General features: G+C 66.4%; 51 protein-coding genes and 1 other RNA gene (2 of these 52 cut by a window edge). 37 read left to right on the plus strand and 15 right to left on the minus strand.

Going from position 1 to position 56,726, the window contains the following annotated elements:
• From HWW87_RS06865 to trxA, 7 genes are all read right to left on the minus strand, one after another.
• Positions 1–993 carry the 5' portion of a glycosyltransferase family 39 protein gene (locus HWW87_RS06865; RefSeq protein ID WP_175819701.1) on the minus strand. 840 nt of this gene lie to the left of the window's left edge, so the window shows 993 of its 1,833 coding nt (coding positions 1–993); it begins with the start codon at positions 991–993; its stop codon lies off the left edge, out of view.
• Between the two features lie 143 nt (positions 994–1,136).
• Positions 1,137–1,403: a type B 50S ribosomal protein L31 gene (locus tag HWW87_RS06870; protein WP_174390782.1), complete on the minus strand. Its 267-nt coding sequence runs from the start codon at positions 1,401–1,403 to the stop codon at positions 1,137–1,139.
• 159 nt (positions 1,404–1,562) lie between these two features.
• Positions 1,563–2,396: a M90 family metallopeptidase gene (locus tag HWW87_RS06875; RefSeq protein WP_059790754.1), complete on the minus strand. Its 834-nt coding sequence runs from the start codon at positions 2,394–2,396 to the stop codon at positions 1,563–1,565.
• Positions 2,397–2,434: 38 nt separating this feature from the next.
• Complete coding sequence (locus tag HWW87_RS06880) at positions 2,435–3,991, minus strand: MFS transporter (RefSeq protein ID WP_175819702.1); 1,557 nt, start codon at positions 3,989–3,991, stop codon at positions 2,435–2,437.
• A complete protein-coding gene (locus HWW87_RS06885; protein ID WP_175819703.1) occupies positions 3,988–4,488 on the minus strand; it encodes a MerR family transcriptional regulator in 501 nt (166 codons plus the stop codon). The genes HWW87_RS06880 and HWW87_RS06885 overlap by 4 nt, the downstream gene beginning before the upstream one ends.
• Before the next feature lie 128 nt (positions 4,489–4,616).
• On the minus strand, positions 4,617–5,879 hold the full coding sequence (gene rho, locus HWW87_RS06890) for a transcription termination factor Rho (protein ID WP_006478662.1): 1,263 nt from the start codon (positions 5,877–5,879) through the stop codon (positions 4,617–4,619).
• A gap of 194 nt (positions 5,880–6,073) precedes the next feature.
• On the minus strand, positions 6,074–6,400 hold the full coding sequence (gene trxA, locus HWW87_RS06895) for a thioredoxin TrxA (RefSeq protein ID WP_006402348.1): 327 nt from the start codon (positions 6,398–6,400) through the stop codon (positions 6,074–6,076).
• 391 nt (positions 6,401–6,791) lie between these two features.
• Between trxA and ffs the strand changes: the two genes are divergently transcribed.
• The 10 genes from ffs to HWW87_RS06945 all read left to right on the plus strand — a co-directional run bounded on the left by ffs (position 6,792) and on the right by HWW87_RS06945 (position 16,380).
• Positions 6,792–6,890, plus strand: an RNA gene (ffs, locus tag HWW87_RS06900) — signal recognition particle sRNA small type.
• Between the two features lie 127 nt (positions 6,891–7,017).
• Positions 7,018–9,390 (plus strand): DNA polymerase III subunit gamma/tau, encoded by a 2,373-nt coding sequence (locus HWW87_RS06905; RefSeq protein WP_175819704.1) that lies wholly within the window; start codon positions 7,018–7,020, stop codon positions 9,388–9,390.
• A gap of 95 nt (positions 9,391–9,485) precedes the next feature.
• Positions 9,486–9,812, plus strand: coding sequence for a YbaB/EbfC family nucleoid-associated protein (locus HWW87_RS06910; protein ID WP_006482124.1), 327 nt, complete (start codon positions 9,486–9,488; stop codon positions 9,810–9,812).
• Between the two features lie 31 nt (positions 9,813–9,843).
• On the plus strand, positions 9,844–10,440 hold the full coding sequence (gene recR, locus HWW87_RS06915) for a recombination mediator RecR (protein ID WP_006478665.1): 597 nt from the start codon (positions 9,844–9,846) through the stop codon (positions 10,438–10,440).
• Between the two features lie 51 nt (positions 10,441–10,491).
• On the plus strand, positions 10,492–11,697 hold the full coding sequence (locus tag HWW87_RS06920) for a CaiB/BaiF CoA-transferase family protein (protein ID WP_175819705.1): 1,206 nt from the start codon (positions 10,492–10,494) through the stop codon (positions 11,695–11,697).
• A 216-nt stretch (positions 11,698–11,913) separates the two neighbouring features.
• The gene (surE, locus tag HWW87_RS06925; RefSeq protein ID WP_174433738.1) at positions 11,914–12,675 is read left to right on the plus strand and encodes a 5'/3'-nucleotidase SurE; all 762 of its coding nucleotides are present in this window, start codon (positions 11,914–11,916) and stop codon (positions 12,673–12,675) included.
• Entirely contained in the window at positions 12,672–13,604 is a 933-nt protein-coding gene (locus HWW87_RS06930) for a protein-L-isoaspartate(D-aspartate) O-methyltransferase (RefSeq protein WP_175819706.1), read from the plus strand. Before surE ends, HWW87_RS06930 begins: the two co-directional genes overlap by 4 nt.
• Before the next feature lie 5 nt (positions 13,605–13,609).
• Positions 13,610–14,500, plus strand: coding sequence for a peptidoglycan DD-metalloendopeptidase family protein (locus HWW87_RS06935; protein ID WP_175819707.1), 891 nt, complete (start codon positions 13,610–13,612; stop codon positions 14,498–14,500).
• A gap of 11 nt (positions 14,501–14,511) precedes the next feature.
• Positions 14,512–15,600: an RNA polymerase sigma factor RpoS gene (gene rpoS, locus HWW87_RS06940; protein WP_175819708.1), complete on the plus strand. Its 1,089-nt coding sequence runs from the start codon at positions 14,512–14,514 to the stop codon at positions 15,598–15,600.
• Between the two features lie 3 nt (positions 15,601–15,603).
• A complete protein-coding gene (locus HWW87_RS06945) occupies positions 15,604–16,380 on the plus strand; it encodes a 3'-5' exonuclease (RefSeq protein ID WP_175819709.1) in 777 nt (258 codons plus the stop codon).
• Positions 16,381–16,410: 30 nt separating this feature from the next.
• Here the strand turns inward: HWW87_RS06945 and HWW87_RS06950 are convergent, their stop codons facing one another.
• Positions 16,411–17,265, minus strand: a complete 855-nt coding sequence (locus HWW87_RS06950) for an endonuclease/exonuclease/phosphatase family protein (RefSeq protein WP_175819710.1) — start codon at positions 17,263–17,265, stop codon at positions 16,411–16,413.
• A 327-nt stretch (positions 17,266–17,592) separates the two neighbouring features.
• Here HWW87_RS06950 and rlmD point away from each other — a divergent pair, with 327 nt between their 5' ends.
• Positions 17,593–18,897, plus strand: a complete 1,305-nt coding sequence (rlmD, locus tag HWW87_RS06955; RefSeq protein ID WP_254616752.1) for a 23S rRNA (uracil(1939)-C(5))-methyltransferase RlmD — start codon at positions 17,593–17,595, stop codon at positions 18,895–18,897.
• 63 nt (positions 18,898–18,960) lie between these two features.
• Here the strand turns inward: rlmD and HWW87_RS06960 are convergent, their stop codons facing one another.
• Positions 18,961–19,659: a Bax inhibitor-1/YccA family protein gene (locus HWW87_RS06960; protein ID WP_175819711.1), complete on the minus strand. Its 699-nt coding sequence runs from the start codon at positions 19,657–19,659 to the stop codon at positions 18,961–18,963.
• A gap of 249 nt (positions 19,660–19,908) precedes the next feature.
• Between HWW87_RS06960 and ndk the strand changes: the two genes are divergently transcribed.
• The 17 genes from ndk to HWW87_RS07045 all read left to right on the plus strand — a co-directional run bounded on the left by ndk (position 19,909) and on the right by HWW87_RS07045 (position 38,643).
• Positions 19,909–20,334, plus strand: coding sequence for a nucleoside-diphosphate kinase (gene ndk / locus HWW87_RS06965; RefSeq protein WP_174383085.1), 426 nt, complete (start codon positions 19,909–19,911; stop codon positions 20,332–20,334).
• A 55-nt stretch (positions 20,335–20,389) separates the two neighbouring features.
• Complete coding sequence (rlmN, locus tag HWW87_RS06970) at positions 20,390–21,529, plus strand: 23S rRNA (adenine(2503)-C(2))-methyltransferase RlmN (RefSeq protein ID WP_011549686.1); 1,140 nt, start codon at positions 20,390–20,392, stop codon at positions 21,527–21,529.
• Positions 21,530–21,692: 163 nt separating this feature from the next.
• Entirely contained in the window at positions 21,693–22,715 is a 1,023-nt protein-coding gene (locus tag HWW87_RS06975; RefSeq protein ID WP_175819712.1) for a helix-turn-helix domain-containing protein, read from the plus strand.
• A gap of 112 nt (positions 22,716–22,827) precedes the next feature.
• A complete protein-coding gene (gene ispG, locus HWW87_RS06980) occupies positions 22,828–24,132 on the plus strand; it encodes a flavodoxin-dependent (E)-4-hydroxy-3-methylbut-2-enyl-diphosphate synthase (protein ID WP_175819713.1) in 1,305 nt (434 codons plus the stop codon).
• Between the two features lie 20 nt (positions 24,133–24,152).
• Entirely contained in the window at positions 24,153–25,493 is a 1,341-nt protein-coding gene (gene hisS, locus HWW87_RS06985; protein ID WP_175819714.1) for a histidine--tRNA ligase, read from the plus strand.
• Between the two features lie 58 nt (positions 25,494–25,551).
• Positions 25,552–26,181, plus strand: coding sequence for a tetratricopeptide repeat protein (locus tag HWW87_RS06990; RefSeq protein WP_175819715.1), 630 nt, complete (start codon positions 25,552–25,554; stop codon positions 26,179–26,181).
• A gap of 41 nt (positions 26,182–26,222) precedes the next feature.
• Entirely contained in the window at positions 26,223–27,368 is a 1,146-nt protein-coding gene (gene bamB, locus HWW87_RS06995) for an outer membrane protein assembly factor BamB (RefSeq protein WP_175819716.1), read from the plus strand.
• A gap of 247 nt (positions 27,369–27,615) precedes the next feature.
• Positions 27,616–28,953, plus strand: coding sequence for a ribosome biogenesis GTPase Der (gene der, locus HWW87_RS07000; RefSeq protein ID WP_014896912.1), 1,338 nt, complete (start codon positions 27,616–27,618; stop codon positions 28,951–28,953).
• A 154-nt stretch (positions 28,954–29,107) separates the two neighbouring features.
• Positions 29,108–29,347: an RNA chaperone Hfq gene (gene hfq, locus HWW87_RS07005; protein ID WP_006399927.1), complete on the plus strand. Its 240-nt coding sequence runs from the start codon at positions 29,108–29,110 to the stop codon at positions 29,345–29,347.
• A gap of 72 nt (positions 29,348–29,419) precedes the next feature.
• Positions 29,420–30,592 carry a GTPase HflX gene (gene hflX, locus HWW87_RS07010; protein WP_174390439.1) on the plus strand — a complete coding sequence of 391 codons (1,173 nt, stop codon included), beginning with the start codon at positions 29,420–29,422 and terminating at the stop codon, positions 30,590–30,592.
• 47 nt (positions 30,593–30,639) lie between these two features.
• Positions 30,640–31,986 carry an FtsH protease activity modulator HflK gene (gene hflK / locus HWW87_RS07015; protein ID WP_175819717.1) on the plus strand — a complete coding sequence of 449 codons (1,347 nt, stop codon included), beginning with the start codon at positions 30,640–30,642 and terminating at the stop codon, positions 31,984–31,986.
• Between the two features lie 15 nt (positions 31,987–32,001).
• A complete protein-coding gene (hflC, locus tag HWW87_RS07020; protein WP_175819718.1) occupies positions 32,002–32,901 on the plus strand; it encodes a protease modulator HflC in 900 nt (299 codons plus the stop codon).
• Positions 32,902–32,937: 36 nt separating this feature from the next.
• Positions 32,938–33,129, plus strand: coding sequence for a DUF2065 domain-containing protein (locus HWW87_RS07025; RefSeq protein ID WP_006478685.1), 192 nt, complete (start codon positions 32,938–32,940; stop codon positions 33,127–33,129).
• Between the two features lie 113 nt (positions 33,130–33,242).
• Positions 33,243–34,391, plus strand: coding sequence for an ATP phosphoribosyltransferase regulatory subunit (locus HWW87_RS07030; protein WP_175819719.1), 1,149 nt, complete (start codon positions 33,243–33,245; stop codon positions 34,389–34,391).
• Positions 34,392–34,504: 113 nt separating this feature from the next.
• On the plus strand, positions 34,505–35,851 hold the full coding sequence (locus HWW87_RS07035; protein ID WP_027784575.1) for an adenylosuccinate synthase: 1,347 nt from the start codon (positions 34,505–34,507) through the stop codon (positions 35,849–35,851).
• 7 nt (positions 35,852–35,858) lie between these two features.
• The gene (locus tag HWW87_RS07040) at positions 35,859–36,455 is read left to right on the plus strand and encodes a phosphoribosyltransferase (protein ID WP_006478688.1); all 597 of its coding nucleotides are present in this window, start codon (positions 35,859–35,861) and stop codon (positions 36,453–36,455) included.
• A 274-nt stretch (positions 36,456–36,729) separates the two neighbouring features.
• The gene (locus tag HWW87_RS07045) at positions 36,730–38,643 is read left to right on the plus strand and encodes a potassium transporter Kup (RefSeq protein ID WP_175819720.1); all 1,914 of its coding nucleotides are present in this window, start codon (positions 36,730–36,732) and stop codon (positions 38,641–38,643) included.
• A 114-nt stretch (positions 38,644–38,757) separates the two neighbouring features.
• Here the strand turns inward: HWW87_RS07045 and HWW87_RS07050 are convergent, their stop codons facing one another.
• Positions 38,758–41,082, minus strand: a complete 2,325-nt coding sequence (locus HWW87_RS07050; protein ID WP_175819721.1) for a Tex family protein — start codon at positions 41,080–41,082, stop codon at positions 38,758–38,760.
• Between the two features lie 155 nt (positions 41,083–41,237).
• Between HWW87_RS07050 and HWW87_RS07055 the strand changes: the two genes are divergently transcribed.
• The 3 genes from HWW87_RS07055 to HWW87_RS07065 all read left to right on the plus strand — a co-directional run bounded on the left by HWW87_RS07055 (position 41,238) and on the right by HWW87_RS07065 (position 44,587).
• Positions 41,238–41,990 carry a hypothetical protein gene (locus HWW87_RS07055; protein WP_175819722.1) on the plus strand — a complete coding sequence of 251 codons (753 nt, stop codon included), beginning with the start codon at positions 41,238–41,240 and terminating at the stop codon, positions 41,988–41,990.
• Between the two features lie 76 nt (positions 41,991–42,066).
• Positions 42,067–42,282 (plus strand): YdcH family protein, encoded by a 216-nt coding sequence (locus tag HWW87_RS07060; protein ID WP_006478692.1) that lies wholly within the window; start codon positions 42,067–42,069, stop codon positions 42,280–42,282.
• A 55-nt stretch (positions 42,283–42,337) separates the two neighbouring features.
• A complete protein-coding gene (locus tag HWW87_RS07065) occupies positions 42,338–44,587 on the plus strand; it encodes an ATP-dependent DNA helicase (RefSeq protein WP_175819723.1) in 2,250 nt (749 codons plus the stop codon).
• Positions 44,588–44,708: 121 nt separating this feature from the next.
• Here HWW87_RS07065 and HWW87_RS07070 read toward each other — a convergent pair whose 3' ends face one another.
• Positions 44,709–45,533: an outer membrane protein assembly factor BamD gene (locus HWW87_RS07070; RefSeq protein WP_039360216.1), complete on the minus strand. Its 825-nt coding sequence runs from the start codon at positions 45,531–45,533 to the stop codon at positions 44,709–44,711.
• Between the two features lie 41 nt (positions 45,534–45,574).
• On the opposite strand from HWW87_RS07070, the gene HWW87_RS07075 reads away from it, so the two are divergent.
• From HWW87_RS07075 to phaR, 6 genes are all read left to right on the plus strand, one after another.
• Positions 45,575–46,783, plus strand: coding sequence for an RluA family pseudouridine synthase (locus HWW87_RS07075; protein ID WP_175819724.1), 1,209 nt, complete (start codon positions 45,575–45,577; stop codon positions 46,781–46,783).
• Positions 46,784–46,789: 6 nt separating this feature from the next.
• Positions 46,790–47,629, plus strand: a complete 840-nt coding sequence (gene pgeF / locus HWW87_RS07080; RefSeq protein WP_175819725.1) for a peptidoglycan editing factor PgeF — start codon at positions 46,790–46,792, stop codon at positions 47,627–47,629.
• A gap of 359 nt (positions 47,630–47,988) precedes the next feature.
• Positions 47,989–49,851, plus strand: coding sequence for a class I poly(R)-hydroxyalkanoic acid synthase (gene phaC / locus HWW87_RS07085; RefSeq protein WP_175819726.1), 1,863 nt, complete (start codon positions 47,989–47,991; stop codon positions 49,849–49,851).
• Positions 49,852–49,951: 100 nt separating this feature from the next.
• Entirely contained in the window at positions 49,952–51,133 is a 1,182-nt protein-coding gene (locus HWW87_RS07090) for an acetyl-CoA C-acetyltransferase (protein WP_175819727.1), read from the plus strand.
• Between the two features lie 163 nt (positions 51,134–51,296).
• Positions 51,297–52,037 carry a 3-ketoacyl-ACP reductase gene (locus HWW87_RS07095; RefSeq protein ID WP_027784565.1) on the plus strand — a complete coding sequence of 247 codons (741 nt, stop codon included), beginning with the start codon at positions 51,297–51,299 and terminating at the stop codon, positions 52,035–52,037.
• 119 nt (positions 52,038–52,156) lie between these two features.
• A complete protein-coding gene (phaR, locus tag HWW87_RS07100; protein WP_174390890.1) occupies positions 52,157–52,723 on the plus strand; it encodes a polyhydroxyalkanoate synthesis repressor PhaR in 567 nt (188 codons plus the stop codon).
• 238 nt (positions 52,724–52,961) lie between these two features.
• Here the strand turns inward: phaR and HWW87_RS07105 are convergent, their stop codons facing one another.
• The 4 genes from HWW87_RS07105 to HWW87_RS07120 all read right to left on the minus strand — a co-directional run.
• Complete coding sequence (locus HWW87_RS07105) at positions 52,962–53,237, minus strand: hypothetical protein (RefSeq protein WP_175819728.1); 276 nt, start codon at positions 53,235–53,237, stop codon at positions 52,962–52,964.
• Between the two features lie 1,036 nt (positions 53,238–54,273).
• Positions 54,274–54,528 (minus strand): hypothetical protein, encoded by a 255-nt coding sequence (locus HWW87_RS07110; protein WP_175820685.1) that lies wholly within the window; start codon positions 54,526–54,528, stop codon positions 54,274–54,276.
• A gap of 185 nt (positions 54,529–54,713) precedes the next feature.
• Positions 54,714–56,060: a pitrilysin family protein gene (locus HWW87_RS07115; RefSeq protein WP_175819729.1), complete on the minus strand. Its 1,347-nt coding sequence runs from the start codon at positions 56,058–56,060 to the stop codon at positions 54,714–54,716.
• Positions 56,057–56,726, minus strand: the 3' portion of a protein-coding gene (locus tag HWW87_RS07120; RefSeq protein WP_244107146.1) for a pitrilysin family protein. It continues 632 nt past the right edge of the window; the window shows 670 of its 1,302 coding nt (coding positions 633–1,302); the start codon falls outside the window, past its right edge; it ends in the stop codon at positions 56,057–56,059. Before HWW87_RS07120 ends, HWW87_RS07115 begins: the two co-directional genes overlap by 4 nt.

Genomic DNA, 56,726 nt, shown 5'->3' on the forward strand with positions numbered 1-56,726 from the left:
CCAGATCGCGAGCGGCCACGCGGGCCACGTGAACAGCGGCAGGTTCTTCGCCGCATAGCCGAGCACGGCCGTCGGCGGGCCCGAAAAGCGCATCAGGCTGCCGTGGATCCACTGGTTGAAGAACCACGCGGCGTCGTCCGGCGCCGCGACGAAGGCGGCGAGCGGCCACAGCGCGAAGATCGCGGCCGCGAGCGGCACGCCGACCAGCGGCAGGCGCAGGTTGCGCATCTCGGGCGTGACGAGCCACAGCGCGGCTGTGCCCGCGAGCAGCGCGACGACCAGCACCGGGTTGCCGGACAGCGCGACGAGGCCGATCGCGAGGCCCCACCACAATGCGCCTTGCAGCGGCTTGTCGATGCCGCGCACGATCCCGTATACGAGCATCGCGATCCACGCGAACTGCGCGAGCTGCGGCGTCGTTTCGTGCCCGCGTTCGGCGAGGCCGAAGCAGGCGACGAGCACCAGCAGCGCGCCGTCCGCGAGCGTGCGGCCATAGTCGCGCGGCTCGGGCTCGCCGCCGAATGCGTATTTGAACGGTTGAACCTCGGCGCGCCGGCCGAGCAGGTAGGCCGCGTACCAGACGAACGCGCACGCGAGACAGAACAGCACGCCGGTATCGACGCGCGACGCGTTGCTCGCGTCGACCCACGGGCCGAGGCCGCGGATCGACAGCGCGCCGAGCCAGTAGCCGAGCGGCGCGTCGGTCGTGATGAACTTGCCGACCAGGTTCGGCAGCAGCCAGTCGTGCCAGCCGCCCTTGGCCATCGTCCACATCACGCCGAAGCCCGCCGCGTCCTCGTTTTTCCACGGGTCGCGGCCGAACAGGCCGAACGCCGCGTAGACGAAGCAGAGCGTGAGCAGCAGCCAGCGCGGCAGCGCACGCGTGGCGGAGGCGGTGAGACGGACGACAGGCTTCATGCAGATGAGCGATTTGTTATGGGCGGGCGGCCGGCGCGATTGCGCGCGGTCGAGCCGGTTTCGAGCATCCGGCATTGTAGTCGCGCCCGCTGTTGTGCGTCAGGTCGTTTCCCGGGCGCCGGACGGCGCCTTTTGGGCGAGCAGAGACAAAAAAGGGCAGCCTGGGCTGCCCTTTCGTGCGGTACCGGTGCGTTGCCACCACCGGATCGGTGCAAAGCTTACTTTGCTACCGCCTTGCCGTTGGCGCGTGCGCCGAACTTGTTCTTGAACTTCTCGACACGGCCTGCCGTGTCCATGATCTTTTGCTGACCCGTGTAGAACGAGTGCGATTCCGACGACACTTCGATCTTGGCGAGCGGGTAGGTCTTGCCGTCGAGTTCGATGTTTTCGCGCGTCTGGATCGTCGAGCGCGTGATGAACTTGAAGCCGTTCGACATGTCTTGGAAGACGACTTCGCGGTAATTCGGGTGGATGCCTTCTTTCATGGTCTTTCCTTGGTGAGAGCGGTAGCCAACCCGCCGCTTGCCGTGCCGGCGTGCGCAAATTTGCGTATCACCAGACGACGCCAAGCCCGGCGCGAGCCACTTGCCTAAGGTCGAAAAACGGCGATTATGCCAGAAAATCAGACGGTTGACGAATAATTTTCATGGTGCGTCGAGCGCGCCGGTGCCGGCCGGATCCTGCCGGTAGTAGCGCGCGAGCAGCCGGTACAGCTCCGGAAATTCGGACTCGAACGCCTTCGGCCGCACGAACAGCGCCTCGCTGCACACCGCGAAGAATTCCGACGGGTGGTCGGCCGCATAGGGATCGATCAGCGAGTCCCGCTCGAAGCGCGCCCATGCGCGGTCCGGCACGGCGTCGACGCGCGCGCAGAACTGGTCGTATGCGTGTTCGAACACGTCGGCCCACGCCTGCGCGTCGAGGTGCGGCGCATGCCAGCGGCGAAACAGGGGCGGATAGCCGTCGGCCGCGCCGTTGACCATGTCGATCTTGTGCGCGAACTCGTGGATCACGACGTTGTACGCGTCCCGGCCGTCCGTCATCTGCGCGTCTTCCCACGACAGGATCACGGGGCCGCCTTCCCATGCCTCGCCGCTCGCATCCTGCTCGACTTCGTGGACGACGCCGTCCTCGTCCTGCACGGTCTTGCGGATCACGAATTCGCCCGGATACACGACGACGCCGACCCAGCCATCGTACAGCGACAGGTCGAGATTCAGCACGGGCAGGCAGGCCTGCGCGGCGATCGCGACGATCATCGCGTCGGTCAGCTCGAGCCCGTGCGCGGTCGAAAACGATTTTTTCGCGACGAACAGGCTCGTCAGCTCGCGCAGCCGGCCGAGCGCGTCGGGCGGCAGGGTAGCGAGGAACGGCAGGCGCTCGACGGTTTCGTGCCACAGCGCGTCGGGAATCGGGTGGCTGCGCAGCGCGCGGTCGCGGCGGCGGTCGTCGAACCAGCGGGTCAGTTTCGAAAGCATGGAGGCGGCGGACGAAAATCCAAAGCCTGTCTTTTAACTCAATCGATCTGTTTTTGCCATGCCGCGAAGAGGCCGCCGACGAGCGCGATGCCCGCGAGGAAGTAAAAGCCGTCGAGCGACGCGAGGAACGACGCCTGTTGCGCGACCATCCGCGCGATCGACGCGATCGCGAGGCCGTGCGCGTCATTCAGCGCGTAACCGGCTGCCGCATAGCTGCGCGTCAGCGCATCGACGGTCTGCTGGAACAGCGGATCGAACACGTTCGCGCGCTCGACGAGCCGCGTCTGGTGGACGGCCACCCGGTGCTGCTCGACGATGATCACCGACGAGGTCGCGAACGAGATCGTCAGTTGCCGCACGATGTTCTTCAGCCGGTAGCCATGCGTGTATTCGTCGATCGCGAAGATGCGGAACGTCAGGTTCGCGACCGGCAGCACGATGAACAGCAGCAGCAGCCCGCGCAGCAGCAGCGGGATGATCAGCGCGGCGTCGCCGACCTGCGGCGTCATCCGCGTCATCCACAGCGCAGCCGTGATCGCGATCGCGAACCCCGGCACGACGAACCATTTCTTGTGCGTGATGAACTTCGCATAGCGCAGGTACGCGAACAGCGCGGTGGCCGAGATCAGCGACATCGTGCCGACCAGGCGCCCGGCGTTCTCGACCGGATAGCCGAGCCCGCCCTCGAGAAACCGCGACGTCAGGTAACTGAAGCCCGTCGTCTCGTAGTAATAAAACATATAGAGCAGCAGCCCGATCTGGAACGTGCGCTCGCGAAACGCGTGCAGCCGCACGAGCGGCGTCGGGTGATGCCACTGGTGATACGCGAACCACGCGAGCGCGCCGAGCCCCGCGATCGTCAGCAGGATCAGCATCGGCGAGCCGCTGTAGAGCTGGTAATGCACCTGCTGCAGCACGATCTGCAGCGCCCCTTGCGCGAGCGCGAACACGACGTACGGCCAGAAGTGTCCGGAACCGCGTTCGTCGTCCGGCGTGCGGCCCGAATCGGGCAGCGTGAGCAGCGCAAGGATCGCGAACGCGATGCCGGCCGGCGCCGTGCACGCGAACAGTGCGCGCCACGTCGAATGCGCGACCAGCAGCCCGCCGACGATCGGCGCGAGCGCGCTGCCGAGCAGGATCATGATCAGGAACGCGCGCGTCGCGGGCGGCCGTTCCTGCGGCTTGAAGCTGATCTGGATCAGGATCCGGCACGCGCCCATCATCGGGCCGACGAAATAGCCTTGAAAGCCGCGCGCGAACGCGAGCTCCAGCGACGTGTCGGCCAGCGCCGCCGCGATCGCGCCGAATGAGAACATCAGCATGCAGCCCGCGACGTAGCGGCGATGGCCGAGCCGGTCGACCCACCATTGCTGCTGCAGGATGCCGAGCACGGCCGTGACCGCGTAGGCGCTCGACGACCATACGAGTTCGTCGGGCGACGCGTTGATGCCGCCCGCGATGTAGCTCGCGAAAAATGAGAAGACGGCGTTGTCGAAGTAGTCGAGGCCGGTGACGAGCGCGAGCGCCCATGGAAACAGGTCCGCGCGCAGGTTCGCGCGGCTCCACAGCGGCGGCGGCCCCGGCGCCGCGTTCATTCGCGATCCTTGCGTGCGCGCCGTGTGCCGGCTTCGGCCCGCCGCTGCGCGATCAGCGCATCGGCGTTTTCGCCGGCGAGGCGCCGCTCGACGTAGTCGATGTCGTGCTGCAACTCCTTGCGCAGCGCGACGGCTTCCTTCAGCTCGCGCTGGACGGCCGCGATCCGCCGGTCGAGCGTACCGATCTGCTCGGCGAGGCCGGCGCGGATGTCGCGCAGCGATGCCTCCGAATAGCGGCGCCGGCCGTCGCCCGTTTCTTCCAGCGGGCGCTTCAGCATTTCGGTGATGCCGTGCAGCGAGAAGCCGAGCGCGCGCAGCCGCAGGATGCGCGCGAAGCGCTCGAGGTCGGCTTCGTCGTAGAGGCGGTAGCGGCCTTCGCTGCGCGACGGCGTGACGAGCCCGCGCTCTTCGTAATACTTGAGCGTGCGCGGCGTGACGCCGAGCCGCGACGCGGCGTCGCTGACGGTCAATAGCGGGGTGGAGGCATCGTTCGGCATCGGGTGCGGGGGATTCGGCGGGACAATGGCGCGATTATAGATCAACCTGTACGTTCACGTTCAGGTTGGAATCGAAAAACGGCCGCCGGGCAGGATGCGCAGGCGGCCGTGTTGCGGAGCGAGGGCGATCAGCCGCCGCGGCGCATCAGGTCGAAGAACTCGGAGTTGCTCTTCGTCTGGCGGATCTTGTCGAGCAGGAATTCCATCGCCTCGACTTCGTCCATGTCGTGGATGAACTTGCGCAGCACCCAGATCTTTTGCAGGATCTCGGGCTTGATCAGCATTTCCTCGCGGCGCGTGCCCGACTTGTTCAGGTTGATCGACGGGTACACGCGCTTTTCCGCGAGACGGCGCTCGAGGTGCACTTCCATGTTGCCGGTGCCCTTGAACTCTTCGTAGATCACGTCGTCCATGCGGCTGCCGGTTTCGATCAGCGCGGTGCCGATGATCGTCAGCGAGCCGCCTTCCTCGATGTTGCGCGCCGCGCCGAAGAAGCGCTTCGGGCGCTGCAGCGCGTTCGCGTCGACACCGCCCGTCAGCACCTTGCCCGACGCCGGGATCACGGTGTTGTACGCACGCGCGAGACGCGTGATCGAGTCGAGCAGGATCACGACGTCGTGCTTCATTTCGACGAGGCGCTTGGCCTTCTCGATCACCATTTCGGCGACCTGCACGTGGCGCGTGGCCGGTTCGTCGAACGTCGAGGCGATCACTTCGCCGGCGACCGAGCGCTGCATTTCGGTCACTTCTTCCGGACGCTCGTCGATCAGCAGCACGAACAGGATCACGTCCGGGTGGTTCTGCTTGATCGCGTGCGCGATGTGCTGGAGCATCACGGTCTTGCCGGACTTCGGCGACGCGACGAGCAGGCCGCGCTGGCCCTTGCCGATCGGCGCGATCATGTCGATGATGCGGCCCGTGACGTTTTCCTCGCCGCGCATTTCGCGTTCGAGCGACAGCGGCTTGTTCGGGTGCAGCGGCGTGAGGTTCTCGAACATGATCTTGTGTTTCGAGGCCTCGGGCGGCTGCCCGTTGACTTTGTCGACCTTCACCAGCGCGAAGTAGCGCTCGCCGTCCTTCGGCGTGCGGACTTCACCTTCGATGGTGTCGCCGGTGTGCAGGTTGAAGCGGCGGATCTGCGACGGGCTGATGTAGATGTCGTCGGTGCTCGCGAGGTACGACATTTCCGGCGAGCGCAGGAAGCCGAAGCCGTCCGGCAGCACTTCGAGCGTGCCGTCACCGAAGATCGTCTCTCCCGTCTTGGCGCGCTTTTTGAGAATGGCAAACATCAACTCCTGCTTGCGCAGGCGGTTCGCGTTTTCGATCTCCAGGCCATTGGCCATTTCGATCAGTTCGGACACGTGCAGAGACTTGAGCTCGGATAAATGCATACGGAGAACCCGCCAGGGAGGAGAAGCGACGAAAGAAAATAAGGGAGGAGGGCGAGCGGAAGCGCTCAGAGACTTAATGCGTCTTGTCGACGTTTTTTAATTCTAGCATAGGCCGATTCGCGCTTGAGCGAGCGATCGGCGGCTTGACGACGGACGTGTTGCCGACTGACAACACGTCCGCGGAACTGCCGGTATTACAGGTGGCTGTCCAGGAATGCGGTGAGCTGCGACTTCGACAGCGCGCCGACCTTCTGCGCGGCGGCCGCGCCGTTCTTGAACAGGATCAGCGTCGGGATGCCGCGCACGCCGAATTTCGCGGGCGTGGCCTGGTTGTCGTCGACGTTGATCTTCGCGATCTGCAGCTTGTCGCCGTAGTCCTTCGCGACTTCGTCGAGGATCGGGGCGATCATCTTGCACGGGCCGCACCATTCGGCCCAGAAATCGACGAGCACGGGCTTGTCGGACTTGACGACGTCCTGTTCGAACGATGCGTCGCTGATGTGTTTGATCTGTTCGCTCATTGGGTCAATACCTCTTACGGTTCGGGGACTGCCTGCTTGCGCGTTGCGGCGTACCGGCCGCCGTAGGCTGCCGGCCGCTGCGGCAGGTCACTCCGCCTTTCCGGAAGGGAGGGGCGTAAGCGCTGCATGCCGCGGCTCGCGGGTCGTTCGGGCGTCATATTAGCCTAAATTGCTATCTGCTGCGGGCGGCGATAGTAGCCGCTACGCGAGTAGGGGTACGACGCGACGTTCGACCGTCGTGCCATGCAGGTGGAGGCCGGTCCGCCAATTACAAGGGGGCGGGCCGCATACAGCGCGTGCGAAGGGGCGACGCGCCGGTTTGCCCGGCGATATTCGCATTGATGCGAACAAACGGTCGCATTCGTCCGGAAGCGGTGATAGAATATGCCGTGACGGGCCTCCTCGCATGGTGGGGCGGTGAACCTGGTCAGGTCGGGAACGAAGCAGCCACAATCGTTTTCTGCCAGTGCCGAGGGTTGGGCTCGTCACCTTCCTTCTCGCCCCGTTCGCAGGGCGTTTTTTATTTCTGCGTCACACTCCGTTCGACCTGCGCCTTGTCCGTCTTCCGCACCGTTTCGCGTGTCGGCGCGACGCAGCGTTACTGATACAATTTCCCGATGACCTATCAAGTTCTCGCACGCAAGTGGCGTCCGAAGGATTTCGCTTCGCTCGTCGGCCAGGAGCACGTCGTCCGGGCGCTCACGCACGCGCTCGACGGCGGGCGTCTCCATCACGCCTATCTGTTTACCGGAACCCGCGGTGTCGGCAAGACGACGCTGTCGCGGATCTTCGCGAAGGCCCTCAACTGTGAAACCGGCGTCACGTCGCAGCCGTGCGGCGTGTGTCGCGCCTGTCGCGAGATCGACGAGGGCCGTTTCGTCGACTACGTCGAGATGGACGCGGCGAGCAACCGCGGTGTCGACGAGATGGCCGCGCTGCTCGAGCGCGCGGTGTACGCGCCCGTCGATGCGCGCTTCAAGGTCTACATGATCGACGAAGTGCACATGTTGACGAACCACGCGTTCAACGCGATGCTGAAGACGCTCGAGGAGCCGCCGCCGCACGTCAAGTTCATCCTCGCGACCACCGATCCGCAGAAAATCCCCGTCACCGTGCTGTCGCGCTGCCTGCAGTTCAACCTGAAGCAGATGCCGGCCGGCCACATCGTGTCGCATCTCGAGCGGATCCTCGGCGAAGAGCAGATCACGTTCGAGCCGCAGGCGCTGCGCCTGCTCGCGCGCGCCGCGCAGGGCAGCATGCGCGACGCGCTGTCGCTGACCGACCAGGCGATCGCCTATTCGGCGAACGAGGTGACCGAGTCGGCGGTGTCGGGCATGCTCGGCGCGCTCGACCAGACTTACATGGTGCGCCTGCTCGACGCGCTCGCGGCCGGCAACGGCCCGGAAATCCTCGCGATCGCCGACGAGATGTCGCTGCGCAGCCTGTCGTTCTCGACCGCGCTGCAGGATCTCGCGAGCCTGCTGCACCGGATCGCGTGGGCGCAGTTCGCGCCGGGCTCGGTGCTCGACGAATGGCCGGAAGCGGCCGACCTGCGCCGTTTTGCGGAGACGCTGAGCGCCGAACAGGTGCAATTGTTCTATCAGATCGCGACCGTCGGGCGCGCCGAGCTCGGCCTGGCGCCGGACGAATACGCCGGTTTCACGATGACGCTGCTGCGGATGCTCGCGTTCGAGCCGGCCGTTGGCGCCGGCAGTGCGCCGGGCGGCCAGCCGTCCGTGCCGCCGCGTGCGGTGCCGGCCCCGCGCGCGGCCGCAGCGCCGGCCGCCGCTGCGGCGAAGCCGGTATCGGCGGCGCCCGCTGTCGCAGCGCGTCCGCAAGCCGCGGCGGCGCCTGTTGTACCGGTTGTACGTTCGGCGCCGGCGCAGTCCAGCGATGAAGCCGAGCGGCCGACCGCCAGGCCGGCTGCCGTCCAGTCACCGGCAGAGGCAGCAGCACCGGCCCCGGCAGTGGCCGACGCACAAGCTATCGAGCCGCCGCAGCCGGAAACGAAGGCGGCACCCGCAGGCGACATGCCGCCTCCCGCGCGCAAGGAACCTGTGCCGCCTGCCGTTGCCGCCGCGCAGCGAAACGACGAACCGGCTCCGCAGGCCGAACCGGCACCGCGCGCTGCATCGCCCGAGCCGGCCGCCGCGCGTCCGGCGGCGCGCGCAGGCGGCGGTGCCGCCGCCGCGCTCGACGTGCTGCGCAATGCAGGGATGCGCGTGTCGTCGGAGCGCGGGCGCGCAGGCGCTGCAGCGAAGCCGGCGGCGTCCCAGCCGGCCGCCGAGAAGCCGGCCGCGCCGCGTCCGGCCGTCCAGGTGCCGACGCCGCGTGCCGCAGCCCGTGCGCCGCAAGCAGCCGATGCGCGCCAGCCGTCGCCGCCGTGGGAAGACATCCCGCCCGACGACTACGTGCCGCTCAGCGCCGACGAGATGTTCGGCGGTTCCGACGACGGCTTCGTGCCGGTGTTCGACAGCGGTCCCGACGATGTGCGCGTGACGCCGAAGCCGGCGGACGCGCGTCCGGCCGCGCCGATCGACACGCGCCCGTTGCCGCCCGCGATCGCGCTCGATCCGATCGGCTTCGATGGCGAGTGGCCGGCGCTGGCTGCGCGGCTGCCGCTGAAGGGTGTCGCGTACCAGCTTGCGTTCAACAGCGAGCTGACGGCCGTCGATGCGACCGCATTGAAATTGTCCGTGCCGGTGCCGCAGTATGCGGACGCCGCACAGGTGGCGAAGCTGAAGGCCGCATTGGCCGATGCGCTCGGCAAGCCGGTCGAGGTGAGCGTCGAGGTCGGGCCCGCCCGGCGCACCGCGGCGGCGCTCGATGCAGCCGCGCGCGCGGCGCGCCAGCGCGAAGCCGAGCAGGAGATTCACGGCGATCCGTTCGTCCAGCAGCTCGTGCGCGAGTTCGGTGCGCGCATCGTCGACGGATCGGTGCGCCCGCTCGCCGATTCGGCGCCGGACGGCGCGCCGCCGACGCTGCATTGAACTGACCGCCCCGCGACAGGCACAATCACGCCCCGCACACATTGGCCGGCACGCGCCGCGTGCCGGTTTTCACACGATCAAGAAGGAGTATTCCCATGTTGAAAGGCAACCTCGCCGGACTGATGAAGCAAGCGCAGCAAATGCAGGAAAACATGAAGAAGATGCAGGAGCAGCTTGCGCTCATCGAAGTCGAAGGGCAGTCGGGCGCCGGCCTCGTCAAGGTGACGATGACGTGCCGCAACGAAGTGCGCCGCGTGTCGATCGACCCGAGCCTGCTCGCGGACGACAAGGACATGCTCGAGGATCTCGTCGCCGCTGCGTTCAACGACGCGGTGCGCAAGGCCGAAGCAACGTCGCAGGAAAAGATGAGCGGGATGACGTCGGGCCTGCCGCTGCCCCCGGGCTTCAAGCTGCCGTTCTGAGCGCGGCGTCCTTGCCAGTGTTTGCCGCCGTATGAAACAGCCGTCCGCCCTGTCCGCTCTCGTCGAAGCGTTGCGCGTGCTGCCCGGCGTCGGGCCGAAATCCGCGCAGCGCATGGCGGTTCACCTGATGCAGCACGACCGTGAGGGTGCGGAGCGGCTCGGCCGCTCGCTGCTGTTCGCGACCGAGCACCTGCAGCACTGCGAGAAGTGCAACACGTTCACCGAAGCGCAGATCTGCGAGGTCTGCAGCGACGAGGAGCGTGATCCGACGCTGCTGTGCGTCGTCGAGACGCCTGCCGACCAGATCATGCTCGAGCAGACGATGACCTACCGCGGGCTGTATTTCGTGCTGATGGGCCGACTGAGCCCGCTCGACGGAATCGGCCCGAAGGAAATCCATTTCGACCGCCTCGTGCGGCGCGCGTCCGACGGCGTCGTCAAGGAAGTCGTGCTCGCGACCAACTTCACGAACGAAGGCGAAGCCACCGCCCACTACCTTGGCCAGACGCTGAAGGCGCGCGGGCTGGCGGTCACGCGCCTCGCGCGCGGCGTGCCGGTGGGCGGCGAGCTCGAGTACGTTGACGCCGGCACCATCGCCCGCGCGATGCTCGACCGCCGCACGATGTAAGTCGGGCGCCGCCGCCTGCCGGCGGCGCCGTTCCTCATGCCAGGGAGACACATGAGCACCAGCCAGGGCCCGCTCGCGGGCGTCAAAGTGCTCGAATTCGGAACGCTGATCGCGGGGCCGTTCGCGTCGCGGCTGTTCGCCGAATTCGGCGCGGAAGTGATCAAGATCGAGGATCCGAACGGCGGCGACCCGCTGCGCAAGTGGCGCAAGCTCCACCCGGAGCAGGGCGGCACGTCGCTGTGGTGGTCCGTGCAGGCGCGCAACAAGAAATCGGTCACGCTGAACCTGAAGGCCGATGCCGGCAAGGCGATCGCGCGGCAGCTCGCGAGCGAGGCCGACATCGTGATCGAGAACTTCCGTCCGGGCCTGCTCGAAAAGCTCGGGCTCGGCTACGACGTGCTGTCGGCCGACAATCCGGGCCTCGTGATGGTGCGCCTGTCCGGCTACGGGCAGACGGGCCCGTACCGCGACCGGCCCGGCTTCGGCGCGATCGCCGAATCGATGGGCGGGCTGCGCCACATCACCGGCTATCCGGATCTGCCGCCGCCGCGCATCGGCATCTCGATCGGCGATTCGATCGCCGCGCTGCACGGCGTGATCGGCGCGCTGATGGCGCTCCATCACCGCAAGGTCAACGGCGGCGCGGGGCAGGTGGTCGACGTTGCACTGTATGAAGCCGTCTTCAACATGATGGAAAGCGTGGTGCCCGAGTACGGCGTGTACGGGATGGTACGCGAGCGCACCGGCGCGTCGCTGCCGGGCATCGTGCCGTCGAATACGTATGCATGCCGCGACGGCAGCATCGTGATCGGCGGCAACAGCGATCCGATCTTCAAGCGGCTGATGAAGGCGATCGGGCGCGACGACCTGGCCGACGATCCCGCGCTCGCGCAAAACGACGGGCGGGTGCCGCGCACGCAGGAAATCGACGACGCGATCGCCGCGTGGCTCGCGCCGCGCACGATCGACGAGGCGCTCGTCGTGCTCAATGCGGCCGACGTGCCGGCCGGGCGCATCTACAGCGCGGCCGACATGTTCACCGATCCGCAGTTCGTCGCGCGCCAGATGATCCAGCGTTTCAAGCTGGCCGACGGCACCGACATTCCGCTGCCGAACATCACGCCGAAGCTGTCGGACACGCCGGGCGAAACGCGCTGGCTCGGGCCCGAACTGGGCGAGCACACCGACGAGGTGCTGCACGGCCTCGGCTACGACGCGCAGGCGATTGCCGCGCTGCGCGAGGCGGGCGCGATCTGAGTGCACCCGGCCTGGCGCTTCGCGCCGGGCCTTCCGACGAAGGGTTCCCCGAGGAGATTTTCTCCGGGCGGAAAACCCGGCGGCCCGGTGTTTTCCCCGGTGTGCGGAACGACGCCGCGCAATGCGGCGGCGCATCGCGTGCCCATGCGTATACCCGCCCGTCCGCAGCGCCGGACTGTCGCTCTCGCGCCATCTTTCCTCGGTTACAATCGCCGGATGCGAATCCTACTCAGCAACGACGACGGCTATCTCGCCCCCGGTCTCGCCGCGCTCAGCGAAGCGCTGCAGCCGCTGGCCGAGCTTACGGTGATCGCGCCCGAGCAGAACTGCAGCGGCGCGTCGAATTCCCTCACGTTGTCGCGGCCGCTGTCGGTGCAGCGCGCAGCGGGTACGGGTTTCTTCTACGTGAACGGCACGCCGACCGATTCGGTGCACGTCGCGCTGACGGGAATGGCCGACGCGAGGCCGGATATCGTTGTGTCCGGCATCAACAACGGCCAGAACATGGGTGAAGACACGCTCTATTCGGGGACAGTTGCGGCCGCCACCGAAGGCATCATGTTCGGTGTGCCGGCCATCGCGTTCTCGCTGGTCGACAAGGGCTGGGCCCATCTGGCCGACGCCGCGCGCGTCGCCGCGGAAATCGTCGCGCACTACCTCGCGCATCCGCTGCCCGGCCAGCCGCTGCTGAACGTCAATATTCCGAACCTGCCGTACGACCAACTGAAGGGCTGGAAGGTCACGCGCCTCGGCAAGCGTCATCCGTCGCAGCCGGTGATTCGCCAGACCGACCCGCGCGGTGAGCCGATCTACTGGATCGGCGCCGCGGGCGAGGCGCTGGACGCCAGCGAGGGTACCGATTTCCACGCCGTCGCAAACGGTTTCGTGTCGATCACGCCGCTGCAGCTCGATCTCACGCATACGCAGATGCTGCCCGCGACGCGCGAATGGGCGCGCGCCGGAGGGCGGGCTTCATGAGCGGCGAGCGCGCGAAGCGGTTCCCGCTCGCGCTCGAAGATCTCAAGCGAGCGCCACGCAAATCGGAAGGTCGGGCCGGTGAACGCCAGGCGGCGGGCGCGATCTCGAAGGCCACCGACAAACCCGCAACCGTGCTGAAACCGGTTGCGGTGAAGCCGGCCGCCGTACGGGCGCCGCTGCCGGGTATCGCCGCCGCGAAGCCGGCGACCGCACCGAAGCCGACCGCGCTGAAGCCTGCGCTGCCGAAGCCGGCAGCGCCGAGCATCGCGCCGGCCGGCGCGTTCGCGCTCACGTCGGAACGTGTGCGCGAGCGGATGGTCGAACGCCTGCGCGCGAACGGGGTAACCGATGCGCGCGTGCTGGACGCGATGGCCGCGGTGCCGCGCCACCTGTTCGTGGATCCGGGGCTCGCGACGCAGGCCTACGAGGATTCGGCGTTGCCGATCGGCCACCAGCAGACCATTTCAAAGCCGTCGGTCGTCGCGCGCATGATCGAGCTCGCGATGGCCGGCCGCACGCTCGAGCGCGTGCTCGAGATCGGCACCGGTTGCGGCTATCAGGCCGCCGTGCTGAGCCACGTGGCACGCGACGTGTATTCGATTGAACGCATCAAGCCGCTTTACGAGCGCGCGAAGCTGAACCTGCGGCCGCTGCGCGTGCCGAACATCCGTCTGCACTACGGCGACGGGCGTGTCGGCCTGCCGTCCGCGGCCCCGTTCGACGCGATCGTGATCGCGGCGGCGGGGCTCGACGTGCCGCAGGCGCTGCTCGAGCAGCTCGCGATCGGCGGGCGGCTCGTCGCGCCGGTCGGCGCGCAGAGCGGGCAGCACCAGGTGCTCACGCTCGTCGAGCGCGTCGCGCACGCGCAATGGCGAGAGTCCCGGCTTGATCGCGTTTTCTTTGTCCCTTTAAAATCCGGAGTGATTTGAAACCGATGAGTATGTTGCGCGCGATGCAAAACAACCGATCCAGGGAACCGCTCACGCTCGCCCAGCGCGCGATCTGTGTGGCTGCGTTCTCCACGCTACTGGCCGCCTGTGCGACGCGGCTCGACAACGCGCCCGTCGTCGACCGCTCCGGCACGCTCGGCACGACCGCTGCCGCACAACCGGCGGTGCCGCTCGGCCCGCCGCCGCCTGGCTTCTACCGTGTGAAACCGGGCGACACGCTGTACCGGATCGCACTCGAGAACGGGCAGAACTATCGCGACATCGCGTCGTGGAACAATCTGACCAACCCGAACCAGATCGAAGTCGACCAGCTGCTGCGCGTGGCGCCGCCGGGCGGCGCCGCGGTCGCGGGCGCGCCGGCCACCGCGCCGATCGCCGGTGGTGCGGTCGCGACCGCACCGCTGAGCAGCGGTCCGGCCACGCCGGCCGCGGGCACGTCGTCCGCGCTCGCCGCCACGCCGCCGGCTGCGGCAAGCGGATCGAGCGATACGGCGGCCGCGCCGAGCGGCCCCGTGACGTTCGCGTGGCCCGCGCGCGGCCCCGTGCTGAACGGGTTCGACGATGCGAAGAACAAGGGTGTCAATATCGGCGGGACGGCCGGCGAGGCCGTGAAGGCGGCGGCCGACGGCCGCGTCGTTTACTCCGGCAACGGTCTGCGTGGCTACGGCAACCTCATTATCATCAAACACGATGCAACTTACCTCACGGCGTATGCACACAATCGCGCTTTGATGGTAAAAGAGGGGGACGCGGTAACGAAGGGGCAGAAGATCGCCGAGATGGGTAACAGCGATGCCGACCGCGTGATGCTGCATTTCGAGGTTCGCCGGCAGGGTAAGCCTGTCGATCCGCTGAAGTATTTGCCGCCTCAATAACCGAGACGACCATGCCGAAATCGAAGCGCCACGAGCCGCAAGCCGAGTCTGAGAAGATCAGTCGTGCCACGCAAGCATCGGTGGGGCGAGTGGGTGCTTCGACGGACGACGAGGACGACGTCGCGGAAAACGATCGTGATCTCGAGGCACGCGACACCGAGGCCGAGGGTGGCGACGACGAGCGCGAAGGCCGCCAGGAAGCAGCGCCCGACGTCGACGATTTCCGCACGCTGCTGCAGGCCGAGCTCACGGCCGATACGATCCAGCATTACCTGAACCGCATCAGCGTGAAGCCGCTGCTGACCGTCGAGGAAGAGCAGCGCTATTCGCGCCTGGCGAAGGCCGGCGAATTCGAGGCGCGGCAGGTGATGATCGAGCGCAACCTGCGTCTCGTCGTCAGTATCGCGAAGGGGTACCTGAACCGCGGCGTGCCGCTGCTCGACCTGATCGAGGAAGGCAATCTCGGCCTGATGCACGCGATCGAGAAATTCGACCCGACGCGTGGTTTCCGTTTCTCGACCTACGCAACGTGGTGGATCCGGCAGAGCATCGAGCGGGCGATCATGAACCAGGCCCGCACGGTGCGCCTGCCCGTGCACGTGATCCGCGAACTGAACCAGGTGCTGCGCGCGAAGCGCCACCTCGAAAAGAATTCGATGTCGACGGGCGAGGCGGCCGAACGCCGCGAAGCCAGCATCGACGACATCGCCTATCTCACCGGCAAGACCGCCGAGGAAGTCACCGATATCCTCGCGCTCAACGAACACACGGCGTCGCTCGACGCGCCGCTCGACCTCGATCCCGCGAGCAGCCTGCTCGACCTGCTGCCCGACGACCAGAGCCAGTCGCCCGACGCCGAGGTGCAGCACCGCGAGCTCGAAACGCTGACGCGCGCGTGGCTGTCGCGGCTGTCTGACAAGCACCGGCACGTGATCGAGCGCCGCTTCGGCCTGAACCACATCGAACCGGCGACGCTCGAGGAGCTCGCCGACGAGATGGGGCTCACGCGCGAGCGCGTGCGGCAGATCCAGCAGGAAGCGCTGGTGCGCCTCAAGCGGTTCTTCGCCTCCAACGGCGTGCGCAAGGACGCCGTTCTGTAACCAATGACTCCGATTCTTGTTTTTGACATCGAGACGATTCCCGATGTCGACGGCATTCGCCGTCTGGAAGACCTGCCCGCGACGCTCGACGATGCCGCGGTGGCCGAACACGCGTTCGCCGCGCGCCGCGAGAAGACCGGCAGCGATTTCCTGCCGCACCACCTGCAGCGGATCGCGGCGATCTCGTGCGTGTTCCGCGACAACAACGGTTTTCGCGTGCGCTCGCTCGGGACACCGCAGGACGACGAAGCCACGCTGATCCAGTCGTTCTACCGCGTGATCGAGAAATACACGCCGCAGCTCGTATCGTGGAACGGCGGCGGTTTCGATCTGCCGGTGCTGCATTACCGCGCGCTCGTGCACGGCATTCCCGCCACCCGCTACTGGGATCTCGGCGAGGACGACCGCGAATTCAAGTGGAACAACTACATCGCGCGCTATCACTCGCGGCATACCGACCTGATGGATGTGCTCGCGATGTATCAGGCGCGCGCGAACGCGCCGCTCGACGCGCTGGCGAAGCTGTGCGGCTTTCCGGGCAAGCTCGGGATGGACGGCAGCCAGGTATGGCCGGCGTTCCAGGACGGGCGGATCGACGAAATCCGCAACTATTGCGAAACCGACGTCGTCAACACGTACCTGCTGTATTGCCGGTTCCAGTTGATGCGCGGCGGCCTGACGCCGAGCGAGTACGCGGACGAGATCCTGATCGTGAAGAACGCGCTTGCGCAGGAACCGGCGCCGCACTGGGTCGAATACCTGGCCGGCTTCGCCGCGTAGCGCGGGCGGCCTGCGCGGCAACCGGCGCGATCAGGCCAGTTCCAGCAGCACCGGCTGGTGATCGGACGCGCGTACGTCGCCGTCGATCTCGCAGCGGACGACGCGTGGCAACAGCGTGTCGGTCACGAACACGAAATCGCACGCGAGCGGCCCCTCCGACCATTGCACCGTATCGTAGACGCCGGCCGTCGGCGGCGGCGTACGGCCGGGATGCCGTGCGACCCATGCGTCGACGAAACTCGGCGCGTCGGCCATCGGCTCCAGGAAACGCCGGTACGCGTCGCTGCCGAATGCGCTGTTGAAATCGCCGCAGACGATCGCATCGCGCGGTTGTCCGGTCGCGCTGAACGGCCCCTCGGCGGTTTCGGCGGGAGCGGGTTGTTCCGCGTGCGCGCAGGCTTCGCGATGCCGGTCGCGCAGCGCGTCGACCTGCGCAAGCCGCTGGCGCGCCGAGTAATATTCCAGATGCGTGGTAACCACGCGCAACGCCCCGAAGGGCGCCTGCAACTCGATGTCGAGCGCGACGCGCGGCATCGACGGCGCGCCGGCGTCGGCCGGCCACGGCAGCGATTGGCGCAGCACGCGCCCGACCGGCAGCCGCGTCGCGATCGCGTTGCCGAACTGGCGGCGCGGTGCCTCCGGCCGGATCGCCGGCAGGTCGGCGCCGATGGCGTCGACGATCGTATAGCCGGGCAGCAGCGCCGCGAGTTCAGCGAACTGGTCGGTGCGTGGCCGGCCGGGCAGTGCGTCGAAGCCGCGTGTGACCTCCTGCAGGCACAGCACGTCGAAATCGCCGAGCCGGCGGATGGCCGCGACGGTACGGGAGAGATCGACGACGCCGTCCGCGTCTCGACCCCATTGGATGTTCCAGTCGATCAATCGCATGGTCGAATCTCCTGAGATTCTTTCCGGCGAGCACAACCCGTGCCGCCGGTCGGCCGTGCGCGGTGCGTTGCATCCGTGCCGGCGGCGCGGTGGCGGGGTATCTGTCTGCGGACCATTCTCGCGCCGCGCAGCGCGCCATGCACATCGGCATCGACGCTTGCGCGACGAAAGCGGGCGACGGGGGCCTTCGTCGTCTACAATCTCGCCTTCTTCAACGTTTGTCAGGAAAAGCTGGTGTCCGAAGCCGTCCCCACTTCTGCGCGCAAATCGAAAAACGCGCCCGTCGCGCCCGGGCCCGCCCCGGTTCTCGAGATCGAATCGCTCGACATGGAAGCGCGCGGTGTCGGCCGCACGATGACCGAGGACGGTCAGCCGGGCAAGGTGATCTTCGTCGAAGGCGCGCTGCCGGGCGAGCGCGTGACCTATTCGAGCTATCGCCGCAAGCCGAGCTACGAGCAGGCGACGGTCGTCGACATTCTGCGCCCGAGCGTGATGCGCACGCAGCCGAAATGCAAATTCTTCGGCACCTGCGGCGGCTGCTCGATGCAGCATCTCGACATGCGCGCGCAGGTGGCGGTCAAGCAGCGCGTGCTCGAAGACAACCTGTGGCACCTGGCGAAGCTGCGCGCGGAAACGATGTTCGCGCCGATCCACGGTCCGTCGTGGGGCTATCGCTACCGGGCGCGCCTGACCGTGCGCAACGTCGCGAAGAAGGGCGGCGTGCTGGTCGGGTTCCACGAGAAGAAGAGCAGCTATGTCGCCGACATGACGAGCTGCGAAGTGCTGCCGCCGCACGTGTCGGCAATGCTCGTGCCGCTGCGCCGGCTCGTCGAGGGGCTGTCGATTCGCGACCGGATGCCGCAGATCGAACTCGCGGTCGGCTCGGCCGTCACGGCGCTCGTGCTGCGGGTGCTGGAGCCGATCAACGCGGACGACGAAGCGCTGCTGCGCGCGTTCGCGGACGAGCACAACGTGCAGTTCTGGCTGCAGCCGAAGGGGCCGGACACGGTGACGCCGTTCTATCCGCTCGACGTATCGCTCGATTACACGCTGCCGGAATTCGGCATCCGCATGCCGTTCAAGCCGACCGACTTCACGCAGGTCAACCATCAGATCAACCGCGTGCTGGTGGGGCGTGCGCTGCGCCTGCTCGCGCCGTCGCGCGACGATCGCGTGCTCGACCTGTTCTGCGGGATCGGCAACTTCACGCTGCCGCTCGCGCGGCTGTCGCGCGAAGTGATGGGCATCGAGGGCAGCGACACGCTGACCACGCGCGCGCTGGCGAACGCACGCGAGAATGGTGTCGACGGCCACACGACGTTCGCGTGCCGGAACCTGTTCGAAGTGACGGGCGACGACCTCCGTGCGCTCGGCGCATTCGACAAGTTCCTGATCGACCCGCCGCGCGAAGGCGCGCTCGCGGTGTCGAAGGCGCTGGCCGAGATCGCGCAGAGCGGCGAAGGCCCGCTGCCGAAGCGCATCGTCTACGTGTCGTGCAACCCGTCGACGCTCGCGCGCGATGCGGGCCTGCTCGTGCACGAGGCCGGCTACCGGCTGAAGGGCGCCGGGGTCGTGAACATGTTCCCGAATACGTCGCACGTCGAATCGATCGCGCTGTTCGAGCGCGACTGAGCCGGGTGGCGGACGTAAAAAAACCGGCCCGCGGGCCGGTTTCTTCATGGTGCGCAGCGAACGTCAGTTGCGGTTGCCGCCGAAGATGCCGAGCAGCGCGAGCAGGTTCGTGAACACGTTGTACAGGTCGAGGTAGATCGCGAGCGTGGCCGAGATGTAGTTCGTCTCGCCGCCGTTCACGACGCGCTGGACGTCGAACAGCATGTAGGCCGAGAAGATCGCGATCGCGAGCACCGACACGGTGAGCATCAGTGCCGGCAGTTGCAGGAAGATGTTCGCGACCGACGCGAGCAGGATCACGATCACGCCCATGAACAGCCACTTGCCGAGCCCGGAGAAGTCGCGCTTGCTGACGGTGGCGACCGTCGCCATCGTGGCGAAGATGATGCCGGTGCCGCCGAACGCGAGCATGATCAGCGACGGCCCGTTCGAGAAGCCGAGGATGAAGCTCAGCAGCCGCGACAGCATCAGGCCCATGAAGAACGTGAAGCCGAGCAGCACGAACACGCCGGCCGCGCTGTTTTTGGTCCGCTCGATCGCGAACATGAAGCCGAACGCGATCGCGAAGAACGCGAGCAGGCTCATCATCGGGCTCGTGGCCGCGAACAGCGAGAAGCCCGTCGCGACGCCGACCCAGGCGCCCAGCACGGTCGGCACCATCGACAGCGCGAGCAGCCAGTACGTGTTCCGCAGCACGCGGTTGCGAATCTCGGCGGTGCTGACGGAACCGCCGCGGCCGAAATTGTACGGATAGTCGTTCATGGTTTCTCCTAACATTGAACGCGTGGGCGTCCGGGGCCGGTTCGGCGCGCGCGATGTGCGGCGCAGCAAACCGGGGCAGCTATGGCTAAGATACGTTCCGTGCCGCGAGGTTTCAATGGCTCGGCGGAACAAAACATATGGATTCTGAACCTTTCATTCGTGTAAGGGTTCAATCGCAATGATACACGGGATCGTGCTACAATAGCGGATTCATTTGAACCTGTAACTTCTTAATTTTTTGGAGTTTTTATGGCAATCGAGCGCACCCTGTCGATCATCAAGCCGGATGCGGTGGCAAAGAACGTGATCGGCCAGATCTACAGCCGTTTCGAAGGCGCCGGCCTGAAGATCGTCGCATCGCGCATGGCACACCTGTCGCGTGCAGACGCAGAGAAGTTCTACGCAGTTCACGCAGCGCGTCCGTTCTTCAAGGATCTCGTCGATTTCATGATCTCGGGCCCGGTGATGATCCAGGTTCTGGAAGGTGAAGGCGCGATCCTGAAGAACCGCGACCTGATGGGCGCGACGGATCCGAAGAAGGCGGAACAGGGCACGATCCGCGCCGACTTCGCCGACAGCATCGACGCGAACGCCGTGCACGGCTCGGACGCTGCGGAAACGGCAGCGGTCGAAATCGCGTTCTTCTTCCCGGAAATGAACGTTTACTCGCGTTAAGCCCTGGCTGACAGCAAGTAGGCAGGATTCAGCGCACGCGGCAAGGCAGCACATCATGACGAGCGAAACTTCCGTCAATCTTCTCGACTTCGACGCCGAGGGTCTTGTCGCGTACTGCGGCAGCCTGGGCGAGAAGCCGTTCCGCGCCAAGCAGTTGCAGCGCTGGATCCACCAGTACAACGCCGGCGATTTCGACGGCATGACCGATCTCGCGAAGTCCCTGAGGGAAAAACTCAAGGGCCGCGCATCGATCGTGATGCCGGATATCGCCAGCGATCACGTTTCCACCGACGGCACGCGCAAGTGGCTGATCGACGTCGGAAACGGCAATGCGGTCGAAACCGTGTTCATCCCGGAAGAGACGCGCGGCACGCTGTGCGTGTCGTCGCAGGCCGGGTGCGCGGTGAACTGCCGCTTCTGCTCGACGGGCAAGCAGGGCTTCTCCCGCAACCTGTCGACCGCCGAAATCATCGGCCAGCTCCGCATGGCCGAATTTGCATTGCGAGCGTCGCTGGGCCGCGCGCCCGGCCCGAACGGCAAGGCCGAACGGGTCGTCACCAACGTGGTGATGATGGGCATGGGCGAGCCGCTCCTGAATTACAGCGCGGTCGTGCCCGCGATGCGGCTGATGCTCGACGACAACGCGTACGGCCTGTCGCGCCGTCGCGTCACGCTGTCGACGTCCGGCGTGGTGCCGATGATGGACCGCCTCGGCGCCGAGTTGCCGGTCGCGCTGGCCGTTTCGCTGCATGCACCGAACGATGCGCTGCGCGACGAGCTGGTGCCGCTCAACAAGAAGTATCCGCTTCGCGAGCTGATGGCTGCGTGCCAGCGTTATCTGAAAGTCGCGCCGCGCGACTTCATTACTTTCGAATACTGCATGCTCGACGGCGTCAACGACACCGAAGCGCATGCGCGCGAACTGCTGGCCGTCACGCGCGACGTGCCGTGCAAGTTCAACCTGATCCCGTTCAATCCGTTTCCGGAATCGGGCCTCATCCGCTCGAAGCCGGAGCAGATCAAGCGCTTCGCGCAGGTCCTCATCGACGCGGGTGTCGTCACCACCGTGCGCAAGACGCGCGGCGACGACATCGACGCCGCGTGCGGGCAACTGGCCGGCGCGGTGAAGGATCGTACGCGCCTCGCGGAACGAACGGGCGCAGCAGGAAAAATCATCGAAGTTCGGGCAGTTTGACGGGGGCACCTGGCCGGGGTGCCCGAACCCTTTGGCGGTGCAACACGCGAATAGCGATCGGTCGCGGCGCCTCGGCGCCGCGCATGGTACGGACCGTTGCGGGTGCCGGCCGGCGGGAGCCGGCGGCAGCCGCCAGTGAAGAAGAATCGACGCGAGGACAAGGATGAGTGAGCCGCAGCCGTCTAACGGCGCAGAGACGAATGCCGCGAAACCGGCACCGGCGGGACTGGAATCGCTGGCGGCGGTCGGCAGCCGGCTGGCGCAGCTTCGGGAGACGAAGGGCTGGTCGGTCGACGACGTGTCGGCGCGACTCAAGGTCGCACCGCAAAAGCTCCGGGCGCTCGAGGCCGGCGACATCAGCCATTTGCCCGGCGTGACGTTCGCGCTCGGGGTCGTGCGCAGCTACGCGAAGATGCTCGGCGTCGATCCGGAACCGTTCGCGCAGGCGCTGCGCCGCGAGCGCGGGGTGCCGGAAGTCGACCTGTCGATGCCGGCGTCGTCGGGCACGGATCTGCCGCGCGGCCGCGTGTCGATTCCGCTGGGCGGCTCGTCGCGCCACCATCCGTGGCTGTGGGGAACGGGGATCGTCATCGTCGCGGTGGTCGCCGTACTGATGTGGCACACTGGCGGCGATTCGTCGAGCCTGCTCGCGCGCTTCAAGGGCGGCGACGCCGAACATGCGTCGGCCGCGAGCGCGGCGGCGGCATCGTCGTCTGCCGAAGAAGCGGCCACGAACGGCGCGTCGGCGGCGGTGGCGAATGAGGTTCCGGCCCCAGCTGCTGCCTCGGCTGTCCCGGCGCAGGCGATCGCGCCGGCTGTTCCGGCACCCGCGGCCCCGGTCGCGACGGCGGCGGCATCGCAGCCCGTGGCGGCAACGGCAACGGCAGCGGCGAGCACGGCCGCGCCGGCCCAGCCGGCGAGCGTCGTGGTCGCGGCAGGCCAGTCGACGGTCGAACTGAAGGTCAAGCAGGATTGCTGGTTCAGCGTGCGCGACAAGAACGGCAAGGAGCTGTTCTCGGCGCTGGTGCGCGCCGGCGAAACGAAGCAGGTTGCCGGTGACGGGCCGTTCAAGGTCACGATCGGCAACAAGGCCGGCCTCGACGCGGTTGCGTTCGACGGAAAACCGGTCGATCCGGCAAAATATTCGGCAGCGCGGGGTAACGTGGCGCGGTTCACGTTGCCCTGACGTCAAGCGCCGTGGCGAAGGCTTGCCGTCGATATCGGCAGGCCGTGAGGGCACGGCGCTTTTTCAATTCATGCGCCGCGTCGCGGCGCATTCCGCGTAAATGGATCTATCGATGCAATCCGAAGCTCAATCCCCACGCAGCAGTCAGATTTGTTCAACCGAGCCGGTGTTCGGCGGGCATCAGCCGCGCCGTGTATCGCATGCGGTGGATGTCCGCTGGGGCGGGCAACTCGTGACGATCGGCGGCGCTGCGCCGGTGCGCGTGCAGTCGATGACGAATACCGACACGGCCGACGCGATCGGCACGGCGATCCAGATCAAGGAACTCGCGAACGCGGGCTCCGAACTGGTGCGCATCACGGTCAACACGCCCGAAGCCGCGGCCGCCGTGCCGGCGATTCGCGAGCAGCTCGACCGGATGGGCGTGACCGTGCCGCTCGTCGGCGATTTCCACTACAACGGCCACCTGCTGCTGCGCGACTACCCGGGCTGCGCGGAGTCGCTGTCGAAGTACCGGATCAACCCCGGTAACGTCGGTCAGGGCGCGAAGCGCGACACGCAGTTCGCGCAGATGATCGAGGCCGCGGCGAAGTACGACAAGCCGGTGCGGATCGGCGTGAACTGGGGCAGCCTCGACCAGGACCTGCTCGCGCGCATGATGGACGAGAACGGCGCGCGGGCGCAGCCGTGGGACGCGCAGAGCGTGATGTACGAGGCGCTGATCCAGTCGGCGATCGGCTCGGCCGAACGCGCGGTGGAGCTTGGCTTGGGCCGCGACCGCATCGTGCTGTCGTGCAAGGTCAGCGGCGTGCAGGACCTGATCGCCGTGTACCGCGAACTCGGCCGCCGCTGCGGCTTCGCGCTGCATCTCGGGCTGACCGAGGCCGGCATGGGCTCGAAGGGCATCGTCGCGTCGACGGCGGCGCTCGGCGTGCTGCTCCAGGAAGGGATCGGCGACACGATCCGCATCTCGCTGACGCCGGAGCCGGGCGCGTCGCGCACCGGCGAAGTGATCGTCGGCCAGGAAATCCTGCAGACGATGGGCCTGCGCTCGTTCGCGCCGATGGTGATCGCGTGCCCGGGCTGCGGCCGCACGACGAGCACGCTGTTCCAGGAACTCGCGATGCAGATCCAGACGTATCTGCGCGAGCAGATGCCGGCCTGGCGCAAGGAATATCCGGGCGTCGAGAAGATGAACGTCGCGGTGATGGGCTGCATCGTCAACGGCCCGGGCGAATCGAAGCACGCGAACATCGGCATCAGCCTGCCGGGTTCGGGCGAGAACCCGGCCGCGCCCGTCTTCATCGACGGCGAGAAGGTCAAGACGCTGCGCGGCGAGCGGATCGCCGAGGAATTCCAGCAGATCGTCAGCGACTACGTCGCACGCAATTACGGCCGCACCGAGGCCCTGAACTAATTCGTCCACACACACGAACGATGACTGAACAGAAACGCAAGATCGAGAAGCTCACCGGCGTCAAAGGCATGAACGACATCCTTCCGCAGGATGCCGGCCTGTGGGAATTCTTCGAAGCTACCGTGAAATCGCTGCTGCGCGCGTACGGCTACCAGAACATCCGCACGCCGATCGTCGAACATACGCAGCTCTTCACGCGCGGCATTGGCGAAGTCACCGACATCGTCGAGAAGGAGATGTACAGCTTCACCGACGCGCTGAACGGCGAGAACCTGACGATGCGCCCGGAAAACACCGCGGCCGTCGTGCGTGCGTCGATCGAGCACAACATGCTGTACGACGGCCCGAAGCGGCTGTGGTACATCGGCCCGATGTTCCGTCACGAGCGTCCGCAGCGCGGCCGTTATCGCCAGTTCCACCAGGTCGGCGTCGAGGCGCTCGGCTTCGCGGGTCCCGATGCGGATGCCGAGATCATCATGATGTGCCAGCGCCTGTGGGACGACCTCGGCCTGACCGGCATCAAGCTCGAGATCAACTCGCTCGGCCTCGCCGAGGAGCGCGCCGCGCACCGCGTCGAGCTGATCAAGTACCTCGAGCAGTTTGCCGACGTGCTCGACGAGGACGCAAAGCGCCGCCTGTATACGAACCCGCTGCGCGTGCTCGACACGAAGAATCCCGCGCTGCAGGAAATCGCGCAGAACGCGCCGAAGCTGATCGACTTCCTCGGCGACGAGTCGCGCGCACACTTCGAGGGGCTGCAGCGCCTGCTGCTCGCGAACAACATTCCGTTCAAGATCAACCCGCGTCTCGTGCGCGGCCTCGATTACTACAACCTGACCGTGTTCGAGTGGGTGACCGACAAGCTCGGCGCGCAGGGCACGGTCGCGGCCGGCGGCCGCTACGATCCGCTGATCGAGCAGCTCGGCGGCAAGCCGACCGCCGCGTGCGGCTGGGCGATGGGCATCGAGCGCATCCTCGAGCTGCTGAAGGAAGAGGATCTCATGCCCGAGCAGGAAGGCGTCGACGTGTACGTCGTGCACCAGGGCGAAACCGCGCGCGAACAGGCGTTCATCGCGGCCGAGCGCCTGCGCGACACGGGCCTCGACGTGATTTTCCACTGCAGCGCCGACGGCGCGCCGGCGAGCTTCAAGTCGCAAATGAAGCGGGCCGATGCCAGCGGCGCCGCGTTCGCGGTGATCTTCGGCGAAGAAGAGGTCGCGAACGGCACGGTGGGCGTGAAAGCGTTGCGCGGCGCGGGTGCGGAAGGGGAAAAGAACGTTCAGCAGACCGTACCGGTCGAAAGCTTGACCGAATTCCTAATCAATGCGATGGTTGCATCCGCCGAAGACGGCGACGACTGATCGCGCTGGCATTCGCTCGACAAGAAAAGCCTGAACAGGAAGAAGGAATCGCTCGCCGATGAGTTATCACGACGAACAAGAATCGATTGAAAGTCTCAAGGCGTGGTGGGCCCGCTGGGGCAACCTCACCACGTGGATCGTGCTCGCGGCGCTCGTCGTCGCGGCCGGTTTCAACGGCTGGAACTACTGGCAGCGCCGTCAGGCTGCCGAGGCGTCCGGGCTGTACGAGCAGGTCCAGAAGGCTGCCGCCGCGAACGACAAGGCGACGATGGCCCGCGCGGCCGCCGACATGGAAGACAAGTTCGGCCGCACGCCGTATGCGCAGATGACGGCGCTCGCGGCCGCGAAGACGCTGTATGCGGCCGGCGACGCGGCAGGCGCGAAGGCGCAGCTGCAATGGGCCGTCGATCACGCCAAGGACGACGAGTACAAGCAGATCGCGAAGCTGCGTCTCGCGTCGCTGCTGCTCGACGAGAAGGCGTACGATGCGGGCCTCACGCTGCTGTCGGGTACGCCGGTCGATGCATTCAAGGGCCTCGTGGCCGATCGTCGCGGCGATCTGCTGGCCGCGCAAGGCAAGGCCGACGATGCGCGCGCGGCTTACAAGCTCGCGCTCGACGGCCTGTCGAAGGACGACCAGTCTGCGCGCCAGCTCGTGCAGTTCAAGCTGGACGCGCTCGGCGGCTGAATCCCGGTCCCCTCAACCTCTTAACTCTGCTTCGCTAACCGATGAATTTGCTGAAACGTTACGCTGTGCCCGTTGCCTGCGCGGCGGCTGTCCTCGCTTTGGCGGCTTGCTCGTCGTCGAAGGACGCGCGCCGCGTGCCGACTCCGCTCACCGAGTTCAAGCCCGTCATGGACGTGCAACAGGTCTGGAAGGCGAGCGTCGGCAAGGGCGGGCGCTACCTGTTCTCGCCGGTGGCCGTGGGCGACGCCGTCTATGCGGCGGGCGAAAACGGTTCGGTCGAGAAGATCGACGCGAAGACGGGCCAGACGCTGTGGCGCTCGAAGGTCGGTTCGGACCTGTCGGCCGGTGTCGGCAGCGACGGCAACCTGACCGCGGTCGGTGCGTTGAAGGGCGGCGTGTTCGTGCTGGGCCCGGACGGCAAGCAGCTGTGGAAGACCAGCGTGCAGGGCGAGATCTTCTCGCCGCCGCTCGTCGGCAACGGCCTCGTGGTCGTCCGCACGATCGACGGCCAGGTGATCGCGTTCGACGCGCAGACGGGCGAGCAGAAGTGGAACTACCGCAACCGCGCGGTGCCGCTGAACCTGCGCGTATCGGCCGGCATGACGTTCGCGGGCGACGCGGCCGTGCTCGCGGGCTTCCCGGGCGGCGGTCTGGTCGCGATCAACCTGCAGACGGGCGAGCCGTTCTGGCAGACCCCGGTGTCGTTCCCGAAGGGCGTGACCGAGGTCGAGCGCATCAACGACGTCAGCGGCCCGCCGACGCTCGTCGGCGCGGAAGCCTGCGCGGTGACGTTCCAGGGGCAGCTCGGCTGCTTCGATGCAAACTCGGGCCGTCCGCTGTGGGAAAAGGCGTTCTCGAGCCGCAGCGGCCTCGCGCAGGACGATTCGGTGGTCGCCGGCGGCGACGACTGGTCGGTCGTCACCGCGTACGACGCGGCCACGGGCAACCAGCTCTGGCGCAACGACAAGCTGAAGAGCCGTGACGTCGGCGTGCCGTACCTGCTCGGGCATGCGGTCGTGATGGGCGATTACAAGGGCTTCGTGCACTTCCTGTCGCGCGAGGACGGCAGCTTCATCGCGCGGATGAAGACCGACGGCAGCGCGATTACGGCGGCGCCGGTCCTCGCGGGCAATACGCTCGTCGTGCAGACGAAGGACGGCGGCCTGTACGGGTTCCGCCCGCGCTGACGCGCAGGAAACAGGCGTGGCCGTGGCGCGGCGGGCGGGTCCCGCGCGCCGCGGCTGCGCGACTTGAAGGCGGCCGGCGTTCCCGGCCGCTCGGTATTTGAAAGGCAGTTCGAGACGAAAGACGACGGCGCGCAACGCACGCCGGGCGCGCGCATCCGAGGCGGCGCGAATTCGTGATATTTTCATTCAGCGCAGCCGCCCGCAGCAGCGGGCCTCCCGCTGCTGCGCTTCACCGTAGAAAACACAGATGAAACCGGTCATTGCCCTTGTTGGGCGCCCCAATGTGGGGAAATCCACGCTGTTCAACCGGCTCACGCGCTCGCGCGATGCGCTGGTCGCCGACTTGCCGGGCCTGACGCGCGATCGCCATTACGGCGAAGGGCGCGTCGGCGAACGGCCGTACCTGGTCGTCGATACCGGCGGCTTCGAGCCCGTCGCGAAGGACGGCATCCTGCACGAAATGGCGCGTCAGACGCGGCAGGCCGTCGAGGAAGCCGACGTCGTCGTGTTCATCGTCGACGGCCGTAACGGGCTCGCGCCGCAGGACAAGTCGATCGCCGACTACCTGCGCAAGACCGGCCGGCCGATCTTCCTGGTCGTCAACAAGGCCGAGGGGATGAAGTACACGGCGGTCGCGACGGACTTCTACGAGCTTGGGCTCGGCGATCCGCGCGCGATCTCGGCCGCGCACGGCGACGGCGTGACCGACATGATCAACGAGGCGCTCGAAGTCGCGTACGCGGGCCAGCCCGAGGAAGCGGACGAGGACGATCCGTCGCGCGGCATCAAGATCGCGATCGTCGGCCGTCCGAACGTCGGCAAGTCGACGCTCGTCAACGCGCTGATCGGCGAAGACCGCGTGATCGCGTTCGACATGCCGGGCACGACGCGCGATTCGATCTACGTCGACTTCGAGCGTAACGGCAAGAAATACACGCTGATCGACACGGCCGGCCTGCGACGCCGCGGCAAGGTGTTCGAGGCGATCGAGAAGTTCTCGGTCGTGAAGACGCTGCAATCGATCTCCGACGCGAACGTCGTCATTCTTCTGCTGGATGCGCAGCAGGACATTTCCGACCAGGACGCGCACATCGCCGGCTTCGTCGTCGAGCAGGGCCGCGCGCTGGTGATCGGCGTCAACAAGTGGGACGGCCTCGACGACCACGCGCGCGACCGCGCGAAAGCGGATTTGACCCGCAAGCTGAAATTCCTCGACTTCGCGAAATCGCACTACATTTCGGCCGCGAAGAAGACCGGCATCGGCGCGCTGATGCGCTCGGTCGACGACGCGTACGCGGCGGCCATGGCGAAGCTGCCGACGCCGAAGCTCACGCGCGCGCTGATCGAGGCGGTCGAATTCCAGCAGCCGCGCCGTCGCGGCCCGGTGCGTCCGAAGCTGCGCTACGCGCACCAGGGCGGGCAGAATCCGCCGCTGATCGTGATCCACGGCAACGCGCTCGACGCAGTGACGGAAACGTACAAGCGTTACCTCGAAAACCGATTCCGCGAAACTTTCTCGCTGACCGGGACTCCATTGCGCATAGAGTTCCGTTCGTCGAACAACCCGTACGCGGACAAGGGCTGAAGCACGTCTGCAACGCGCGTCCCACAAGGGCTAGGCCACATGGCCTATGCCCGGGCGGGGCAGGCAAAATCAGCTATAGTGTAGCGATTGGCAGCGGATCTCTTTTTCTTCGCCGCCAATCCAGATCAACCTGCAAAAAAAGATGGAGTACGCCATGAGCAACAAAGGGCAATTGTTACAAGACCCGTTTTTGAACGCACTGCGCAAAGAGCACGTTCCCGTTTCGATCTACCTCGTCAACGGCATCAAGCTGCAAGGGAACATTGAATCGTTCGACCAGTACGTCGTGTTGCTCCGTAATACGGTGACCCAGATGGTTTACAAGCACGCCATCTCGACGGTCGTGCCGGCGCGCCCGGTGAATTTCCACCCGGACGCGGAAGCCTCGTCCTAACCTATTGCAGCGGCCGGCATCCGGTCGCCGCGAGCGACCGATGCCAGCCGCCTTATCTTGACACCCGATAATTTGATCAACGCAGCGCTCGTCGGCATCGATTTCGGCAAGACCGATTTCGAAGCCAGTCTCGAAGAACTCAGTCTTCTCGCCTCCAGTGCGGGGGCCCGTCCCGCCGTCACCCTCACGGGTCGTCGCGCAAGTCCCGATGCCAAGATGTTCATCGGCAGCGGCAAAGCCGAAGAACTGCGGCTTGCCTGCGACGCGCACAACGTCGAAATCGTCATCTTCAACCACGCGTTGGCGCCCGCCCAGCAACGCAATCTGGAGCAGGCGCTTAACAGGCGCGTGGTCGATCGCACGAGCCTCATCCTCGACATCTTCGCGCAGCGTGCCCGCAGCCACGAAGGCAAGCTGCAGGTCGAGCTCGCGCAGCTTCAATACCTGTCGACCCGGCTCATTCGCGCGTGGACCCACCTCGAACGGCAAAAGGGCGGTATCGGCCTGCGTGGCCCCGGTGAAACCCAGCTCGAAACCGACCGCCGGTTGATCGGCGAACGCATCAAGATGCTGAAGTCGCGGCTCGATCGGCTGCGCCGCCAGCACAATACGCAGCGCCGGCAGCGCGCGCGCAGCGGCACGATGTCGGTGTCGCTCGTCGGCTATACGAACGCGGGCAAGTCGACGCTGTTCAATGCGCTGACGAAAGCGCAGGCGTATGCGGCCGACCAGCTGTTCGCGACGCTCGATACGACGTCGCGGCGCGTGTACCTCGGCGACGAGGTCGGGCAGATCGTCGTGTCCGATACGGTCGGGTTCATCCGCGAGCTGCCTCACCAGCTCGTCGCGGCGTTTCGCGCGACCCTCGAGGAAACGATCCATGCGGATCTGTTGCTGCATGTGGTCGACGCATCGAGCGCGGTCAGGCTCGAGCAGATCGAGCAGGTCAACGGCGTGCTGCACGAGATCGGCGCGGACACGATCCGGCAGGTGCTGGTGTTCAACAAGATCGACGCCGTGCCCGAGCTGGCGGCCCGCGGCGACGCGGTCGAACGGGACGAGTATGGTAATATTTCGCGCGTCTTTTTGAGCGCGCGCACCGGTCAGGGTCTTGATACGTTGCGTGCCGCCATCGCCGAAATCGCCTCCGCGGAACACCTTTCCAGCGCGCCGTTACCCGACGCGCTCGATGGCACGTCCGCTGAACCGCACGAAGACCACACGATTTCCGAACACGGGCGCTAACCGGTCCCGGCCGGTTCGCCGGCGTCCAATCTGGTGAACAAACTCTGGTGAACGAATACAACGAGCGGAGTACCTGGCGGCGGATGCGCGCCTTGCTGTCGATCAACGATCCCCGCTGGGGACGCGGCGAAGGCAATGGCAAGGACGGATCCCGCCCCCGTGCGAATGAATCGAAGCGTCCGCAAGGCGGCGACGGCGACGGTCCGCCCGATCTCGACGAGATGTGGCGCAACTTCAACCGGCGGCTGAGCGGCCTGTTCGGCGGCAAGGGCGGCAACGGCTTCCGTCCCGACAACGGCCGGGCCGCACGGGTCGGCGTCGGCATCGTGATCGGCGTGCTGGTCGCGGTTTATGCGGGCAGCGGGCTGTTCGTCGTGCAGGAAGGCCAGACGGGTGTCGTGCTGCAGCTCGGCAAGGTGTCGGGCACGGTCGGCCAGGGCGTCCACTGGCGTGCGCCGTATCCGTTCGCGTCGCACGAGATCGTCGACACGTCGCAGGTCCGCTCGATCGAGATCGGCCGCAACAACGTCGTGCGCCTCGCGAACGTGAAGGAAGCCGCGATGCTGACGCGCGATGCCGACATCGTCGACGTGCGCTTCATCGTCCAGTACCGGATCCGTTCCGCCACCGATTACCTGTTCCGCAGCGTCGATCCCGAGCGCAGCGTGTCGCAGGCCGCGCAGGCCGCGGTGCGCGCGATCGTCGGCACGCGCAGCGCGGCCGACATGCTGAACCAGGATCGCGACGCGCTGCGCGAGCAGCTTTCCACCGCGATCCAGCGCGATCTCGACCGCTACCAGTCGGGGCTCGAGGTGACGGCCGTCACGATGCAGAGCGTCGCGGCGCCCGAGCAGACCCAGGCCGCATACGCCGAAGTCGCGAAGGCGCGCGACGAGCGCGAGGCCGCGAAGCGCGCCGCGCAGGCGTATGCGAGCGACCTGCTGCCGAAGGCGCAGGGCGATGCGGCGAAGCTCGTCGACGAAGCGAAGGCGTATGCCGATCGCGTGGTCACGGAGGCCGAGGGCGACGCGGACCGCTTCAAGCAGGTCTACGCGCAGTATTCGAAGGCGCCGGCGGTCATCCGCGAGCGGATGTACCTCGAGACGATGCAGGCAATCTATTCGAACGCGACGAAGGTGTTCGTCGGCAACAAGGGCGGCAATAGCGTCGTGTACCTGCCGCTCGACAAGCTCGTCGAGCAGGGGCGGCAAAACGCCGCGACGTCGACCGGCGCGTCCGCCGCCGATGCAGCGTCGGCACCGGCGGCTACGGCGCCGTCGGCGGCCGCTGCCGCGCCGGCGAGTGCCGCACCGGCCGCCACCGCGTCGGGTGTCGACGTGCTGCGTTCGCGCGAAGCGTTTCGCAGCCGGTCGCGTGAAGACGATACGAAGTAACGGAGAGCGCAGAACATGAACCGAATCATTGCGCTCGTCGTCGCAATCGTGATCGTTGCCTTCGCGGCATCGTCGACGGTCCTTACCGTCGATCCGCGCCGTGCGGCCGTGCTGTCGGGCCGCGACGGTACGCAGCCGGAACTCGCGGGCCCCGGCGTCCATTTCAAGCTGCCGCCGCCGCTGCAGACGGCCACGCTGATCGACACGCGCCTGCAGTCGCTCGAGTCGTCCGATCCGCTGCAACTGGCAACCGAAGACAAGCACGATCTGCTCGTCGCGTATGCGGTGAAGTACCGGATCAGCGATCCGATGAAATATTTCACCGCGACGGGCGGCGACCCGGCGGCGGCGACCGAACGGCTGTCCGGCGCGTTGAAGAGCGCGCTCGGCGACGCATTCGGCAAGCGCGCGCTCGACGATGCCCTCGGCGGCCAGCGCGCGATCGCCGAGGCGGCGCGCGATGCGGCGAAGGCGAAAGCGTCCGGTTTCGGCGTCGACGTGGTCGACGTCCAGCTGACGCGTGTCGACCTGCCGGCCGCGCAGACGGACGTCGTCTATCAACGGATGATCGGCGCGTTGCGCGATCAGGCGGCCCAGGTGCGTGCGCAAGGCGCGGCCGACGTCGAGCAGATCAAGGCCGACGCCGAGCGCGAGCAGCAGGCCGTGCTCGCGAACGCGTACAAGTCCGCGCAGACGATCAAGGGCGAGGGCGACGCGAAGGCCGCGACGATCGCCGCCGATGCGTTCGGCCGCGATCCGCAGTTCTATCAGTTCTACGCGAGCCTGCAGGCCTACCGGAATACGTTCAAGCGCAACGACATCATCGTCGTCGATCCCGACAGCGAGTTCTTCCGCTTCATGCGCAGCCCGACGGGCGGCGCCGCACCGGCGGCGCCTGCTTCCCGCAAACATTGACCTTGGGGCGCCGCGTCGAGCGGCGCCGTCGTTCGCATGGACCTGGCTGGCTCGTTGTTGCTCGCAGTAGCGCTGATGCTGATCATCGAGGGGGCATTCCCCTTCGTGTTTCCCGTCGCCTGGCGCGACACGTTTCGTAGAATAGCCGAGCGGCCGCCGCATCATATCCGGATCGGCGGGCTGATCGTGATGGTGCTCGGGCTCGTGCTGCTGCTGCTCGCGACCTGACCGGCGCCCCGATCCGGACGGCGCATCCGCCGTTCGTTCCGCCCGATTTCGAAGTTCCGATTCAACTCGCGGCGCGCGTGTCGCGTGCCGTTTCCCGTCGTAGGACCGTACCGATGTCGACCTGGTTACTTCCCGAGAATATCGCCGACGTACTGCCGTCGGAAGCGCGCAAGATCGAGGAGCTGCGCCGCAGGCTGCTCGACCGCTTCCGTTCGTACGGCTACGAAATGGTGATGCCGCCGTTGCTCGAGTATCTCGAGTCGCTGCTGACGAGCGGCGGCGCCGATCTGCGCCTGCGCACCTTCAAGCTGGTCGACCAGCTGTCGGGCCGCACGCTTGGCCTGCGCGCGGACATCACGCCGCAGGTCGCGCGGATCGACGCGCACCTGTTGAACCGTCAGGGCGTGACGCGCCTCTGCTACGCGGGCCACGTGATGCATACGCGTCCGCGCGGCCTGCACGCGACGCGCGAGCAGATCCAGATCGGCGCTGAAATCTACGGCCACGCCGGGCTCGAAGCCGATCTCGAGATCCAGCAACTGATGCTCGATTCGCTGCATCTCGCGGGCCTGTCGCGCATCCGTCTCGACCTCGGTCACGCGGGCGTGCTCGCGGCGCTGCTGGCGCGCGACGCGCAGGCCGCCGAGCGCGGCGAGTCGCTGTACGACGCGCTGTCGGGCAAGGACGTGCCGCTGCTGAACGAACTCACCGACGATCTCGGCGCCGATACGCGTGCCGCGCTGCGCGCGCTGCCGAATCTCTACGGCGACGCGAGCGTGCTCGCCGAGGCGCGCACGCGCCTGCCGGTGCTGCCCGAAATCACGCGGGCGCTCGACGATCTCGCGCAGCTTGCGTCGCAGGCGAAGGGCGTCGAAGTCGCGATCGATCTCGCCGACCTGCGCGGCTACGCGTATCACAGCGGCGCGATGTTCAGTGCGTACATCGACGGCGTGCCGAACGCGATCGCGCGCGGCGGCCGTTACGACCACGTGGGGCAGGCCTATGGCCGGGCCCGTCCGGCGACCGGCTTCTCGCTCGACCTGCGCGAGCTCGCGCGGATTTCGCCGGTCGAGGCGCGTGGCACCGCGATCCTCGCGCCGTGGGCGCAGGACGACGCGCTGGGCGCGGCGGTCGCGGCGCTGCGCGATGCGGGCGAGGTCGTGATCCAGGCGCTGCCGGGCCACGACCACGTGCTCGACGAATTCGCATGCGATCGTTCGCTCGTCGAGCGCAACGGCGCATGGGTGGTCGAACCCCGATAAACAGGTGTTCGCGGGCCGTGCTTCGGCGTGCATATCGTTGAAGCGAAACGGAAAAATTCGGAATCGCCCGCGAACATAGGTAGAATACGTTTTTAACCAGCTAACGAATCAACATGTCTGCCAGCGCAGTGAACGTGACTCCCGGGCGCAATGTCGTCGTCGTGGGAACGCAATGGGGTGATGAAGGCAAGGGCAAGATCGTCGACTGGCTGACGGACCACGCTCAGGGCGTCGTGCGTTTCCAGGGCGGTCACAACGCCGGCCACACCCTCATCATCGGCGGCAAGAAAACGATCTTGCGCCTCATTCCGTCGGGCATCATGCGTGAAGGCGTCGCCTGCTACATCGGCAACGGCGTCGTCCTGTCCCCCGAAGCACTGTTCAAGGAAATCGGCGAGCTCGAAGAAGCCGGCGTGAACGTGCGCGACCGTCTGTTCATCTCCGAAGCCGCGACGCTGATTCTGCCGTACCACATCGCGATCGACCAGGCGCGCGAAGCGCGCAAGGGTGCGGGCAAGATCGGCACGACGGGTCGCGGCATCGGCCCCGCGTACGAAGACAAGGTCGGCCGCCGCGCGCTGCGCGTGCAGGACCTGTTCGACGCGAAGACCTTCGCCGATCGCCTGCGCGAAAATCTCGATTTCCACAATTTCGTGCTGACCCAGTATCTGGGCGGCGCGGCCGTCGACTTCCAGGCCACGCTCGACACGATGCTCGGCTATGCCGACCGCCTGAAGCCGATGGTGGCCGACGTGTCGCGCCGCCTGTACGACGCGAACAACGCGGGCCAGAACCTGCTGTTCGAAGGCGCGCAAGGCACGCTGCTCGACATCGACCACGGCACCTATCCGTTCGTCACGTCGAGCAACTGCGTCGCAGGTGCGGCGTCGGCCGGCGCGGGCGTCGGTCCGCAGAAGCTCAACTACATCCTCGGCATCACGAAGGCGTATTGCACGCGCGTCGGCTCGGGCCCGTTCCCGAGCGAGCTGTACGATGCGGACAACCCGCAGCGTCAGGACCAGATCGGCGTCACGCTCGCGAACGTCGGCAAGGAATTCGGTTCGGTCACCGGCCGTCCGCGCCGCACCGGCTGGCTCGACGCGGCTGCACTGCGCCGCTCGATCCAGATCAACGGCGTGTCGGGCCTGTGCATGACGAAGCTCGACGTGCTCGACGGCCTCGACGAAGTCAAGCTGTGCGTCGGCTACCACGTCGACGGCAAGGACGTGGACATCCTGCCGCGTGGCGCGGTCGATGTCGCGCGTTGCGAACCGGTGTACGAGACGTTCGCCGGCTGGAAGGAAAGCACCGTCGGGATCAACACGTGGGACGCGCTGCCGGCGAACGCGCAGGCATACCTGGCCCGCGTCCAGGAAGTGGCTGGCGTGCCGGTCGACATGGTGTCGACGGGCCCGGACCGCGACGAAACGATCCTGCTCCGCCATCCGTTCAAGGTGTAATTTTCAGATGACGCAGCAAATCACGATGACGGCGGCAGACTTGATGACCGATCCGCGCAACGACGACAAGAACCTGTGGGTGGGCTGGGACGAGTATCACCGTCTGATCGAGCTGCTCGCGCTCCAGGTGCACGCTTCGGGCTGGAAGTTCGACCAGATCCTGTGCCTCGCGCGCGGCGGCCTGCGCGTCGGCGATCAGCTGTCGCGCATCTATGACGTGCCGCTCGCGATTCTCGCGACGAGTTCGTACCGGGAAGCGGCCGGCACCGAGCAGGGCGAGCTCGACATCGCGCAGTACATCACGATGACGCGCGGCCATCTCGCGGGCAACGTGCTGCTGGTTGACGACCTCGTCGATTCGGGCGTCACGCTCGCGCGCGTGCAGGAGCACCTGAAGGAGCGCTATCCGGCGGTCACGGCCGTGCGTTCGGCCGTGCTCTGGTACAAAGGGTGCTCGAAGGTCAAGCCCGACTATCACACGCAGTTCCTGCCGACGAATCCGTGGATTCATCAGCCGTTCGAGGAGTGGGACACGGTTCGTCCGCACAACCTCGAGGCGTGGATCAAGCGCGGTCGCGCGCAGCGCGATGGTTCGGGCGCGTAAGCGGCCGGCCGATCGAAGGAAAGCCTTGTACGGCGCCGCTTGCGGCGCCGTTTTTCGTTGGCGCGCGCGTTGCGCCACGCGGTGCGCGTTGCGGACCCGATAGGCAGGCGGCGCGGCCCCGGCTATGATGGCAGCCCTGCCACAGCTTGCGCGGGATTGCATGCGCAGCGTGGGCTCACGTGGTGTCAGGGCAACAGGGCAGGACGGTATTTCAGGGGGGCGCGAGTAGAATAGCGCTCGTTTTGTCCGACCGGACCCGATTATTACGCTTCATATGAACGACACGACTCAGGCGACCGACGCAGCCCACGCGCATTCGACGCACCAACATTCGATGCGCTCGCTCGCGATAGCGGCCATCGGCGTCGTGTTCGGCGACATCGGCACGAGCCCGCTGTATTCGCTGAAGGAGGCGTTCAGCCCCGCGCACGGCATTCCGCTGACCGAAGGGTCGATTCTCGGCGTGATCTCGCTGCTGTTCTGGGCGATCATCCTGGTGGTCGGCGTCAAGTACCTGCTGTTCGTGATGCGGGCGGACAACAACGGCGAAGGCGGCGTGCTCGCGCTGATGGCGCTGTCGCTGCGGCCGCTGGACTCGAAAACCCGTGTCGCGGGCGCGCTGATGGCGCTCGGGATATTCGGCGCGTGCATGTTCTACGGGGACGCGGTGATCACGCCGGCGATCTCGGTGATGTCGGCCGTCGAAGGTCTCGAGATCGCGACGCCGCACCTGTCCCATCTCGTGCTGCCGATCACGATCGTGATCCTGATCGCGCTGTTCTGGATCCAGCGGCACGGTACCGCGCTGGTCGGCAAGCTGTTCGGCCCGATCATGGTGCTGTGGTTCGTCGTGATCGCGGCGCTCGGCGTGTACCACATCGTTCGCGTGCCGGGCATCATCGCGGCAATCAATCCGTATTACGCGGCGTCGTTCATGGCCGACCACCTGCTGCAGGCCTACGTCGTGCTCGGCTCGGTCGTGCTGGTGCTGACCGGCGCGGAAGCGCTCTACGCGGACATGGGCCACTTCGGTGCAAAGCCGATCCGGTACGCCGCGTACGGGCTCGTGATGCCGTCGCTCGTGCTGAACTACTTCGGCCAGGGCGCGCTGCTGATCCAGAATCCGAAAGCGATCGAAAACCCGTTCTTCCTGCTGGCGCCCGAATGGGGGCTGCTGCCGCTCGTCGTGCTGTCGACGGTCGCGACCGTGATCGCGTCGCAGGCCGTGATCTCGGGCGCGTATTCGCTGACGTCGCAGGCGATCCAGCTCGGCTACGTGCCGCGCATGAAGGTGCTGCATACGTCCGAGCTCGCGATCGGGCAGATCTACGTGCCGGTCGTGAACTGGCTGCTGCTGGCCGTGATCCTCTGTATCGTCGTCGGCTTCAAGAGCTCGGACAACCTCGCGGCCGCGTACGGCATCGCGGTGACGGCGACGATGGTGATCACGACCGTGCTCGCGTGCGTCGTGATGGTGAAGGTGTGGAACTGGAACCGGCTGCTGGTCGGCGCGATCATCGCGGTGTTCCTCGCGATCGACCTCGGTTTTTTCGGCGCGAACCTGCTGAAGGTCGCGCAGGGCGGCTGGCTGCCGCTCGGCATCGGCGCGCTGCTGTTCTTCCTGCTGATGACCTGGTACAAGGGGCGCCACATCGTCAAGGAGCGCACGGCGGCCGACGGTATTCCGCTCGAGCCGTTCCTGCAGGGGCTGCTCGCGCATCCGCCGCACCGCGTGTCGGGCACCGCGATCTACCTGACCGGCAACGACAAGCTCGTGCCCGTCAGCCTGCTGCACAACCTGAAGCACAACAAGGTGCTGCACGAGCGGACCATTTTCCTGACGTTCGTCACGCGCGATATTCCTTATGTGCGCGACGACAAGCGTCTGACGGCGCGGGATGCGGGCGGCGGCCTGTACATCGCCAAGGCCGAGTACGGTTTCAACGAGACGCCGGACGTGAAGGCCGTGCTCGAGGAATTCGGCCGCACGCACGACATGACGTTCGAGCTGATGGACACGTCGTTCTTCCTCGCGCGCGAAACGGTCGTGCCGACGCATCTGCCGGGCATGTCGATCTGGCGCGAGCGCGTGTTCGCGTGGATGCATCAGAACGCGGCGAAGCCGACCGATTTCTTTTCGATTCCGGCGAACCGCGTCGTCGAACTCGGCACCAAGATCGAGATTTGACCGGCGCGGTGGGGCCGCGCATGCGGCTCATGCCGATCAGGCTGCGCGCCTCGCCGAAGCAATAAAAAAACCCGCCTTTCGGCGGGTTTTTTGTGCGTCGCCGCCTTCGCGTGCTCAGCGCTTCAGCTTCGCGAATGCCGCGGCCATCGCGCCGGCCGGTTCCGGCTCGCGCGAACGCTGCGGGCGGGCGGCGCCGCGCCCCGCGTTGCCGCGATCCTGACCGCCGCGCGACGACATGCCGGGCGCTGCCGCGTCGTCGTCGAGGCGCATCGTCAGCGCAATGCGCTGGCGCTTCACGTCGACGTCGATCACCTTCACCTTGACGACCTGGCCGGCCTTCACGACTTCGTGCGGGTCCTTGATGAACTTCGTCGACATCGCGGACACGTGGACGAGCCCGTCCTGGTGCACGCCGATATCCACGAACGCGCCGAATGCGGCAACGTTCGTCACGACGCCTTCGAGCGTCATGCCCGGCACGAGATCCGAGACCTTCTCGACGCCTTCGCGGAACGTGGCCGTCTTGAATTCCGGGCGCGGATCGCGGCCCGGCTTTTCCAGTTCGGTCAGGATGTCGCGCACGGTCGGCAGGCCGAAACGTTCGTCAACAAATTCCGTCGGCGACAGGCCCGACAGCGCTTCGCGGTTGCCGAGCACGTCGTCGATGCGCTTGTTGATCTTCGCGAGCATCCGTTCGACGACCGGATACGCTTCCGGGTGCACCGACGAGCGGTCGAGCGGGTTCTCGCCGCCGTTGATGCGCAGGAAGCCGGCGGCCTGTTCGAAGGTCTTGTCGCCGAGGCGCGGCACCTTGCGCAGGTGCTCGCGCGACGGGAACGGACCGTTCGCGTCGCGATAGTCGACGATGTTGCGCGCGAGCGTCGCGTTCAGGCCCGACACGCGGGCGAGCAGCGGGGCCGACGCGGTGTTCGCGTCGACGCCGACCGCGTTTACGCAATCCTCGACGACCGCGTCGAGCGAGCGGGCGAGTTCGCGCTGGTTCACGTCGTGCTGGTACTGGCCGACGCCGATCGCCTTCGGCTCGATCTTCACGAGCTCGGCGAGCGGGTCCTGCAGGCGGCGGGCGATCGACACGGCGCCGCGCAGCGATACGTCGAGTTCCGGGAATTCCTTCGCGGCGAGCTCGGACGCCGAGTAGACCGACGCGCCGGCTTCCGACACGACGATTTTCTGCAGGCGCAGCTCCGGGTGTTTCGCGATCAGTTCGCTCGCGAGCTTGTCGGTTTCGCGCGACGCGGTGCCGTTGCCGATGCTGATCAGCTCGGCCTGCGTTTGCGCGGCGATGCGCGCGAGTTTCGCGATCGAGCCGTCCCAGTCGCGGCGCGGCTCGTGCGGGTAGATCGTGTCGGTGGCGAGTACCTTGCCGGTGCGGTCGACGACCGCGACCTTCACGCCGGTGCGCAGGCCGGGGTCGAGACCGATCACGGCCTTCGGGCCGGCCGGTGCAGCCAGCAGCAGGTCGTTCAGGTTGCGCGCGAACACGCGGATCGCTTCGGTTTCGGCCGTTTCGCGCAGTTGCGTGAGCAGTTCGTTTTCGATGTGCGGCTGCACCTTCACGCGCCAGCACCAGCGGCAGACGTCGGACAGCCATTTGTCGGCCGGGCGATTCTGGTTCGCGATGCCGAAATGGCGCGCGATCATCGCCTCGCCGGGATGCGGCACCTGCGCGTCGAGTTCTTCGCCGAGGCCGAGCTTGACCGTCAGCACGCCCGCGTTGCGGCCGCGGAACAGCGCGAGCGCGCGGTGCGACGGCACGGTCTTGATCGTTTCCGCGTAGTCGTAATAGTCGCGGAATTTCTCGCCTTCCTCGTTTTCCTTGCCCTCGACGACGGCCGACGACACGACGCCCTGGTTGTGCAGGTAGTCGCGCAGCTTGCCGAGCAGCTCCGCCGTCTCGCCGAACTGTTCGGACAGGATGTCGCGCGCGCCGTCGAGCGCGGCCTTCACGTCGGCGACGCCCTTGTCGGCGTCGACATACGCGGCCGCTTCGGCCTGCGGGTCGAGCAGCGGGTTCGCGAGCAGCGCCTGCGCGAGCGGCTCGAGGCCGGCCTCCCGGGCGATCTGCGCACGCGTGCGGCGCTTCGGCTTGTACGGCAGATAAAGGTCTTCGAGCACCTGTTTGCTGTCGGCCGCGTCGATCGCGGCGCGCAGTTCGTCGGTCAGCTTGCCCTGTTCGTCGATGCTCGACAGGATTGTCGCGCGGCGATCCTCGAGCTCGCGCAGGTACAGGAGGCGTTCCTCGAGCTGGCGCAGCTGCGTGTCGTCCAGGTTGCCGGTCACTTCCTTGCGGTACCGGGCAATGAACGGAACGGTCGAGCCTTCGTCGAGGAGTTGCACGGCCGCCGCGACCTGGCGCGGCTGGACGGACAGTTCGGTGGCGATGCGCTGTACGATCTTGAGTGCTACGGTTTCCGTCATGTCGTGGATGGTCTGTCTGCCTGCTGGAATCGCGGCGCGGGCCGGCAGGCCCGAAGCGGCGGGCTGCCCGGCGGGCCAGAGGCCGCGGGTGAATGAAGCGGGGCATTTTGCCATAAATGGCGGAGCGTCCAGCCGGGGGTGATAGAATTTGACACATGTCCCGCAGCTTTCCTACGACGTTGCCAACTTCCCGCATTTCTCTCGTCGCGCTCGGCGCAGCGCTCGCCGCGGCTTTGTCTGCCGGGCCTTCCGGCGCATTCGCGCAGGCCTCTGGCGCCAGCGCGCCGGACACCGTCGCGTCCGCGCCCGTTGCCGCCTCCGCCGCCCCGGATTTCGACGCCCGTCAAAAAGTGCTCAATCAACGCTCCGCGGAAAACGATTATCGTTATGCGGTGGCGGAGCACGATTGCTACAGCAAGTTCTTCGTCAACCACTGTCTCGGCAAGGCGCGCGACCAGATGCGCGAGGAGCGGGCGAGCATTCGCCAGGAGCAGCTCGCGCTCAGCGACGAGCAGCGCGCGGTGCGCGCGCAGCAGCGCGACCAGCAACAGGCGCTGAAGCAGGCCCAGAACGCGGCGGAAGCGCCGCAGCGGGCGGCGAACGACGCGGCGAACGCGGCTGCATTCCGCGACAAGCAGGAGCAGAATGCACTGAAGCAGGCGCAGCGCGGCGCGGAAGGGCCGCAACGCGCGGCGAGCAAGCAGGCATACGACCAGAAGCAGGCGGATTTCCAGCGCAAGCTCGACCAGGCGCACCAGCAGGCGGCGCAGAAGGCGCAGGAGCGGGCGGACAACGCCACGCGCTACGAGCAGAAGCAGAAGGAAGCCGCACAGCACAAGGCCGATGTCGAGCGGCGTCAGCAGGAAGCGGCCCAGAAGGCCAAGCAGCAGCAACAGCAGGGGCAGTAACGTGTTGAATTGATCGGGATCAGTCTCGGGCGCGTCGGCACGCCAGCCGTCGCGCTGCTTCGATGAGGAGGCAGGTATGCAAAACCGTCACACGGAACAGCAGCAGGAATTGCACAACCGTTTGGCTGCATTGCAGGAGCAGCACCAGCAGCTCGCTCGGGAGATCGAGCTGAAGGAAGGGCACTCCGACATCGACGACATCACGCTGCACCGGCTGAAGAAGGAAAAGCTGGCGGCCAAGGACAAAATCATTTTGCTGCAATCGCAGCTCGAACCGGATAAGCGCGCCTGAGCGCGGCCTGGCAAGCGCCGGCGCCGCTCGGGCGCTGGACACAGGAACGCTTGCCTTGAATTCACCGCTTGAAGCCACCCCCGATGCCCGGCGTGACACGACGTCCGCCGGGCGCGTTCGTGCGCCCGAAGGCACCTTCGAGCTGAGCCGCAAGCGCGTCGACGAACTCGACACGATCTTCGGCGAAGGCGGGTTGCTGGCGCGCGCGCTCGATGGTTACCGGCCGCGTACGTCGCAGATCGAGATGGCGCGTGCGGTCGCGTCCGCGATGGAAGCATCCGCACGCCGGATGCCCGAGCCCGAGATCTTCGAAACCCGCAAGCGGCCGGCGCGCCGCCTCGGCGACGGCGACCAGGCGGCCGGGCCGGCCGCGGACGACGTCGCGGCAACCGAATCCGACAGCGACGCAGGCGACAACACGCTGATCGTCGAGGCCGGCACGGGTACCGGCAAGACCTACGCGTATCTGGTGCCTGCGATGTTGTGGGGCGGCAAGGTGATCGTGTCGACCGGCACGAAGCACCTGCAGGACCAGCTGTTCCAGCGCGACATCCCGACCGTGCGCAACGCGCTCGCGGTGCCGGTGACGGTTGCGATGCTCAAGGGCCGCGCCAACTACCTGTGCCACTACTACCTGCAACGCACGGCCGACAACGGCCGCCTGCCGTCGCGGCAGGATACCGCGTATCTGCAGGAAATCGTCCGCTTCGCGAAGATCACGAAGAGCGGCGACAAGGCCGAACTCGCAAGCGTGCCTGAAAACGCGCCCGTGTGGTCGATGGTCACGTCGACGCGCGACAACTGCCTCGGCCAGGAGTGCCCGCACTACAAGGAATGCTTCGTGATGCAGGCGCGGCGCGAGGCCCAGCAGGCCGACGTCGTCGTCGTCAACCATCACCTGTTCTTCGCGGACATCATGCTGCGCGACACGGGGATGGCCGAACTGCTGCCGAACGCGAACACGATCATCTTCGACGAAGCGCACCAGTTGCCGGAGACGGCGACGCTGTTCTTCGGCGAGACGCTGTCGACGACGCAGATCCTCGAGCTCGCGCGCGACACGGTCGCCGAAGGCCTGAGCCATGCGCGCGACGCGGTCGAGTGGGTGAAGCTCGGCGGCGATCTCGAGCGCGCGGCGCGCGACTTGCGTCTCGCGTTCGCGAACGACCAGATCGTGCGCATGTCGCTCGCGCAGCTCGGCGACGATCACCCGATGTTCGGTGCGCTCGACGCGCTCGACGTTGCGCTCGATGCGCTCGCATCGGCACTCGCGAGCCAGGCCGAGCGCGCGGAATCGCTCGGCGCGTGCCTGCGGCGCGCCCGCGAGCTGCAGGACCTGCTGGCCGGCTGGGTCGCGCCCGGCGCGGCGGAAGCGGCTGCGCAGGCCGACGCGGCGGCGGCCGGCGGCAACGCGGCCTCCGACGGCGATCCGAACGAGAAGGTGCGCTGGGTCGAGGTGTTCGCGCATACCGTCCAGCTCCATGAAACGCCGCTGTCGGTCGCGCCGATCTTCGCGAAGCAGCGTGCGGGCGTGCCGCGTGCATGGGTGTTCACGTCGGCGACGCTGTCGGTGCGCGGCGATTTCACGCACTACGCGGCGCAGATGGGCCTCAGCTCGCGTCGTTCGATGACGCTCGCCAGCCCGTTCGATTACCAGTCGCAGGGGCTGCTGTACGTGCCGCGCAACCTGCCGCAGCCGTCTTCGCCGGCATTTACCGACGCCGTTTTCGATGCCGCGCTGCCGGCGATCGAGGCATCCGGCGGCGGCGTGTTCATGCTGTGCACGACGCTGCGCGCGGTCGACCGGATCGCGTCTAAGCTGCGCGACGTGATCGAATCGCGCGGCTGGAACACGCCGCTGCTCGTGCAGGGCGACGCGAGCCGCACCGAGCTGCTCGACCGCTTCCGCGCGTACGGCAATGCGATCCTGGTCGGCAGCCAGAGTTTCTGGGAAGGTGTGGACGTGCGCGGCGATGCGTTGTCGCTGGTCGTGATCGACAAGCTGCCGTTCGCGCCGCCGGACGATCCGGTGCTGGCCGCGCGGCTCGATGCGCTGACGAAGAAGGGGCTGAGCCCGTTCGCCGTGCATCAGTTGCCGCAAGCCGTGATCACGCTGAAGCAGGGCGCGGGCCGACTGATTCGTGCGGAGACGGATCGCGGCGTGCTGATGATCTGCGACACGCGGCTCGTCGACAAGCCTTACGGGCGCCGGATCTGGCAAAGCCTGCCGCCGTTCAAGCGCACGCGCGAGATCGCGGTCGTGCAGGATTTCTTCGACGAGCGCCGCTCCGACAAGGGCGCGTGACCGCACGCGCGGCGCTTGTCGCGTGAATGCCCCGGCGCCGCCCGAATGCGGCGCCAATAAAAAACCCGGCTTGATGGCCGGGTTTTTTGTGGGCGCAACGGGTGTTACATCGCGCCGTGCGTCAGAACTGCCACCACGACTTCTTCGAACCGGGGCGCGAATGGCCCGTCACGTACGGGCTGTCGGGGAACGTGCCCGCGAGCACGCGCTTCGTGTCCTCGGCGAGTTCCGGCTGGTTCAGCTTGCCGTACGACAGGATCATGATGTGCAGCGCATCCTCGATCGCCGGCGCGCCCTTGTAGTCCTTGATCGCGAGCTGGGCGCGGTTGATCGCCGCGACATACGCGCCACGGCGATAGTAGTAGTCGGCCGCGTGCACTTCGTGCGATGCGAGCGCGTTGACGATGTAGCGCATCCGTGCGGCCGCATCAGGCGCGTACTTGCTCTTCGGGAAGCGATCGACGACGACCTTGAACGCATCGTACGATTCGCGCAGCGCCTGCGGATCGCGTTCGCTCATGTCCTGGCCGGAGAAGCGCCCGAACAGGCCGAGATCGTCGTTGAAGTGGATCATCCCCTTCAGGTAGTACGCGTACGGGATATCCGGATGATCGGGGTGGAGCTGGATGAAGCGATCGACGGCCTGGTCGGCGGCTGCCGCTTCGTTGTCCTTCCAGTTGCAGTATGCAACGTTGATCTGTGCCTGTTGCGCGAAATGGCCGAACGGATCGCGGCCTTGCAGCGATTCGAAATATTTCGCGCACTTGCCCCAGTCGCCGCCGGACAGTGCGTCCTGGGCCTCTGAGTATAATTTGTTGTTCGACCAGGTAGCCGTCTCGTCCTGCTTCTGCGGCAAGCCGTGGCAGCCGGCGATGAGGGCCGCGGCCGCTACCGCCGCAGCCCGGGCGGCGACGGTTCTGGCCGTGCGTTTGGTCGAATTCATCATGCTCGCATGTCCTAGCTTCAAGTCTCGGTGACCCAGTCTAAATGACCCGTTCAAGTTCGCAGAATGCCCAGCCGGGCACACCAAATCGCGAAGATTATAGCCCAAGCGATCGACCCGCCGACGCTGCGTCGGGGGATTCCCTCGATGACGATCTGGCCGGCGACGCGATGCAGCCGCCCGTGGTGCCGTCCGCGGCGCGCGACGACGCCCCGCGCATCGTCGAAGTGCCGCTGTCGCTCGCGGGCGAACGCCTCGACAAGGCGCTCGCCCAACTGTTCCCCGAATTCTCGCGCAGCCGCCTGCAGAGCTGGATCGAGGCGCAGCGCGTGCTCGTCGACGGCGCGCCGGCGAAGATCCGCCAGCCGGTGCCGCTCGGCGCGAAGATCGAGCTCGTGCCCGATCTGCTGCCCGAGCAGCTCGCGTTCACGCCGGAGCCCGTGCCGCTCGACGTGATCTACGAGGACGACGCGCTCGTCGTCATCAACAAGCCGGCCGGCCTCGTCGTGCATCCGGCCGCCGGCAACTGGAGCGGCACGATCCTCAACGGCCTGCTGCATCGCTACGGCGACGCGGCGGCCGGCTTGCCGCGCGCGGGGATCGTCCACCGGCTCGACAAGGAAACTTCCGGCCTGATGGTGGTCGCCCGCACGCTGGCCGCGCAGACCGACCTCGTGCGCCAGTTGCAGGCCCGCACGGTGAAGCGTCGCTATTTCGCGCTGGTGTGGGGCACGATGCCCGAGGAGGGCACGATCGACGCGCCGATCGGTCGCGACCCGCGCGAGCGCACGCGCATGGCCGTCGTCACGGGCGCGTCGGGCAAGCCCGCACGCACGCATTTCCGCACGGTTGACACATGCCTGTGGCAACGTCAGCCGGTTTCGGCGATTCAGTGCGATCTCGAAACCGGCCGCACGCACCAGATCCGCGTGCATTGCGCGCACGCCGGGCATCCGCTGCTCGGCGATCCGGTCTACGGGCGGGCGCGCGGCAAGCGCTCGGTCGCGCCGCTGCCGGACGGGTTCGCCCGGCAGGCGCTGCATGCCTGGCGGCTCGGCCTCGTGCATCCGGTCACGGGCAAGGCGATGCAGTGGCGCTGCCCGCTGCCGGACGACATGAACGCACTGGTCGCGGCGCTCGGCTTCGGGCAGGGCGACGAGGAATTCGACGACGACGACGGTGTCTACGACGATGACGATTTCGGCGGCGAGTATCACGACGACGAGCCGTACCCGGACGATGAGGAGGAGTGAGTGCCGATGACGAACCTGGCGCCGTTGACGTGGCAGGACTGCGTACAGCCCGACTGGCGGGTGTCGCCGCGCGTGCGCACGCTGATCACCACGCGCGACGGCGGTGTGAGCGAAGGCCCGTACGGGCGCTGGCAGGACGGTACGGCGCTGCCGGGCGGGATGAATCTCGGCCTGCATACCGGTGACGATCCCGACCATGTCGCCGTCAATCGTGCGCGCGTGCTCGCCCTCGCTGGCCAGTCGAGCGCCGCATGGCTCGAGCAGGTTCACGGCGCGCAGATCGTGCGGGCGGACGCGGTGATCGCCGCGGCGCCTGCCGCCACGGCGCCGGTGCAGGCCGACGCGAGCGTCACGGATCAGGCCGGCGCCGTCTGCGTGGTGATGGTGGCCGATTGCCTGCCCGTGCTGCTGTGCGACGCGCAGGGCCGCGCGGTCGGCGCCGCGCATGCGGGCTGGCGCGGCCTCGCGGCCGGCATCGTCGAGCAGACGGCCGCGCGCGTCGCGGCGCTCGCGGGCGGCGCGACGGACACGTTGCATGCCTATCTCGGCCCGGCGATCGGCCCGCGGGCGTTCGAGGTCGGCGCCGACGTGCGCGATGCGTTTCTCGACACGGCTCCGCAGTCGGAGCATGATGAAACCCGTCATGCGTTCGTCGCGATCGACGGCGCGCCCGGCAAGTTTCTTGCCGATCTCTACGCGCTCGCGCGCCTGCGACTCGCGCGTGCGGGTGTGGCGCACGTGAGCGGCGGGACGGCCTGTACGGTCGCCGAACGCGCGCGCTTCTATTCGTATCGGCGCGACCGTGTGACGGGCCGCATGGCCGCGGCAATCTGGCTGGCCGATTGATCGCATGCGCATGCGCGCCGGCTTTGTTGCGTCGCGAAATCGGTTATCTCGATATTGAGGCGGTAATGCGGCGTTGCATGCGCGACTGAATGAAAAATCCCGACGTCAAGTCAAGCAAAATGTTTTATGTTGCGCCGGAACCCTTGCCCCGTCTGTCGTGCGCGGATTATCTCCGCGCAGAAATGTTCAGTGGTTTGACCGGGCGCTTCACATGGGGAAAACGATAATGATAAAAATACCGCACTGCGGCAGAATCTGGAGACGCCTCTCCAGAGCATGACGGCCCGGCTCGCAGCCGGCACGCCGCGCGCGAGCAGGATTTCACGATTGACGCTCACGAATCACCGGTAAGGCAGGTAATGACAGCATCGAAAAATTCGTCGACGTCCGCGCATGCGGGCACTTCCGCGGGCAGCACCGGATTCGATCCGGCCGCCCAGCCGATGCAGCAGATGTTCGAGTCGTGGTTGAACGCATGGCGCGGTTTTGCCGATCCGGCGCGCGCCGCGACCGCATCGGCCTCGGTCAATCCGTTCGCGACATTCCAGTTCCCGACGTCGTTTCCGTTCCAGATGCCGTCGATGCCCGACTTCGGCGCGATGGCGTCGCCGTTCGCGGGGCTGAAGCTGCCGGTTGCCGCGATTCCGCCCGAACGGCTCCAGGCATTGCAGGCCGACTACGCGCGCGACTGCATGACGCTGATGCAGCAGGCGGCCGCCGCGAAGCTCGAGTCGCCGGAGTTGAAAGACCGCCGCTTCAGCGGCGACGCGTGGAAGGCGTCGCCCGCGCATGCGTTCGCGGCCGCCTGGTATCTGCTCAACGCGCGCTATCTGCAGGAGCTGGCCGACGCGCTTCAGACCGATCCGAAGACGCGCGAGCGCATCCGTTTCACGGTCCAGCAATGGACGGCCGCCGCCGCGCCGAGCAACTTCCTCGCACTCAATCCTGACGCCCAGAAATCGATCCTCGAAACGCAGGGCGAAAGCCTGCGGCAGGGGATGATGAACCTGCTCGGCGACCTGCAGCGCGGCAAGATTTCGCAGACCGACGAATCGCAGTTCGTGGTCGGCAAGAACCTCGGGTGTACCGCAGGTGCGGTCGTGTACGAGAACGACCTGATCCAGCTGATCCAGTACACGCCGAAGACGGACAAGGTGTTCGAGCGGCCGCTGCTGATCGTCCCGCCGTGCATCAACAAGTTCTACATCCTCGATCTGCAACCCGAGAATTCGCTCGTCGCGCACGCGCTGTCGAACGGCCATCAGGTGTTCCTCGTGTCGTGGCGCAACGCGGATGCATCGGTCGCGCACAAGACGTGGGACGACTACATGAACGAAGGGCTGCTCGCGGCGATCGACGCGGTGCAGCAGGTCAGCGGCCGCGAGCAGATCAACACGCTCGGCTTCTGCGTCGGCGGCACGATGCTCGCGACCGCGCTCGCGGTGCTCGCCGCGCGCGGCGAACATCCGGCCGCGTCGATGACGCTGCTCACCGCGATGCTCGACTTCACCGATACGGGCATCCTCGACGTGTTCGTCGACGAGGCGCACGTGCAGATGCGCGAGCAGACCATCGGCGGCAAGAACGGTACGCAACCGGGGCTGATGCACGGCGTCGAGTTCGCGAACACGTTCTCGTTCCTGCGGCCGAACGATCTCGTGTGGAACTACGTCGTCGACAACTACCTGAAGGGCCGCACGCCCGCGCCGTTCGACCTGCTCTACTGGAACAGCGATTCGACGAGCCTGCCGGGCCCGATGTACGCGTGGTACCTGCGCCATACCTATCTCGAAAACAAGCTGCGCGAGCCGGGTGCGCTGACCGTGTGCGGCGAATCGGTCGACCTGTCGCTGATCGACGTGCCGACCTTCATCTACGGTTCGCGCGAGGATCACATCGTGCCGTGGCAGACGGCCTATGCATCGACGTCGATCCTGTCGGGCCCGCTGAAGTTCGTGCTCGGCGCGTCGGGGCACATCGCAGGCGTGATCAACCCGCCGGCGAAGAAGAAGCGCAGCTACTGGGTCAACGACGACCTGCCCGAATCCGCGGACGACTGGTTCGCCGCGGCGACCGAGCAGCCGGGAAGCTGGTGGACGACGTGGGTCGAGTGGCTCGACGCGTACGGCGGCCGCAAGGTCGCGCCGCCGGCCCAGCCGGGTTCCGCGCAATTCCCGGTGATCGAGCCGGCGCCCGGGCGCTACGTGTTGCAGCGCGATTGACGAAAACCGGACAGCGGCGCACGCTGTCCGGTGCACCGCAGTTTTTTTTAACAGGGCCGGTAACGATGCGCCGTGTCGTGCGGGCCTGGAGGAAAGGGAAATGACGGATGTAGTGATCGTATCGGCCGCGCGAACCGCGGTCGGCAAATTCGGCGGCTCGCTGGCGAAGATTGCGGCGCCCGAACTGGGCGCGACGGTGATCCGCGCAGTGCTGGAGCGTGCGGGCGTAAAGCCCGAGCAGGTCAGCGAAGTGATCATGGGCCAGGTGCTGACGGCCGGCTCCGGGCAGAACCCGGCGCGGCAGTCGCTGATCAAGGCAGGGCTGCCGAGCGCCGTGCCGGGGATGACGATCAACAAGGTGTGCGGCTCGGGCCTGAAGGCCGTGATGCTGGCGGCGAACGCGATCGTCGCGGGCGACGCGGAGATCGTGATCGCGGGCGGCCAGGAGAACATGAGCGCGTCGCCGCACGTGCTGCCGGGCTCGCGCGACGGGTTCCGGATGGGTGACGCGAAGCTGGTCGACACGATGATCGTCGACGGCCTGTGGGACGTGTACAACCAGTACCACATGGGCATCACGGCGGAGAACGTCGCGAAGGAATACGGGATCACGCGCGAAGAGCAGGACGCGTTCGCGGCGCTGTCGCAGAACAAGGCGGAAGCCGCGCAGAAGGCCGGGCGCTTCAACGACGAGATCGTGCCGGTGTCGATTCCGCAACGCAAGGGCGAGCCGCTGCAGTTCGCGACCGACGAGTTCGTGCGTCACGGCGTGACGGCGGAGTCGCTGGCCGGGCTGAAGCCGGCGTTCTCGAAGGACGGCTCGGTGACGGCGGCGAACGCGTCGGGTCTGAACGACGGTGCGGCGGCGGTGCTGGTGATGTCGGCGCAGAAGGCCGCGGCCCTGGGCCTGACGCCGCTCGCGCGGATCAAGGCATACGCGAACGCGGGCGTGGATCCGAGCGTGATGGGCATGGGCCCGGTGCCGGCCTCGCGCCGTGCGCTGGAGCGCGCGGGCTGGACGCCGGGCGACCTGGACCTGATGGAAATCAACGAAGCGTTCGCGGCGCAGGCGCTGGCGGTGCACAAGCAGATGGGCTGGGACACGTCGAAGGTGAACGTGAACGGCGGGGCGATCGCGATCGGCCACCCGATCGGCGCGTCGGGCTGCCGGATCCTGGTGACGCTGCTGCACGAGATGGCCAAGCGCGATGCGAAGCGCGGGCTGGCGTCGCTGTGCATCGGCGGCGGGATGGGCGTCGCGCTCGCGGTCGAGCGTCCGTAACCGGCCGTCCGTGACCGGTCGTCCGTAACCGGCCGTCCGTAACCGGCCGTTCGCCACCGGCGAACCGAATCCGTGCGCCGGCCGATTGCGGCTTCGGCCGGCGTCACGTGAAGTCAGAGGGGGCTTCAGGCAGCTCTCGAAACCAAAAAATGGAGTGAGATTTATGTCTCAGCGAATTGCGTACGTAACGGGCGGGATGGGCGGCATCGGCACCAGCATCTGCCAGCGCCTGTCGAAAGACGGCTTCAAGGTGGTCGCAGGTTGTGGCCCGAACTCGCCGCGCCGGGTGAAATGGCTCGAGGAGCAGAAGGCGCTCGGGTACGACTTCATCGCGTCGGAAGGCAACGTCGGCGACTGGGACTCGACCAAGGAAGCGTTCGACAAGGTCAAGGCCGAAGTCGGCGAGATCGACGTGCTGGTCAACAACGCGGGCATCACGCGCGACGTCGTGTTTCGCAAGATGACGCACGAAGACTGGACCGCCGTGATCGACACCAACCTGACGAGCCTGTTCAACGTGACGAAGCAGGTGATCGACGGGATGGTCGAACGTGGCTGGGGCCGCATCATCAACATTTCGTCGGTGAACGGCCAGAAGGGGCAATTCGGCCAGACGAACTACTCGACCGCGAAGGCCGGCATTCACGGCTTCACGATGTCGCTCGCGCAGGAAGTCGCGACGAAGGGCGTGACGGTCAACACCGTGTCGCCGGGCTACATCGGCACCGACATGGTCAAGGCGATCCGCCCCGACGTGCTCGAGAAGATCGTTGCGACGATCCCGGTGCGGCGTCTCGGCGGCCCCGAGGAGATCGGTTCGATCGTCGCGTGGCTCGCGTCGAACGATTCGGGCTTCGCGACGGGCGCCGACTTCTCGCTGAACGGCGGCCTGCACATGGGCTGAGCGTCCGCGCTGCGCGGGCCGGATGGCCGCGCAGCCGGGCGTTTTCCGAAGGCCCCCGCCTCCCGGATTCGGGCGGCGGGGATTCGTCACTTGCGCTACGCTGCACTCAAAGGCGTTACATGACTACTACAAAGAAAACGGCCGAACGGCTCATCAAGAAGTATCCGAACCGCCGGCTCTACGATACCGAGACAAGCACGTACATTACGCTTACCGACGTGAAGCAGCTCGTGCTGGAGCAGGAGGATTTCAAGGTCGTCGATGCGAAATCCAATGAAGACCTGACGCGCAGCATCCTCCTGCAGATCATCCTCGAAGAGGAAAGCGGTGGCGTGCCGATGTTCTCGTCGTCGATGCTGTCGCAGATCATCCGTTTCTACGGTCATGCGATGCAGGGCATGATGGGCACGTACCTGGAAAAGAACATCCAGGCGTTCATCGACATCCAGAACAAGCTCACGGATCAGTCGAAGAACCTGTACGAAGGCAACGCGATGAATCCGGAAGTCTGGTCGCAGTTCATGAACATGCAGGCGCCGATGATGCAAGGGATGATGACGAGCTACATCGAGCAGTCGAAGAACATGTTCGTGCAGATGCAGGAACAGATGCAGAACCAGGCGAAGTCGATGTTCAACACGTTCCCGTTCAAGCAGCCGGGCGCGTCGGAGCCGGAGAAGAAGTAAGCGGCGATCCGGCGTGGACGCGCAAAGTGTCGCGCCGGCATCGTGCGGGACGGCAACGGGCCGCGTCGCGGAACGATTGTCCGCACGGAGACATTGCCCGCGAGTGCATGGGCGTTGTCGTGCTGTAGCGCATCAGTGCAAATTAAAACGCACAAGGCCGACCGGCAAAGCCCGGTCGGCCGAATATCAGATAAAGCGCTGATTGTAAAAGATGCCGATGGCCGGAGTTTCAGTCGGCTTATCGAACCGCGAAGCGGCTTGCCGCCGATCCGTTTGCGCAGTTATTTCCGTAAATAAAGATATTTCTATTTTCGGAAAATGCCGAATAGATAATCGGAAAAACTTCCTTGGCACTGAACGAGTAAATACCATCGTTGATGGATACGAGGAGATTGCCGCTCGTATCGGTTTCGATCTTGTCGATCTTGCCTGCCTTGCAAAGCGATTCCGCGGAGGCGTACGAGGATGCAGCAAGTATCATGGCCGAAACGAGGGTGGCCGCGAGTTTTTTCATGGTCTTTCCTTGGTGAATGAGTGGATTACTTGGGTTGTGATGCGGGTCATGCACGGTTCAGCGTTGGCTGGCTGAATAGGTGTCGATGTCTGATCGATGTGGAATATATCGGAGATTAATCGGGTGTTGAGTGAGGGTGGCGGATTTGGCAATGATTTTTTGAGGATTGTTGAGTGTTTTAAATTATTCTTGTGGATTGTGTGTTGTGAGGTCAAATAAGAGCCGAGGGTGATTGGGTGGTTTCGGCAAAATAAATTTATCGATGATTTTTGGTTGTGGTTGGTTTGTGGATTTTTTATTTGCTCAGCCGGATTTTTTGAATAATGGTCTCCGGTATTGAGGCTGGCAGCCGATGCTGCAAAGGGGCATATTCATGTCGCCCGGCAACGGATGGTTGAGCACCTCAACGTCGATCAGTCGGGGTTGACGGTTCATCGACAAACCTGATGCCACCGACGAAGTGCGCAAGGCCATCGACGAGCGTGCCGCCGTGCTGGCCGATCGGTCGGGCAAAGGGCTGATTGCGCTGGCGCGGGCCGAGCGCCAGCGCTCGCGAAATATGCGGGCGGCCCGTTGGCGGGCTTCGAGGCGAACTGCGATTTCATTCCGGGCGATGCGCGGGGCGCACACGTTTCGTATGCGTGTTTCGGTGCGCTACACGTGCAGCATCGTGCACGTAGCTGCAGCCAGAGCGAGGATTGGGCCACCGGTGCGGTTTGTCAGTACCGCGCGGTGAGTGCGGCCGATGGTGGGAAGATTCGCCCGGTGGCGTTCTGCGAGGCGCTGGCGCAGGCATGCGATAACGGGGGCGCGCAGGCTGCCTGCGTGCGGGGACGGTCGATAGCGATAGTCACGCGCCTGCGCCGACAACCGGCCGGCTACAACTCGATGCGGCGCTGTGGCTGATCGGCGATGGCGACGATGCGGTCTGGTTCAACCGGTGCCTGACGGCAGCGACGTATCCGAAGTGAGCATCGGATCGAGTACGGGCCTGCTTCGGTGGACTTTTTGCGATTTCGTCACGGGATTGGATGCGTCACGACTCCGGATCGAATTCGTGTTCGCCATCCGACGGCGGTAGATCGAGAACGAGCTTGACTGCGCTGTAGTTGGCCTTGAGCGAAAACACGCGGCCGATCACGAGAAACGTCTGCTGGGAATTCTCGATCTCGACGAAGTCGCCGGGCTGCGGCACGTGGGCACCCTGGTCGTAGGAAAAGCTCGTGCTGGTTTGCTCACCGATGGCTTCTGCCGCGTGCTCGGTGAATTCGATCGTGATGTGGGTGGTCATGCGAGCCCCGTTGAGTGGATGGAAGAGAGCGATGGCTTCGATTTTCGCATAGCGGCGGCGCGCTTCCGCAGCGATTGTTGCGCGACCGCGGTTGCCGATCGTGCTTGCCTGCCGGTCCACGCATATGCGATCGCAACGACCCGGCCGAAGCCGGGGCGGGAGGGCGGGACGAAGCGGAGCGACCGTTACCTCTCCGCAAACGTCCCCGCTTGCACCAACGTCATCTTGCCGGGGTCCAGGTATTTGCGGATGGCGGCGTTGACCTGTTCCACGGTCAGCGCACGGACACGCTCGGCGTAGGTGTCCAGGTCGCTTAGCGGTTGGTCCTGAAGCACCGTCTGGGCGAGCATGGCGGCCATCTGCCCGGTGGTTTCCATGGCGACCCGCTGGCGACCGATCATGCCGTCCTTGCGCGCATCCAGTTCCGCCTGGGTAATGCCCTGTTTCCACCAGGCGTCCAGCACGCGGCGGGCGCTGGCGATGCCCTTGTCCAGCAGGGGCGGGGCGAAGCTGGTGTTGACGACAAAGCCGCCCTGCATCAGCGAGAGGCCGGACAGGCCGGCGCCGATGCCGTAGGTCAGGCCTTCCTGGTCGCGGACGGTCGCCATCAAGCGGCCGGTGAAGCCGCTGCCCAGGACCGCGATGCCCGCACTCAGGGGCAGGTAGTCGACGTCGCTGGCGCGCAGGTCGATGGCCTGCCCCAGCGCCACGCTGATGGACGCCTTGTCCTTCATCGCGATGCGCTGCGTGTCGGGCCGACTTACTTTGCGTGCCGGCCCCTGCCGTACGAGTGCCTTGCCGCCGCTCCAGCCCGCGAAGGCCTCGATCAACTTGGTCTGCAGGCTTCGAGGGTCCGCGCCGCCCACCACGACCACGGTCATGTGCGCCGGTCCGTAGTACGTGCGATGAAACGCCTTGATGTCCTTCAGCGTGGCGGCGGCAATGGCCGCGAGCATCCGCTCGCGCGGCACCGGTGCGTTGACGTGTGCCTCGGGGTAGATGGCCAGCGACAACGCATCACTTGCCCGTATGCCCGGTACTTCCCCGCTTTGACGGACCCCGGCCTCCAGCAGCGTCTTGGCCTTGGCCAGTTCCTCGGCCTGGAAGGCCGGCAAGCGCAACTGCTCGGCCATCAGGTCGATCAGGGTCGGTAAATCCCTGGTCAGGCTCTTGCCGTACGTGCCGACATAGCCCCCTGCGGTCTGGAACGACAACTGGGCGCCCAGGCTCTCCAGCAGCTTCGAGATGGCTACCTTGTCGCGGCGGGTGGTGCCCGCCTCCAGCAACATGCCGGTCAGCAATGGCACGGCGGGATTGGTCGCCTTGCTGGCCGCGTCGGCATTGCCCAGCGGCATCACCGCGGCAACGGACACCATTTCCCGCGGCGCCATCGGATAGACCAGCAGGTCGATGCTGCCGGCCTGGGCGCGCACCACGCGATCGGCGATGCCCGCCTCAGCGACGACAGGCAACCACAGCATGGCCAATGCCACTACCCATGGGCGCACGCACTTGAAACGAACGCGCATCATGTGGACTTCTCCGGGACGAACCAGCCGGTGGTGCTCTGGTCTTCATTGAGGTACTTGCGGGCCACTCGCTGCACGTCGGCGGGCGTGACCTTTTCCAGTTGCTCAAGCTCGGTGACGAACCGCGTCCAATCGCCCTGTGCGACCGCTTCGCCGAGCCGGGCGGAAGTCTTGCTGACGCCGTCGCGCTGGTAGATTTGCTCGGCCCGGTAAGGCCCCAGCACCCGCTGGATATCCTCGCGAGTCACGCCCTGGGTCTTGATGTGCTCCAGTTCGGCCCAGGCGATTTTCTCGGCCTGGTCGTGTTTGGCATTGGACGACAGGTTGACCGTGATCAGGAACGGCCCGGGATCGCGCAACGCATGGAAGCTGGCGCTGGCGTTCGTCGCGACTTCGGTGTCCACCAGCGTGCGATACAGCGGGCTGGCCTTGCCCTGGCTCAATACCAGGCCCAGCACGATCAGCGCTGCCGCATCGGGATGCACGGCGTTGGGCGCCTTGAAGGCAATGATGACGCTGCCGGTCTCGCCGGCCCGCTTGAGCACCAGCCGCCGCGGCCCCTGTTGCGGGGGCTCCTCGGTGATCATCGCCGGGATCGCATGCGGCGCGCGCTGAATGCCGCCGTAGTACTGCTTGATCCAGCCCAACGCCTGCGCCGGCTGGAAATCG

The sequence above is a fragment of the Burkholderia sp. BCC0419 genome, assembly GCF_902830285.1.
Taxonomy (GTDB): domain Bacteria; phylum Pseudomonadota; class Gammaproteobacteria; order Burkholderiales; family Burkholderiaceae; genus Burkholderia.

What these genes read in the sequence shown, in the direction of transcription:
- HWW87_RS06870 (WP_174390782.1), bottom strand. Translation starts at nt 1,403, where the DNA reads ATGAAAGAAGGCATCCACCCGAATTACCGCGAAGTCGTCTTCCAAGAC.
- HWW87_RS06875 (WP_059790754.1), bottom strand. Translation starts at nt 2,396, where the DNA reads ATGCTTTCGAAACTGACCCGCTGGTTCGACGACCGCCGCCGCGACCGC.
- HWW87_RS06880 (WP_175819702.1), bottom strand. Translation starts at nt 3,991, where the DNA reads ATGAACGCGGCGCCGGGGCCGCCGCCGCTGTGGAGCCGCGCGAACCTG.
- HWW87_RS06885 (WP_175819703.1), bottom strand. Translation starts at nt 4,488, where the DNA reads ATGCCGAACGATGCCTCCACCCCGCTATTGACCGTCAGCGACGCCGCG.
- rho (WP_006478662.1), bottom strand. Translation starts at nt 5,879, where the DNA reads ATGCATTTATCCGAGCTCAAGTCTCTGCACGTGTCCGAACTGATCGAA.
- trxA (WP_006402348.1), bottom strand. Translation starts at nt 6,400, where the DNA reads ATGAGCGAACAGATCAAACACATCAGCGACGCATCGTTCGAACAGGAC.
- HWW87_RS06905 (WP_175819704.1), top strand. Translation starts at nt 7,018, where the DNA reads ATGACCTATCAAGTTCTCGCACGCAAGTGGCGTCCGAAGGATTTCGCT.
- HWW87_RS06910 (WP_006482124.1), top strand. Translation starts at nt 9,486, where the DNA reads ATGTTGAAAGGCAACCTCGCCGGACTGATGAAGCAAGCGCAGCAAATG.
- recR (WP_006478665.1), top strand. Translation starts at nt 9,844, where the DNA reads ATGAAACAGCCGTCCGCCCTGTCCGCTCTCGTCGAAGCGTTGCGCGTG.
- HWW87_RS06920 (WP_175819705.1), top strand. Translation starts at nt 10,492, where the DNA reads ATGAGCACCAGCCAGGGCCCGCTCGCGGGCGTCAAAGTGCTCGAATTC.
- surE (WP_174433738.1), top strand. Translation starts at nt 11,914, where the DNA reads ATGCGAATCCTACTCAGCAACGACGACGGCTATCTCGCCCCCGGTCTC.
- HWW87_RS06930 (WP_175819706.1), top strand. Translation starts at nt 12,672, where the DNA reads ATGAGCGGCGAGCGCGCGAAGCGGTTCCCGCTCGCGCTCGAAGATCTC.
- HWW87_RS06935 (WP_175819707.1), top strand. Translation starts at nt 13,610, where the DNA reads ATGAGTATGTTGCGCGCGATGCAAAACAACCGATCCAGGGAACCGCTC.
- rpoS (WP_175819708.1), top strand. Translation starts at nt 14,512, where the DNA reads ATGCCGAAATCGAAGCGCCACGAGCCGCAAGCCGAGTCTGAGAAGATC.
- HWW87_RS06945 (WP_175819709.1), top strand. Translation starts at nt 15,604, where the DNA reads ATGACTCCGATTCTTGTTTTTGACATCGAGACGATTCCCGATGTCGAC.
- HWW87_RS06950 (WP_175819710.1), bottom strand. Translation starts at nt 17,265, where the DNA reads ATGCGATTGATCGACTGGAACATCCAATGGGGTCGAGACGCGGACGGC.
- rlmD (WP_254616752.1), top strand. Translation starts at nt 17,593, where the DNA reads ATGGAAGCGCGCGGTGTCGGCCGCACGATGACCGAGGACGGTCAGCCG.
- HWW87_RS06960 (WP_175819711.1), bottom strand. Translation starts at nt 19,659, where the DNA reads ATGAACGACTATCCGTACAATTTCGGCCGCGGCGGTTCCGTCAGCACC.
- ndk (WP_174383085.1), top strand. Translation starts at nt 19,909, where the DNA reads ATGGCAATCGAGCGCACCCTGTCGATCATCAAGCCGGATGCGGTGGCA.
- rlmN (WP_011549686.1), top strand. Translation starts at nt 20,390, where the DNA reads ATGACGAGCGAAACTTCCGTCAATCTTCTCGACTTCGACGCCGAGGGT.
- HWW87_RS06975 (WP_175819712.1), top strand. Translation starts at nt 21,693, where the DNA reads ATGAGTGAGCCGCAGCCGTCTAACGGCGCAGAGACGAATGCCGCGAAA.
- ispG (WP_175819713.1), top strand. Translation starts at nt 22,828, where the DNA reads ATGCAATCCGAAGCTCAATCCCCACGCAGCAGTCAGATTTGTTCAACC.
- hisS (WP_175819714.1), top strand. Translation starts at nt 24,153, where the DNA reads ATGACTGAACAGAAACGCAAGATCGAGAAGCTCACCGGCGTCAAAGGC.
- HWW87_RS06990 (WP_175819715.1), top strand. Translation starts at nt 25,552, where the DNA reads ATGAGTTATCACGACGAACAAGAATCGATTGAAAGTCTCAAGGCGTGG.
- bamB (WP_175819716.1), top strand. Translation starts at nt 26,223, where the DNA reads ATGAATTTGCTGAAACGTTACGCTGTGCCCGTTGCCTGCGCGGCGGCT.
- der (WP_014896912.1), top strand. Translation starts at nt 27,616, where the DNA reads ATGAAACCGGTCATTGCCCTTGTTGGGCGCCCCAATGTGGGGAAATCC.
- hfq (WP_006399927.1), top strand. Translation starts at nt 29,108, where the DNA reads ATGAGCAACAAAGGGCAATTGTTACAAGACCCGTTTTTGAACGCACTG.
- hflC (WP_175819718.1), top strand. Translation starts at nt 32,002, where the DNA reads ATGAACCGAATCATTGCGCTCGTCGTCGCAATCGTGATCGTTGCCTTC.
- HWW87_RS07025 (WP_006478685.1), top strand. Translation starts at nt 32,938, where the DNA reads ATGGACCTGGCTGGCTCGTTGTTGCTCGCAGTAGCGCTGATGCTGATC.
- HWW87_RS07030 (WP_175819719.1), top strand. Translation starts at nt 33,243, where the DNA reads ATGTCGACCTGGTTACTTCCCGAGAATATCGCCGACGTACTGCCGTCG.
- HWW87_RS07035 (WP_027784575.1), top strand. Translation starts at nt 34,505, where the DNA reads ATGTCTGCCAGCGCAGTGAACGTGACTCCCGGGCGCAATGTCGTCGTC.
- HWW87_RS07040 (WP_006478688.1), top strand. Translation starts at nt 35,859, where the DNA reads ATGACGCAGCAAATCACGATGACGGCGGCAGACTTGATGACCGATCCG.
- HWW87_RS07045 (WP_175819720.1), top strand. Translation starts at nt 36,730, where the DNA reads ATGAACGACACGACTCAGGCGACCGACGCAGCCCACGCGCATTCGACG.
- HWW87_RS07050 (WP_175819721.1), bottom strand. Translation starts at nt 41,082, where the DNA reads ATGACGGAAACCGTAGCACTCAAGATCGTACAGCGCATCGCCACCGAA.
- HWW87_RS07055 (WP_175819722.1), top strand. Translation starts at nt 41,238, where the DNA reads ATGTCCCGCAGCTTTCCTACGACGTTGCCAACTTCCCGCATTTCTCTC.
- HWW87_RS07060 (WP_006478692.1), top strand. Translation starts at nt 42,067, where the DNA reads ATGCAAAACCGTCACACGGAACAGCAGCAGGAATTGCACAACCGTTTG.
- HWW87_RS07070 (WP_039360216.1), bottom strand. Translation starts at nt 45,533, where the DNA reads ATGATGAATTCGACCAAACGCACGGCCAGAACCGTCGCCGCCCGGGCT.
- HWW87_RS07075 (WP_175819724.1), top strand. Translation starts at nt 45,575, where the DNA reads ATGACCCGTTCAAGTTCGCAGAATGCCCAGCCGGGCACACCAAATCGC.
- pgeF (WP_175819725.1), top strand. Translation starts at nt 46,790, where the DNA reads ATGACGAACCTGGCGCCGTTGACGTGGCAGGACTGCGTACAGCCCGAC.
- phaC (WP_175819726.1), top strand. Translation starts at nt 47,989, where the DNA reads ATGACAGCATCGAAAAATTCGTCGACGTCCGCGCATGCGGGCACTTCC.
- HWW87_RS07090 (WP_175819727.1), top strand. Translation starts at nt 49,952, where the DNA reads ATGACGGATGTAGTGATCGTATCGGCCGCGCGAACCGCGGTCGGCAAA.
- HWW87_RS07095 (WP_027784565.1), top strand. Translation starts at nt 51,297, where the DNA reads ATGTCTCAGCGAATTGCGTACGTAACGGGCGGGATGGGCGGCATCGGC.
- phaR (WP_174390890.1), top strand. Translation starts at nt 52,157, where the DNA reads ATGACTACTACAAAGAAAACGGCCGAACGGCTCATCAAGAAGTATCCG.
- HWW87_RS07105 (WP_175819728.1), bottom strand. Translation starts at nt 53,237, where the DNA reads ATGAAAAAACTCGCGGCCACCCTCGTTTCGGCCATGATACTTGCTGCA.
- HWW87_RS07110 (WP_175820685.1), bottom strand. Translation starts at nt 54,528, where the DNA reads ATGACCACCCACATCACGATCGAATTCACCGAGCACGCGGCAGAAGCC.
- HWW87_RS07115 (WP_175819729.1), bottom strand. Translation starts at nt 56,060, where the DNA reads ATGATGCGCGTTCGTTTCAAGTGCGTGCGCCCATGGGTAGTGGCATTG.